Below are 46,502 nucleotides of genomic sequence, written 5' to 3' on the forward strand. Positions count from 1 at the left end.
TAAAGACCATATCCTCGTACTGTCTGGAATCTGCTCGGAGGAACATGTTGAAGCCAACGTCCCAGGAACACATCCACTGGCAGTCGAGTCTCACCATATTGCTTTCTTGCTGGACCATCCGAGCGAATCGGCTTGCGATACCCAAAGACAATTTGACCGTTGCTTTGACTAAGCAAGCGAGAGTTCTTAATCGGACCACTTTTGAGATACCCCGCCAGATACTTGGCCACGCCTTCGGCATGCGAATAGGCCTTGTGGATCTTCACGTTCCATGGCTTCTTCGTCAGTTGGCTCAGCAGCAATTTGAGATCGAGCCCTTCCGGAAGCGTCCATTGCTCTTTTCGGGCAGCGTTCAGCAACATCGCTTTGAACTTGCCCCGAAACTTGATCATCAACACCTTACGTGGCAGCAAGCATGATTTGACGGTTTGTTTCCACTTGCCATCGGGACCGAGACCACCGGCAGTGACGACGGTATGAAGATGCACATGAGGACGTAGCGTTTGAGTCCAAGTGTGTAGCACGGCCAAGATCCCGACACGTCCGCCTAGGTACTTCGTGTCTAACAACAATTCCCGCAACGTTTCACTGGCTGCGGCAAACAACACATTGGCCAGTCCGGCACGGTTGTACCGCCAGACATCATTGAGTTCGTGAGGTAAGGTGAAGATCACGTGGTGATGGGGCACGGGTAGCAGTCGTCGCTGACATCCCTCAAGCCACTTCTGCGTATCGAGCCAGCCACAGCCGGGACAGCAACGATGACCACACGAGTTGTAGGCAATCTGGTGCACGTGGCCATCGGGGCAACTGTTGACGTGGCCGCCCATTTCCCGAGTTCGGCAATGCCGCACACACCACGCGGCGCGATGCATGTCTTTTGATAACCGATACCGCTTCGCGAAGTCATCAAAATGTTCAACGAAGATGTGTTGGAGCGTCAAGTTCATGACAACTACTCAGCAATTTTCGCGTTCCAAACAAGCTCTCAGCCCCGCTTGCGGATAGTACAACGGCAGCAATATGCGGGCGGCGGCGAGCGACTCAACCACTGAGCCAACGGCGACCAACGCCGCTCCGTCATCATTGCATTGTTACGAGTCGTTTAGTGTAGCGTAGTACCCGTGGGCTTACCCGCAGCTTCGATCCGACACGAGCACTGAGTCACAGTCACCAATTGATCAGGCGTCGGACAATGCCTCGCAGAGCAGGCGTTGGTTAATGCCCCGCAGGGCATGCGATGCTTCGTGCCCCGCAGGGCTGGCGCTGGTTGCCGCTGCTCGGGCGTCGGACGATGCCCCGCAGGGCACACTTGGCGTTGCATCCACACTGGGCTTCAGCACGGCTTGATCTCGTAACGAGGTAATTATCGTCGGTTGGTGCGGCAGTCATGCGGCGATAAGTGGATTCTGGGGGTGTTATCGCCGGTTGGACCTTCGGTTCCCTCGGTGACACGGAAAGTGTTATCGCCGGTTCGAGGGAGTGTTATCGCCGGTTGGCGTCTGCCGAGTATGAGGGGTCTCGATTCTTGGGTCAAGCAAAATTCTCAAACAAATTTCCTGCGAAAGTATTGACCTGCTCTGCGGACACGCGAAGAATCAGCTCGGTAACGCTGCGGCGAAGCGATACGCGGACAGGACGAAGCCAGTCCTGGGAACGCCAATAGCTCGCATTGGAAATGGCCGTGGAAGAGGGCGGCGGTCTTCGCTGGGAGGCTGCGGGAAACTGGGACGGAATCTGTTGCGTACGATCGACTTGGCGAGTTTCTCTTTGCCGAGTCGGGTGATTGCAAAGGACGAAGCCATGGCACAGGTTAGTCACTCGAAAGACACGTGGCACGAGCAGCGTGACAAGTGGGCGAAGATTTGGTTTGAGAAGCTCTGTCGCTTCCATGGTCGCAAGCCCCAGCCGACGTGGGAATTCACAGCGGGCGATGTGGTCGCCTTCCTCCGCGACCACGTGCGGCGAAAGACACCGCCGTGGAAGCGTCTGAAGATTATCCAGTCGCTGATCTGTTATCGTCGCTACGTGCAGGCGGCTCCGTTTGATGACCTGACCTTCATCCGGACAAGCCTCGAAGAACGCGTTCGTGCTGAGAAAGTCAAAGAAGCGCGGCTGAGGGAATCGGGTGAGGACACAGCTGAGGATCTCGATGACGTCGTCGGCTATATCGATCCGAGCGAGCCGGACGTGATTCAGAACCTGCGTCGTACCGTACGGGGCCGCCAGGATGAGCTGGAGACTGAACGAGCCTACGTCGGCGACGTTCGGGCGTTCATGCGAGACCGAGGGCTGAAGTGCCAAGCGGATTTTGCCGCGATTGGTCCTGCAGATGTGGAGGCCCATCTGACGGACCTGGCAGTGGATGGAAATGTTGCCCCGTCGACTCAGAACCGGTCGTTCTACGCTCTCCTGTATCTCTTTCAGCACGTGTTGAAACGCGAAATGGGCGAAGTCGAGGCGATTCGTTCAACAAAGGGGAAGCAGATTCCCACCGTGCTGTGCGTGGATGAGATCGAGCAGATTTTCGCCCACCTTCGCGGCGTTCATTTGCTGATCGCCAAGCTGCTCTATGGTTGTGGGATGCGGATCAGCGAAGCGATGCGGCTGCGGATGAAGGATTTCGACTTTGACCGGATGGTGATTGAAGTCCACGCTTCCAAGGGAGGCAAGAGTCGAATCGTACCGATGCCAGCGAGCGTCGTGCCGGACATCCGAAAATGGATGGAGTCTCGCCGCGTGCTGCACGAACACGATCTCGAACAGGGCCAAGCGTCGGTGTGCTTACCGAAGGCGCTGGAGCGGAAGTATCCCGCTGCCGCACGAGAATTGAAGTGGCAATATCTGTTCGCGTCCCACCGCCTGTCACGCGACCCACGAACCCGGGTGCTGCGACGTCATCACTTGCACAAAGACACGTTCCCAGCGAACTTGCGTGCGGCGGTGCAGAAGGCGGGGATCCACAAGCACATCAGCTCCCATGTTTTTCGCCATAGCTTTGCCACGCATCTGCTGCGTGAGGGAACCGATATTTGCACGATCCAGGAGTTGCTCGGTCACGCGGACATCAAGACGACGCGGATTTACTTGCACTCGCTCAACCGCGAGGACGTGAAAGTGGTCAGCCCGCTGGACCGGATGACGTCGAATCACGTTGCGATTGCCCCGAACCACGAAGCGGTTGCCGCGGACACGGGAGACTCGGCGCAGGAGGAATCGTGTGGCGGAGACGGGGCAGTCGAAGGCTCGGAAGCGGAGTCAGCAAATCCCGAGCACCTGGCGGCTTGCGAGAACGTCGGTGTTGCTCGCAAGCTCACAGCGTTGGAGAGCGAACTTTCAGCACCCGAGAGTCACACGCTGACGAGCCGCAACGCAGGTCCAGGCGACGCGGCGGCGAGACGGGTGCGTGATGCGAGACCCGCACCCGCGGCGTCATCGGCGGGGCCACCGCGAACTCGGTTGAGGTGGTGGAGCCACGCGGCAAGGGCATTCCAGCGGGCCTCAGTCGTAGTGGGCTGCTTCCTGTCATTGAGCTGATCGGTCTGGTGGTTGCGGCATGTTGTCCGGGGAGCGTCGACGGGCTTCACGATAAGATGTGCGGCTACCCAAGCTCCTGAAAAGTGGGATTGGACTGGTGCACCTCACCTACCATCCTCAGCTACCGAATCGGTCCGTCGCTGCTCCGTTTGGAGATAGCAACACGCGTCATAGGCGGCGGTGCCACTTCGGGAAGATCCTGCTTCGATGCGGCCAAAGTGTCGCCACTTGCTTCCTTTCTCCGCCGTCGGGCCAAATCCGCTCTCGATCGCCTGCTCGGCGATACTCTCGCGGGTTGGTCCGACTTTCTCGATGACGTGTCACCGTCGCCAACCAACGGCAACTCAACCGGTCCGCGGCCATGGTCGAGCGAAGTCGTTCACTTGCCGACCGACACCGTCCGGCTAGTTTTAAAATCCGGATTTTAGAACGGGCTCAGTTGTTCGACGGTTCGTCGTTGACGCGGCGACGAGTGTTTGGCGAACCGTTGGTCTGCTGATAGATGCCGGAGCAACTCGCCGACAGACACCGACCACTGGCCCAGGACCGCAGGCGATCCATGGACTCAGACGCACTGACGGCGACAGGAACCGCGTTCTTAGCCGCCAGCCTCAGTGAAAGATCCAAAGAGCGCCGACAGACGGCAGCAGGACTTGATCTCGGCACCCGTCCAGTTCGTGTCATCGGGAGCACTCTGTGCGGAGTCGATTTCATAGAGACCCCGGTAGATCTTCCATATCGCGTCCTTCTCTTCACGACTGGGGAGATCAAGAAAGAGCACGCCGTCAAAGCGTTCGCTGCGACTGAACTCGGGTAGCAGCTAAAGAAACGTCGTTCGCTGTACAAACCACGAATACCTCCACCACGGGCGTCCAAGTCATGCCGCTTCGATTAGCCACCGAGTATGTCAATCAGGTCGCTCCAAAAATGGATGATCAAGCGGCCCCATCTCTTGCCTGCACCACCATCGAACTGCCCTGCGGTGTTCGCATCCGAGTAGAGGTCCCCACGGATCGGCAGCCAGTTCAGCGAGTGGAGGACCGCACATGACCGGACTGCTGTACGCTCGGTTCGCGTGTTCGCTATGTAACCAGTGCCACGCTACCGGAAAAGTTGATCACCGCGATGAACGAGAAAACATTGACACGCAAGGTCCGTTGCTACGCGAGTTTCGACCTTCTTATTATCGACGAGTTCGGGTTCGACAAGCTGGAGCATCGCGAATACCCCGAGTCGGCGAGCCTGCTTTACGAGGTCGTCGATGCCCGCAGCGGTCGCGGCTCAACTGCGTTCGTCCCGAACGTCGACTTCAGCGACTGGAGCGAATAACTAGGCGAGCCACCACTGGTGATGGCGATGCTTGGCCGCGTCGTCGACAGTGCGATCGTCATTCGGTTCGCGGGTAAGTCGTATCGACAGCACCGCACCGAACGAAAGCGAGCGGCTGCTATCAGAGTTCAGCACAATCCTAACAGATAGCCCCGCTCTCGCTTCCCATCCAATGCCACTTCGATGAGCATCAAGTACCGCGAGCTACGCGTCTCTCTACGCATCGACGACGGATTGAGTTGGATATCCTGGACAGCGAATCGACGAGTTGGAGGTCAGCTACGCGGCCCCTGCCCCTTCTGCGCCCGGACATCCCCGCCAGCCCGCAAGGCGCCCCGCCGAGCGTCCCACGCACGTTCTCCGTCAACGTTGATCGGAACATCGTTCGTTGCTTCAAGTGCCATCGCAGCGGCAACGCCCTGGACCTATGGAGCATCCATCGCCAGCTTCCGATCTACTCGGCCGCCCGCGAGATCCAGGATCGCCTGCACCAAAACAAGCTACCGCAAAACCGCCCCTGATCGACCACAGATCAAGCAACCACGCCACCGACCACCACCGCTAAACTGACTCAATCTCAAACCGCTATCGACATTCTCTGACCGACTGGGACCGGAATGGGTGTTACGCACTCGCAATAGGTAGGGGGGTGGCGACGGAAACAGGAATTTTCCGAGACAGACTGAATCGAACCACTTTCACCGGAACCTTTTAATGGAAATCATCAAATGCTTCCTGTTTGTTCCGGGAAACATGTTTGGGGGCCTATATCTCATCGAGAGCATTTTGTCCTTTCTCGGCTAGGTGAGCCCGCGGTCGAGAGGCAGAGCCAACACGCCCGGTCACCTATGGGGGGTGTTCGCCGCTAGGGAGGCTCGTTAGCAATGAGCTATGCTTCAGCGACCAAACCACGCTACCAATCCGGAAAAAAAAGCGTCAAAAAAGAGGTCCAATTAGAAAGCCAAAACTGGCCAAACCGGGGTCCAATTAGAGAATTTCTATCGACGCAAAGCCTTTTATGGCAAGCACTTACGGTTTTTGATGCGGAAACCGTCTACCTCCACTCGAAAGCCACTTGTCGCAACTGCGGCGAGTGGCTTTTTTTTTGAGATTACCGCTTCCGCCGATCCGGTGGGGCGAGATCGATCTCAGCTCGACGACTTCACTCCGACGTTCGCGAGGAACGTCGGATTTGCCTGGAAATGTCGTGGCCCATCAAGACAGCGATGATGCATCCGAGGAAGCCCGGCAACGAAAAGCCGTTAATCGTCGGGGGAACTTGATTGCTCCACAAGGAAGCCGAGCCGATGAACAGCGCGGCCGTCAATATTCCCATGACCAGACGATTGACGATGGGTTCCAATCGCCGGTGTTGCAGATGGACGTCGAACTTCCCTTGCTTGAGGTTATGCAAGATGTCGGCGGCGTCGGTCGGCAGAATCCCAATCAGATTTTGCCAGTCATCGAGGTGGGATTTCAGTCGGCCGTAGAGATACTTGGACGAAAAGCGTCGCAACATCGCTTTCTTGCCGTAGGGTTTGATCAATTCAGCCAGGTTGAACGATGCACTGAGCTGGTGCGAGGTTCCTTCCAGCATCGCCAGAACTTTTAGCAGCATGGCAACCTTGGCTGGCAAATAGACCCGGTGCTCTCGGATGATCTCGGCGACTTCGCGTATGCAGCCGCCCAAATCAAAATCTTGAAGCGATTGTTGGCCGTAGTCGTCGATCAACGTTTCAATCGCCGACACCATCGCGGGCTCGTCGAAGTCACTGGGCACCTCCCCCACGCGTGCCACGACGTCAGCGATCGTTTTGGAATCCTGTCCCACCGCCGCAATCAACGCCGATTCGAGATCCTCGCGCAGGCCATCATCGATGCGGCCGACCATCCCGCAATCCAGGATCCCAAGCGTCGGGCTCGGGGCCGCCGACCCGGCCGCGTCGTTGTCGACCAGGATCATCAAGTTGCCGGGATGCGGGTCGGCATGATAGAACCCGTCGCGGAAAATCATTTCGATGAACAGATTCGCCCCACGACGAGCGATTTTATCAAGGTTGAATCCGGTCGCGATCAGTTGGCTTTGGTCCGACACACTGACGCCGTCGAATCGCTCCATCGTTAAGACACGACGCGAGCTCAGCTCCGGGAACGGCTCCGCAAATCGGATCCCTTCGGCGCCAGCAAAGTTACGGCGAAACCGCTGCATATTCTTCAGTTCTCGTCCAAAATCCAGTTCGCTGGTAAGCGACTTGCGAAATTCACGCAGCGTCTTCACGGGACGATACTGCTGCACTTGCCCCGACTGCTGTTCGGCGATCTCACAGAGCTTCTCCATGATCTCCAAGTCGTTCACCATCCTGCGTTCGATGCCCGCATGCTGAACTTTCACGACGACCGGGGTTCCGTCCCGCATCGTGGCATGATGGACTTGGCCAATGGATGCTGAGGCGAACGCGACGGGATCAAATTCCATGAACAGGTCACCGACCCGGCCGCCTAGCTCCGACTCGACCATCCCGATCACCGCTTCCGCATCGTCGGCAGGCGTGTTCGCGCGCAGCTGGGCCAGTTCTTGAGCGAGTGGCTCGCCCACCAAATCGGGCCGTGTGCTCAGCACTTGGCCAAGTTTCACAAACGTCGTTCCGAGCTCCGTCATCGCGATGCGAATCCGAGCGTTCGTCGTCAGACGGCGGTCACCTGGCGACCCTCGAAAACGTTCGAGCCACGGTGCAGGAAGGCTGGCCAGCGAATCGGCCAACCCATGTTTTCCCAACACTGCCACAACCTCGCGAAAGCGATCCGCATTGCGAACGAGTTGCGGGACGTCACTAATTTCCATGGGGATATTTCAGCCAAAATCGTGCGATGCGGCCCCATGCACGTGATGATGAGGGCACTTCATCGACGGGTAGGGAAAGTCGTAACATGCCAATCCGCAGTTGCCTCCCGACACGCAGCGGCGCAGTTTTGCTCGGTTGGGTGACAACGTCGGTCTTTCGATTCCAAGTGTTCTACCACTTCCTGACACACGACACCAACCTGCTCGTCGGCACGCCCACGAGGCGACCGCTGAGTGGTCGTTTGCGTTCGGTGCCGTCACGCAACACCGCGCACATGCGGACACAACGGTGTGCGTGTCGAGACACGATTCCATGCCTTCCCCGCAGCGTGTGAGGCATGAGGAACCCGCAATGGCTTGTCAACGGCTGTTACGGTACCATTGTCTTTTCGGTATCGGACTTGCATCTCGATGAGATCGAGCGTTCTACCGAACGCCGCTTGTGAGATCCACTCATGGCAGAGGTGATGACGTGTCTGTTGATGTCAGCGAAGTGCACGAAGGAAAACCCTTGGGGGCAGGGCTTGCGATCCAGGGTCGGGGGCAGTGGGAGCCTGGCGTGGTCGCGTTGGGTCCGCTGTTGACGGTCGGCTCAGCCCGCCGCAGCGGCGAGAACGAAATCGACGAAACCCATACCTGGTGGGTGGCATAGCAATGTCTGGCAACTCTCGATACGTGCACCCTGTCTATGAACTCTTTCCTGTTGAGATCGACGGGTTTGAAACGCTGGCCGAATTGGCGCTGGACCTGCGATCGTCATGGAACCACGCGACGGACGAGATCTGGCGTCGACTTGATGCGGAGTTATGGGAGATTTCGCATAACCCGTGGGTTGTTTTGCAAACCGTTTCACGCCAGAGAATCGAACAGGTTCTCGCTGACGACGATTTCCGTGCGAAGGTCGACCAACTGTGGAGCGATCGAAGAAAAACGGCTGAGCAACCCGCTTGGTTCCAGCAGACGCATGCTGATTCGCCGCTAACGACCGCGGCTTATTTCAGCATGGAGTTCATGCTCAGCGAGGCATTGCCGATTTACTCCGGTGGGCTCGGCAACGTCGCGGGCGATCAACTCAAGGCAGCGAGTGACTTGGGCGTTCCGGTGGTGGCCGTGGGGCTGCTGTACCAACAGGGTTACTTCCGCCAATCGATCGACGACGCCGGGCAACAGCAGGCCCTGTATCCGTACAACGATCCTGGGCAGCTGCCGATCCGACCGCTTCGTGATGCGGACGGCGAATGGATGCGTCTGAAAATTGATCTGCCCGGCTATTCGGTTTGGCTGCGCGCCTGGCAGGTTCAGGTCGGCCGGGTCAAGTTGTATTTGCTCGACACCAACGATGCTGCCAACTTCCCGGCCCATCGTGGTATCACCAGTGAACTCTATGGTGGCGGTCCTGAACTGCGTTTGAAACAAGAGCTGATTTTGGGCATCGGTGGGTGGCGGTTGCTCACGCAACTCGGGATTGCGCCCGAGGTTTGTCACTTGAACGAAGGCCACGCCGCGTTTGCGGTCCTCGAACGGGCCCGCAGCTTCATGAAGACGTCCGGCCAACCGTTCGACGTTGCGTTGGCAGTGACGCGCGCCGGAAACCTGTTCACGACGCATACTGCGGTCGCGGCGGGGTTCGATCGCTTTGAACCGAACCTGATTCTTCAGTACCTCGGACGATATGCGCAAACCGAGTTGGGGATTTCCGCCGAAGACCTGTTGTCACTCGGTCGGCAGGACCCTGCCGACGCATCGGAACCGTTCAACATGGCGTACTTGGCGATCCGTGGCAGCGGTAGCGTCAACGGTGTCAGTCGTTTGCACGGCAAGGTCAGCCGGCACATCTTCACGCCGCTGTTCCCCGATTGGCCCGAAGATGAAGTGCCGGTGGGATACGTCACCAACGGGGTTCACATGCCGAGCTGGGATTCGGCGGCGGCCGACGAGGTGTGGACTCACTCGTGCGGCAAAGATCGTTGGCTGGGGACCAGCCAAACGTTGTCGTGTGACATCTGCCGCGTGTCGGACGAGGCGCTGTGGCAATTCCGTATCGACTCAACTCGGTCGCTGATCGACTACGCCCGTAGTCGTCTGTCACGGCAACTTGCGGTGTCAGGTTCGTCGGCGGACGACATCGAAGCGGCCAGACATCTGTTCGACCCCAATACCTTGACGCTCGGGATTGCTCGTCGATTCGCTACCTACAAACGTCCGAATTTGTTGCTCCACGATCCGGATCGCTTGTTGCGTCTGCTGGCGAATCCGGAATGCCCCGTGCAATTGTTCATCGCCGGTAAGGCCCACCCGGCGGACCAAGCTGGCCAGGATCTGATCCGCCAGTGGATCGAATTCATTCGACACCCGGTTGCTCGGCAGCATGTGATTTTCTTGAGCGACTACGATATGCTGCTCACCGAACATCTTGTGCAAGGCTCCGACGTCTGGATCAACACGCCGCGGCGACCGTGGGAGGCCAGTGGAACCAGCGGCATGAAGGTACTCGTCAACGGCGGCATCAATCTGTCCGAGTTAGATGGTTGGTGGGCGGAGGCCTACACCCCAGAAGTCGGATGGGCGATCGGCGACGGGCAAGAACATGGTGATGATCCCGCGTGGGATGCCGTCGAAGCCGAGCAGCTCTACCGGGTGCTGGAAAATGAAGTCATCCCCGAGTTCTATCAACGCAACGAGCAGGGCATCCCGATCCAATGGCTGGCCCGGATGCGGGCCAGCATGTCGAAGCTGACACCCCAGTTTTCGGCCGTTCGCACGGTTCGCGAATATACCGAGCAACACTATCTGCCCGCTGCGACGGCGTTCGGTAACCGAATCGGCCTCGGCGGCACGGTGGGAACCAACATCGTCCACTGGGAACGCTCGGTGCGAGAGAAATGGGCATCGTTGAAGTTTGGCGACACCCGGATTGAATCGACCCGAGATGAACGTGTCTTTGACGTCGACGTCTATCTCGATGGTCTCGATCCGGCCTTCGTGCGAGTCGAATTGTATGCCGATGCGAATCACAACGGGCCCGTCGTTCGTCAAGAAATGACTCGACTCGATTCGACCGACAACACCGATTCGCACTGGGCGACGTATCGGACAAGCGTCCCGGTGGCGCGCCCGGTCACTGATTTCACGCCTCGGATCGTGCCCATCCATGATGGCGTCAACGTGCCCTTGGAACTCGATCTGATCCTCTGGCAGCGATGAACGAGAATCGCGGCCGGCGGTTTTCGATTCGCTCAACCGCCGGCCCATCAGGTCTTCAATGGGCACGTTTTCCGTGATGGGTGCGGCGCGAACGGCCGCTCCATCAGAATTTTAATCCTGCAAGGGGCAGGGATCGCAACCCAACGGCAGTGTGCAGCGGTCTACAATGGACCGCTAGCAAGAACTTTGGTGAGAGGCTCATTGCGGAAGTGCGCGTCGCCTGTTGGCCATGGAGTCCCAGGAAATTTGGCCCTCTCACTGGGTTGCTAAATCGCTGACATTCCCATGTCTCCCTTTCCAATTCATGCCCCCCATCAATGCGACTATGAAGTACCTCACTCTTATTCTCCTGCTTTGCTCGACCCAGTGGCTGCATGCCGCGGAGAGGCAACCACCGAACATTCTCTTCATCCTCGCGGACGATCAGTCTCCGTTTGATCTGAAGATTTATAACCCCGATTCAATCCTTCAGACGCCGACAATCGACCGGCTGGCGGCCGAGGGCATGGTCTTCGATGGTGCCTATCAGATGGGGTCTTGGAGTGGTGCGGTGTGCACGCCGTCACGGACGATGGTGATGTGTGGTCGTACTCTGTGGCACCTGCCGGGTGGTAATCCGTTGGCGTCCGATCCCAAATACGTGCCGACCGACATGCCCGAGCACACCCTGCCCGCGGTGTTCAATGACGCCGGCTATGCGACGATGCGGACCTGCAAACAAGGCAATAGCTACGCGGCGGCCAATCGGCTTTTCTCAGTCGTGCACGACGCGACCAAACGAGGGGGTACCGACGAAACGGGCAGCGCGTGGCACGGCGAACAAGTTCTCGATTACCTCGCGCAGCGAGAATCGGAGCAGGACGCCGACCCGTTTTTGATCTATTTCGGGTTCTCTCATCCGCACGATACCCGGGATGGAAAGCCCGAACTGCTGGAAAAATATGGTGCCGTCAACCATAAAGACAAATCGAGTCTGCCGCCGGCCGATGAGCGGCAGCCAGGATTACCTGTCAATTATCTACCGAAACATCCATTCGATAACTCGCACATCGATGTTCGCGACGAGGTCGCCGTCAGCGGTGTTTGGGGCAATCGCGACGAACAAACCATTCGCAATGAGTTGGGACGCGAGTTTGCGTGCAGCGAAAATATCGATCTCCAGATCCACCGTGTGCTGGAAAAACTCGAAGCGATGGGCGAACTGGATAACACCTACATCGTCTATTGTGCCGATCATGGGATGGCCATCGGGCGGCATGGCTTGCAGGGCAAGCAAAATCTCTACGAGCATACCTGGCGAATACCGTTCGTCGTGAAAGGACCCGGTATCCGTCCCGGAACGCGTGCCCAAGGCAATATCTACCTGCTCGATGTGCTCGCGACCCTATGCGATTTAGCGGGCATTGACGCGCCACAGACCAGCGAAGGGAAAAGCTTCAAGCCCGTCTTGATGGGGAAACAGCAGACGGTTCGCGATGTTCTCTATGGCTGCTACTGCGGCGGTGAGAAGCCGGGGATGCGCTGCGTCAAGCAAGGTGACTGGAAATTGATTCGGTACGAAACCGCCGATGGATCCGACGAAACCCAGCTATTCAATCTCCGTGAGAACCCCCATGAATTTCTAACCGCTCATCACGACCCTCAGGTGACGTCCCTGAGCGGCAGTGATCCGCAGCCGAATCAAGTGAATCTTGCCGGCAATCCCGAATACGCTGGCAAACTCAAAGAGATGAACCAGCTGCTGCTCGACGAAATGCGCCGGCTCGATGACCCCTACCGATTCAAGGACCAGCCCGATGATGGGCCGAAAGTGCCTGCCAAAGTGAAGTCCGGCAAAGCCAAGCAGCGATCGGGCAACGCCAAGAAGGCGAATGCAAAGTCGGCTCAACCCAGTCGTTGAACACTGCGCCCGCTAAGCGATCGCGTGAAGAAAAACAAACGTAGCTACGCTCGCCAGAGCGAGGGATCCCACCGCCTGGCGCCGTTAGCTACGGGAGAATTCGTCACTTGTTGTTCACGCGATACTCAAACGAGGGATCCCACCGACGGGCCACGGTAGCTACCCGCGCACGGCGTCCCCGTCGAGTGTGACGCGAAAAACGCTTGGTCAGGGAACTGACAGCGGCGAGCAAACTCGCCGCGAGCGAGAAAAAAAGGCGAGATAGGGTCAAGCTCATCGCCCCCGCATGCCGAAACAATAGGCTCCTGACCAAGCGAGCAAATCGCTCAGACGGCGAGGTTGGGAAAAAAGGAAAGCTTTTGCCCAAGTGCCCCTTGCGGGGAGATCGCCTGGACAGTATTTTTCCCCCCGCGACGCCAGGAGACTTCGGTCCCCAGCAACGTTGCACTGAAACGTATCGCCCAGCGAAACGTTTCAAAAACGAGAAGAATCAGCGGTTAAGGAAAACTTTTGAACTTTGTGTCAAAGTCAACTTGACGCCCGGCAACGGGACGCTATCCTTCTCAACCCGCAGCCAAGAAACGGGCCACGAGCTTCACCGCTCAGCAAGTTTCTAACTGTGGTGTCGAGTGAAACTTTGATGAAAACTTTCTTAAGAATTCAATCACTGCTCCACTTGACGCGAGGTTAGCGAGTCGCTAACTTCTCCGCTCACTCGAAAACGACCGGCCGAGATCACCCCGCTAAGGGGAGTTAATGATCTCGACCGGCTGTCTTCGACAGCGGCTCGTGGGTCGATTGCGAAAGCAATTCATCTGCGAAATTGATTTTTGACAATTTGGTTGTTTGGTAGTTTGCATCTGTAAAGAACACCTATGTGAATGGGATCTGAACTCTTTAGTGGGTTCAGTGATCAAGATCAAAGGTAATTTAAATAAGTTCTTCGGAAGCGTTGCCAATTCAGTTTTGAAATCGCATTCGTGCGGTGGTGGGATTGTATTGGTAATAAATTTCGATTGGATTCTTGAGCGGTTAGACTTACTTAGAAGAGTCTAACCACTGTGTGATATCGTTAATAGATTAAAGTTGAAATCTATGAGTTTGATATCTATCTGTTGCTGGAGTGGTTCGCCACGAAAGGAATGGATGGGTTTTGAGTTCGGGGTTTCGGTGGCCAATCTATCAAGGGCACATGGGGGATGTCTTGGCGTTAGAAGGAGAAGGGCGTGGAAGTCTGCGAAAAGCCTGGGGAAGTTGACACACAAGTGATGATCCCGGGATTCCCGACCGCAGTATACTGAATACATAGGTATATTTGTAACAACCTAGTGAACTGAAACATCTAAGTAACTAGAGGAATAGAAAGAAAAATCGATACCGTCAGTAGCGGCGAGCGAAATCGGTATAGCCCAAACCGAGGGGGTTTCCCTCTCGGGGTTGTAGGACTTCAATATGGGATTGTGATTGGTTAACGGAACGACTTGGAAAGGTCGGCCACAGAGGGTGACAGCCCCGTACGTGAAAACCGGATCACACCTTAGAAGCACCTGAGTAGGTCTAGTCACGTGAAACCTAGACTGAATCCACGGGGACCATCCCGTAAGGCTAAATACTCTCTAACGACCGATAGCGAACCAGTAGCGTGAGTGAACGGTGAGAAGAACCCCTGTTAGGGGAGGAATGTGAACCTGAAACCATGTGCCTACAAGCGGTCGGAGCACTATTTTAATGTGTGACGGCGTGCCTTTTGCATAATGATCCGGCGAGTTGTGGTAAACGGCTTGGTTAAGTTCTGACGGAACGAAGCCCAAGGGAAACCGAGTCTGAATAGGGCGTTGGTCGTTTGCTGCAGACGCGAAACCTGTGTGATCTACGCATGGGCAGGTTGAAGCGCGGGTTAAACTGCGTGGAGGACCGAACTCACTTGGGTTGAAAACCGAGGGGATGACCTGTGCGGAGGACTGAAAGTGTAATCAAACCAGGAGATAGCTCGTTCTCTCCGAAATATCTTGAGGGATAGCGTCGAGTAAATTAGTAACCGGGGGTAGAGATACTGAATCGGATGGGGGCCCCTCCCGGGGTACCCCACTGAACCAAACTCCGAATACCGGTTGCCGTACCTCGGCAGTCAGTCCCTGGGGGATAAGCTCCAGGGTCGAGAGGGAAACAACCCAGATCGCCTGCTAAGGTCCCGAAGAATTACTTAGTCACTAAGGAAGTTGAAGTGCCGTGACAGCTGGGATGTTGGCTTAGAAGCAGCCACCATTTAAAAAGTGCGTAATAGCTTACCAGTCGAGCATTTCTGCGCCGATAATGAACGGGAGTAAGTAATTCACCGAAGCAGCGGATTCTAATCTTAAGGATTAGAGTGGTAGGAGAGCGCCGATGACGAGATACAAGCCGTACGGTAACGAGCGGTGTTGGCGTCATCGGGTGATTATGCCGGAATGAGTAACGATAAAACAGGTGAGAATCCTGTTCGCCGAAAGCCTAAGGTTTCCTGGGGAAGGTAAATCCGCCCAGGGTTAGCCGGTACCTTACCCGAGGCTGAAAAGCGTAGGGGATGGATAGAAGGTCAATATTCCTTCGCCGGTTGTGTATCTAGTCGCAGGGACGGCGTCCGGAAAGTGAGCGGTACGAATAGAAATGTCCGTAGCAACCACTGAGGTGTCTGGGGTTAAAATACCGGATATAGCCAAGGTCAAGCTCGAGAGCATCCAAGTTCTCGAAGTCATTGGAAGGACGTCCAAGAAAAGCTGCGAAGTTAAGCAACTGACCGTACTAAAACTGACACAGGTAGGCGAGATGAGAATTCTAAGGCGCTCGGGAGAACGGTGGTTAAGGAACTCTGCAAAATGGCCCCGTAAGTTCGCGATAAGGGGCGCCTCCGACGGTTCACGCTGTTGGAGGCCACAGAAAATCGGCTCTAACGACTGTTTATCAAAAACACAGGTCTCTGCTAACACGCAAGTGGATGTATAGAGACTGACGCCTGCCCGGTGTTGGTAGGTTAAGGAAGAGGGTTAGCCTCACGGCGAAGCTCGCGACCGAAGCCCCAATAAACGGCGGCCCTAACTATGAGGGTCCTAAGGTAGCGAAGTTCCTTGTCGGGTAAGTTCCGACCTGCATGAAAGGCGTAACGATTGGAGCACTGTCTCAACCACCGACCCGGTGAAATTGTAGTTGTGGTGAAGATGCCACATACCCGCGGTTAGACGGAAAGACCCCGTGAACCTTTACTGTAGGCTGATATTGGGCTGAGATATAATTTGTGTAGGATAGCTGGGAGGCTTTGAACTTTGCACGCTAGTGCATCGGGAGCCGTTGTTGAAATACCAGCCTGGTTATATTTTAGTTCTAACTTTGAACCCCTGAATCGGGGCAAAGGACAGTGTCAGTCGGGCAGTTTGACTGGGGCGGTCTCCTCCCAAAGAGTAACGGAGGAGTGCAAAGGTACACTCAGCCTGGTCGGTAATCAGGCGTAGAGCGTAAAGGTATAAGTGTGCTTGACTGCGAGACCCATAAGTCGAGCAGGAACGAAAGTTGGTCTTAGTGATCCGGTAATCCCGAATGGAAGGGTTATCGCTCATCAGATAAAAGGTACTCCGGGGATAACAGGCTTATCGCATCCGAGCGTCCACAGCGGCGATGCGGTTTGGCACCTCGATGTCGGCTCATCACATCCTGGGGGTGTAGAAGCTCCCAAGGGTTTGGCTGTTCGCCAATGAAAGTGGTACGTGAGCTGGGTTCAGACCGTCGTGAGACAGGTCGGTCCCTATCTGCCGTGGGCGTTCGAATCTTGAGAGGATTCAACTTTAGTACGAGAGGATTTAGTTGGACGAAGCTCTGGTGTACCAGTTGTCGCGCTAGCGGCACGGCTGGATAGCTAACTTCGGAAAGGATAAACGCTGAAAGCATCTAAGCGTGAAGCCCGCCTCGAGATGAAGATTCGTAGACATTAGTCGAGAGCCCCCTGGAAGACGACCAGGTTGATAGGTTGGACGTGTAAGTACCGTAAGGTATTCAGCAAACCAATACTAATGGGCGAAAGTTTGGCCACCGATATCCCGCACTCAAGAAAGTGCCAATCGATGGCGACCGAATGATTTAACAAGTGTGACTACCAAGCAACTCGGCCATACGGCGGCGAAATATTCGTCGTATGGTCTTTCTGGCGACCATATCGCAAAGGTTATACCTGTTCCCATCCCGAACACAGTAGTCAAGCTTTGTGAGCCGATGATAGTGCCCACCAGCGTGAAAGTAGGTATTGCCAGATTTTTGAATTTATAAAAGCGCTCCAGGTTAAACTGGAGGGCTTTTTTTATGCGCGGTGCGGCCGGTGCCGACCAGCCTCGTCCGCTCAGATCGGTCGCCGCCCCCGGCGCCTACGGCCGGTAGGAACCGGCCCTACGTATGTTGGTAGGGCCGGTTCCCACCGGCCATCCACCTGGCTTGTCGACCGAGATCGGGTGTAGCTCCCCGGTGCATATGGCCGGTAGGAACCGGCCCTACATATGCTCGTAGGGCCGGTTCCCACCGGCCATCCACTTGGCTGGTGCACTGAGATCGGGTGTAGCTCCCCCGGTGCCTATGGCCGGTAGGACCCGGCCCTGCATATGCTCGTAGGCCGGTTCCCACCGGCCATCCACTTGGCTTGTCCACTGAGATTGGGTGTAGCTCCCCCGGTGCATATGGCCGGTAGGAACCGGCCCTACGTTCGCTCGTAGGCCGGTTCCCACCGGCCACCCACCTGGCTTGTCCACCGAGATCGGGTGCAGCTCCCCGGTGCATATGGCCGGTAGGAACCGGCCCTACGTATGCTTGTAGGGCCGGTTCCCACCGGCCATCCACCTGGCTGGTCCACTGAGATCGGGTGTAGCTCCCCCGGCGCATACGGCCGGTAGGAACCGGCCCTACATATGCTCGTTGGGCCGGTTCCCACCATGTCATTCCCCACAAACCTGGATCCCCTGTCAGCTTGTCTGACAGGAATCTCCGTTTCGTGATTAGATAAAGATGGAGCATTCACCCCGGTCTCATGCGGGCTTGCCCCGCATGACAGCAAAGTTGATCGACTTGGTTTCGTGTCAGACGAGCCGACAGGGGAAAGTGTGTCGATACCGTGGTTTTCTAATTGGAAAACGTCGCTTCGGCGTGTGACAAGCATACGGGGGAGCAAACTTGTGGGTAATCAACAGGTAGGAACGCGTCATCCATCTGGCTTCTCCGCTGAGATCGGGTGCAGCTCTCAACATTTACCGGCTGCTTGACGATTGAGTCGATTGTTGCCCGATGATCCGTTTGGACGATCGTTTGCGTTTTATGGTGACTTCAGGCTGAGGCAGAAGAATGGCACGGCAAGCATTTGCGTAGTGTTTCCTGCCGTCCGATGTGGAGGGCAAAAGTGATTCACTCTTCGGTTCACATTCTGCACCCTGGAATCGAACCTGAGTCGCAACGCGTTCAAACCACCGGCGGAACCACTGCCTCTTTGAATTGCAGATTGTGCTGACAAATGATGCAGCCCAACCATCCCCGGCGGACTGTTGGCGGATTCGCCGCGACAGATGCTGGACTGGAAACAAAAAGCAGAAGCCTATCTCCCAGCACTTGGGGCGCCTCTCCCCCCCCTAAGCACCGGACATTGTTGAGGTGCCTTCCCCTCGACGAAAAACAGAAGGCATGTTGACGACCTAGCCCATGACTGACCGTTGCTGTGGCATCCAGTTTGCAATTGGTTCGTTCGCCAGCACGACAGTATGGCAGCGGTGATCTCAATTGGCGGAAGGTGTCGGCATATCCATACAAGGCAGTTGGTGACAGCAAGTGGGAGTATGGCTCCGAGACGCTGAGATTTGCGATTCTCGGAGAGACTTGCCCATTCAGGGTTCCGCTGCCTGAATTTCACCCAATGTACTTAGGCCGTTCTGGAATTCCTCATTCGCCCCCTAGGCAGGAGATCGGTTGGACCAGGGATTGGCCTAAGCACTGCACATCCAGCACACCTACAGAAAGTAAGCCGAAGATGACGACAGCGCGAAAGCTCCTGTGCTATTTCATGGTGCTTTGGTGTCCTTCGTTCACAGGTACATTTGCGGACGAGAAAAATTCGCGAACCATCTCGTCGATCACCATGATACGGGACGGCACGGTGGTAGTGCGTTATGGTGAGCCATCAGTTGACATCTTGCTTGGGAGCATAGCCCCCGGTTCGAAGATTCAAGCCAAGGTTACTATTGTCAACCCGTCAAGCCGCGACATTGAGTTTGATTCTATTCAAACGCAATGCAACTGCACGTCGATTCAACCGAGCAGCGGCAAAATTGAATCCGGCGGCAAGCTACAGTTCACTGCAGATTTCGATGTCAACTTAATTCCCGGGGTAACTTCGAGTGTTGCAACATTCTATCTGATGCAAGGAATGAATCGGATCGCTCGGGTCGGCTTGCATTATAAGCTGGCGCATGTAGCAACGTTCACTCCCCGCATGATTACTGTTTCATCGTCGCCAGAGGTGGACGAGATCAGCTTTGTAATTCCCTGGGTGTGCGGTGAGGATGTCAAGGCGAGCGATCTTACGTTTGACTGGAGTGACGAGCTATCTGCCGTAGAATGTAGCGTTGATCATCGGCATAAGATACTGAACTGTCGCTTGCCCACCACGTTGCCAGCGAATGGGTCACTTTACGGATGCGTAACAGTCTCAAACACAAAAAGCAGCGTGACTGATCAGATACCGGTATCCATCGAACAGGGTGAAAGCATGTCTGTGTTTCCCAGTCTCGCCATATTCTCGAAAGATACCAGGGATGTTCAGTATACCTCCACTGTGGTGGTGACGATCAACCAGCCTGGCGACTCATCCTCCAAGTTGACAGTCGACGCGATCGCCGGAAGCAATGAAATTGAATCTTCGATCGTGTCAGCCCACGGGCAATATTACCGTGTCAAGCTAACGTCAGATGCAGAGACGCTTTCCAACGCTATCCTGGAGGGGCGGACTGGATTGATCGAAATACACATTCGCACCGAAGATAAGAAATACACGAAACAACTCAAGTTCATGTTTAATTCACCTAAGCAACAAAAAAAGGCTCCTCGGCATGATGCATCAATTTAATATCTTGTGTTCTCTCGCATTCCTCCTGCTGGCCACGGGAACCGCGAATGCACAGACATGCTATGTCCAGTACACAGTGGACTGTGGAACAATAAATCCGACACAAGCATTAAGCTGCAGTTCAACGAATTGCGTTCAAGTTGGAGTCTACTATTCAAACGGGCAGCCGATTCCAGTGTATGGATGCCCGACATCAGCCAGGGACCAGTATGACTTGATTGATAAACAGCATACCTATTTGTCCGTATTCAATTCAGACATCCATGGGGATGAGTACGCAGCAACAAATTTCTTTGTCGACTCATCTGATTATTGCTCGGTATGGTTTCCGTGCGATTACACCAGTGTCTGCAGTGGACCAGGTGACTTCTGCAAGCAGGATCTCACCATTAGTGGAACACCGTTTAATTATCGCGATCTATTGATCCCCGACATTGCTGCTATCTGTCACACCCCCGATTGATCACCTGCCAAGGAACATAAGGAGCGATTCCAAAAGATGACTACTAGAATGGTAAAACGCGGAACCCTCACGGATAAGAAGATATTGGTTGAGGTGGTGGCCCTTGCAATCCTCATTGTGTCACTACTGGCGCATTCCTGTGTTGCGGATGGTCCAGTCAGCCGTGCTACGCAGGAACAATTGGACCCAAGAAGTCTCATCAAGGCCTGCCAGGCATACTGGGAGAACCTGAATGGATTTGATGTCTTAGTATCACTGGAGACAACAATTTCCTACGACGGACGGGAGTTCCCATCAACTCGTTCGAAGTTTCGATTGCGGATGAATCGACAAGGGAAACGCTGTCTTTATGTCGCTAAGAAGAAAACCTTATCGGCAGAGTCTGGATTCGCTGGTAGAACTGACCCCTGGTTGAGTGAAACGATTGCCATCGCACTCACAGAAGATCGTTCGGAATTGATCATCTTTCCCGACCGAGTTGTCTCAAGAAGAACTAGCGGGTTTGAAGCTGGACTGCAAGAATCTTTATCTATTGATTTTACGCGTTTCGGACTCTCTGAGTTTCCTATCCTCTATGTCCATAGCAACAAACTACAGAAGCGACTGCTGGATTGCTTTGGCTCGGGGGCGGAAGTTTCAGCAGAAAGAGCGGGTGACCAGACGACCACGATTACAAGTAAAGTCGGGCCTGAGGAGGGTCCGGTCATTCGAAGATGGGAGATTGACAATGTGCATCTGCGGGTAAACTCGTATGGCGTGTGGCATACCTACGGAATGCCACATGAATCCCAGCAGTTCAAGCAATCGATCCAGTACGGTGAAGACGATCGTCCGATGTTTCTGATAGAGGAGCAGAGGGTGATCGTGCCAAAAGCTATTTCAAAGAATGAGAAAACTGTCCTGGGTGAGAGATCAACTGTCGTTGAATTTCTTTGGCTGCCGAGTGACTCGCTCGCGGGTACCGAGAAGTGGGGGATCGCCAGCGCTGATACTCTGGAGGAGATTTCTGAACTCTTGGTAGCTCCCGAATAAGCATAGCTGGCCGGGGCCTGTGACAGGGAAACGCTTCGAGCCAGAAAAGGGGAAGGAGAATGACCGCCTGGCCGGTGCACTGAGATCGGGTGTCGCGTCCCGGTGGATACGGCCGGTAGGAACCGGCCCTACTGGCTCGCTAACAAATCGCTCCCACCCGGCGAGAGTGCTCAGTACTGCGACGTTTCAGCCAATAGAAACCACGCAGCCACACCGATGATGAGGCCCGCGAGGACGGCTGCGACGGCGATGCGGGCGTAGGTCGGTCGGTTTCTCAGGATCCAGTCGGCGGCACCGATGCACGATGGCGTTAGCAAGAGGAGAGCGTAGAGCCAAGCGGGGTGGTCTTCGTAGGTGTAGAAACGTCCTGCGGCCGTGGTACAGACTGCGAACAGAGTTGCTGGATAGGCCACACACCATAGGTTTCGCTTCGGCAGGCAGGCCGCTCCGACGGCAAATACCAGAGTTGCGACGATGGCGGCGAATCCCCATTCGGCCAAGCCCGCGTAGGCGCTCGCGGCGAGAATCGTGGGACCAGCCAATCCAGACAGCGCCACGAGCAAAATCCATCGCTCGGTGCCGCGGCGAGCCATCTGGTCGAGCATCCAGAGATTGAGCAGACTCGCTCCTGCTACCGCGGCCAACCACGTCCGATGTTCAGGGAAGAGGTCGACCCAGCCCTCACCGCTGGGCATGGCCACCATGGCCAGGGCAATACAACCCAGTGCAGCGGCAATCCAGCGAAATTCGTGGGCGCGAGATTTCTGAAACGCCGTCAACGCCAGCAATAAAGCGGTGATGGTGAGTGGCACGTGGACTTGCTGCCAGGCTTCGAGGTTCCACCAGCTCAGTGCCGATGCATCGAGCTCCTGGCGAACGATCAACGTGATTGCAATCGCACCGCACCAACCCAGTGTGGTGATCGCAGCAGCGAAGTAATCCGTCAGCCAGTGATCACGTCGAGAAACCAGGAAAACGATTAGCACGCACGCCAGCGAAACGGTCGCTGGCGCGCCAACGCACCATATTAGAATGTCGCGTTCCATTGAACTAGCGATTCAGTACGAGCACGGCGGAAACCGCCACGTCGTCGTTGATTTTCCCTTTGCCGTATTCCATGCCCCAGAGCGTTCGGTCGATCTTGAAATCGGTTTTCAGGGTGATTGTTGCGTCCGTCACCTCGGCGGCCGCTGGCAGGGTGACCTCAACCTCTTTGCCCAACATTTTCATCTTGCCGACAATGGTTACTTTCGCTCCGTCGGTGGCATGCGTAACTTTGGTCGCTTCGAAGGTGATCGTGGGGTATTTTCGCACATCAAAAAAGTCGGGGCTCTTCAGGTGGTTGGTCAGCTTTTCGTTGTCCGAAAACAAACTGCCTGACTGGATGACTATTTTGAGCGAGCCGTTGCTCGGGTTCTCCAGGTCGGCTTCCGCATCAGCGGTGAATTTTTTGAACCCGCCTTTGTGTTGTCCATCCGGCTTGGCGCCAACGAAGTTGATCTGGGAATGCTCTTGGTCGAGCGCGAGTTTTTCAGCGGCAGTCGAAATTCCGGTGGTGAAACAGACGAAGGCCAACAGCATGGCAAAGCGGTTAAGCATGTGAGGGTTACCTAAGGTGGTGAGAGGGTGGGGATGGTCCTCATTGTAGCGACTCAGTCCCAGCTCAGACTACCAGCGGATTGGTACTCGGTGACGCGGGTCTCGAAGAAGTTCTTTTCCTTGGCCAGGTCCATGGTCTCGCTCATCCAAGGAAATGGATTTTGCGATCCGTACTGCTTGGCCAGTCCGATCCGTTCGAGACGACGGTCGGCGACATATTGAACGTAATCACGGAACATCGACTCGTTTAGCCCGAGGATTCCGTTGGGCAAGCAATCGGCGGCATACTCCAGTTCGAGCTCGACAGCTTGTTTGACTCGGTCGATCATCGCGTTTCGAAAATCTTCGGTCCAGAGATGCGGGTTCTCGCTCTTGATGCCATTGATCAGGTCGATACCGAAATTCAGGTGAATCGTTTCGTCACGAAGGATGTACTGAAATTGCTCGCCAATTCCGGTCATCAGATTGCGGCGGTGGAACGAGAGCATCATCACGAAGCCGGTATAAAAGAACACGCCTTCCATGATGAGGTAGTAGCCGATCAGGTTTTTCAATAGTGCTTGGGCACCTTCGTCGGTATCGGTGCTGAAGTTGGGATCGAGCACTTCGGCGGTCAGTTCGGTTTCAAACGCATCTTTGCGAGCGATCGAAGGGACTTCGTGGTACATGTTGAACACCTCGCCTTCGTCCAGGCCGAGGCTATCGACGACGTACAAAAACGTGTGCGAATGGACTGCCTCCTCAAAGGCCTGTCGCAGGAGGTATTGCCGGCACTCGGCGTTGGTGACGTGTTTGAAGATTGCCAACACGAGGTTGTTGCCCACCAGACTTTCAGCAGTTGAGAAGAAGCCCAGGTTGCGGATGATCACTCGGCGTTCGGCTTCGCTGAGTCGATTGCTACGCCACGTTTCGATGTCTTTGGTCATCGGAACTTCGGTGGGCATCCAGTGGTTGGCACAACCGTTCTGATAATGCTCCCATGCCCAGTTGTATTTCAGGGGCATTAATTGGTTGACGTCGACTTGATTGCAATTGATCAGTCGTTTTTCGGCGGCGGTAAATCGGTGGCTGGTGGGCATGAAATAAGTAGGGTTCAGAGGAGTGGAAGGGTTCGGGGGCACGTGACCGGCGCGTTGCAACGGATCGCTGGGGTCTCCGAGCCGATCGCGTCGGCGCCATTGCGATCTCGTTTGCAGCTCGGAGAGCCGAACGCCCTTGTGGAGATTTGTCCGAGACTTACTGACAGGCTTCGCAGTCGGGGTTGTTCACATCGCAAACCTGCGCGGGCAGCTTGTCATGGGTGATCAGGTCGGGCTCGCTGGCATCAGCACGTTCGCTGCGGTCGACACGAATCCCACTGGATTCACTCTGCGATTTCATCCACCGTGGCTGGATGCCGAAACGATTGACGTCGACGGTCGATTTTTCAACTTGCGTCGCGGCCAGTGAGCGGAGGTAATAAGCACGTCGGGTGAATTTATTCGGCATAATTAAAAAGCGTAGGCATATACGACACTTCTCCAAACTCATTGAGTGTTTTCGTAAGTGTGTTTAGCAGTGTACTGAAGCGCTCCCAGGCGCCAGCGGGGAGCAGTTGGTACTTGAGTTTTTTCCAAAGCATTTCAATTGCATTCAGCTCTGGACTGTATGGCGGCAGATGGTAGATGTAGAGTCCTTTCTCTGCCCAGTCTTCCATGCGAGTTTGAAATGCTCCGCTCGTGTGGACTGAGGCATTGTCAAGGACCACAACAGTTGGACCGTCGATTGTTTGGCAATAATCATCGAAAATTGCAATCACCATTTCGCTGTTCACGTAGCCTTTGTGGAGATAGGTGTGGGTTTCACCGTCTTGACCCTGAAACCCAATCGCTTGAACGTTGCTGCCGTGTGCCCCGGTTACGGGTATTTCGTAGCGTCGACCGATCGGTTGCCATCCGTAGGGAACAACTCCTTTGAGCGAGAAACCCGCCTCGTCAAAGTAAACAACGTTCAAATCCGGTTCTTCGAGAAACTCGGCTAGCTCTTCCTTGGCCAATTGAAATTTCTTTTCATCCCGTTTTTGCCGCAAACTTCGACGATAACGTTTCCAACTCAGCCGAAACCGCCTCGCGTATTCTCGCAGAGTGGGTCGCTTGATTTCCTTGCCGGTTTTTTCTTTCAGCTCTTTCAGCACCTTGGCTGGTCGATTCGGGTATTTTCGAAGTAGTCGCCGGAGAGTTTGCTGCTCTGAGGCGTTGAGTATCGGCGGCGCACCGGGATGCTCGGAGTCTTCAAGTGCGTCGGGGCCGCCTTCTGAAAATCTGTCAATCCAACTGGATACCGAATCTCGATCCACGCCAAAGATATCGACAAGGGAACTTATTTCGTACTGTTGGTCGCTGAGTAAGATTGCGTGCGCACGAACTCGCGTATAGTGGCAATGATGACTTTTCCACATTTCCGTCAGTTGCTGTTTTTGCTCGACTGAGCCAATTTGTGCGAATTTTGTAGAGGGGCGTGCCATTTGAATCTCCCGGTTCGTGAAACAGGGAGAAACATGATGCTTCGCATAATCTCGACCATCGAGCATTTGCTAGCAAATCAGAAAGGATTCCCAACTCAACATGGGTGCAAAAAGCTTGCCAGTTATACCGAAATACTTACCCAGATGTGCTTAGGTCGTCTTGAGCCCCTGTTGCCATGCCGAACGGTACATCGCATCGATCGCCTTGCCGCTGGGTTCCGCCAGATACAAGTTGAGTGATTGTCCTTGATCGATCCATTTCTGCCGGCGTGCGGCGGCAGCGACCAGCCACGAGGGCTCGATTTCGAATGCGGTGGCAAATAGCAGACGCAAGTCGTCGGGGATGGTTGCGATGGCACCAATCGCGCCATCGTAGTACTTCAACGCATCGACCATGTTGGTGTCCCACAACCCGCGTGACTTCAGTGCATCGACCAACGCCACGTTCACCTGTGTGAACTCGCCCGATAAATTGCTCTTGGAATACAATTGTTTGTAGGTGGGTTCGATCGACTGGGTCACCCCCACGATCGTCGAGATGGTTGCCGTCGGCGCGATGGCGAGGCAATTGCTGTTGCGCATCCCGTGCTTTGCGATGTTCTGCCGGACGACGTCCCAGTCCAGTGTGGTGCTGCGATCGACGTCGATCGTCTCACCACGCTCCGATTCCAGTGAATCCAACGTATCGATCGGCAGCGAACCACGATCCCATTTCGAGCCCGCGTACGATTCGTAGTTGCCACGTTGGGCCGCCAACTCACTCGAGGCCAACAGGGCGTAGTAGCTGATCGCTTCCATACTGATGTCGGCAAATGCGACGGCTTCCGCCGAGGCGGTCGGTATGCCGAGTTGATACAGGGCATCCTGATATCCCATGACTCCCAGTCCGACTGGGCGGTGGCGGAGGTTTGCGTTTCTCGCTTCGACGGTGGGGTAGTAGTTGATGTCGATGACGTTGTCGAGCATCCGCATCGCCGTCTTGATTGTGGTGCGAAGCAGATCGCGATCAAGCTGACCATCGACGATATGATCGCCGAGATTGATCGAACCCAAATTGCAGACGGCAGTTTCGTCGCGACTGGTGTTCAGCAAAATCTCCGTGCATAGATTGCTGCTGTGGACGACGCCTGCGTGATCCTGGGGCGAACGGATATTCGAGGGATCCTTGAACGTCACCCAGGGATGTCCGGTTTCAAACAGTCGTGTTAACAGCTTGCGCCATAAATCGATTGCGGGCATTTCGCGATGCAGTCGAATTTTGCCTGCGGCGGCGTCGGTTTCGTATTGTTCGTACCGGGTCTTGAAGCCCTGACCGAACAGGTCGTGCAAATCCGGTACTTCGTCGGGACTGAACAGCGTCCACCTTTGACCGTCACGAACACGCTGCATGAACAGATCGGGGATCCAGGCGGCCGTGTGCATATCGTGCGTCCGCCGCCGATCGTCGCCGGTATTCTTGCGCAGATCCAAGAACTCTTCGAAGTCGAGATGCCACGGTTCCATGTAGGCGCATACCGCGCCTTTGCGTTTGCCACCTTGATTGACTGCGACGGCGGCATCGTTGACGATCTTCAGGAATGGAATCACACCTTGGCTCTCGCCGTTGGTGCCGTGGATCTTGCTGCCGGTCGCGCGAATATTCGTCCAGTCATTCCCGAGGCCACCGGCCCATTTGGACAGCATCGCGTTATCGCCCACGCACTTGAAAATGTGCTCAAGATCATCCTGGACCGTGGTCAGGTAACAACTGCTCAATTGCGGGTGCGGTGTTCCGGAATTGAACAGTGTTGGGGTGGCACTGGTGAAACGGAAACTCGACAGCAATCGGTAGAACTCGATCGCACGGGTATCCCGGTCATCGCCTTCAGCGAGCGCTAAGCCCATCGCCACCCGCATCCAAAAGTACTGCGGTGTCTCGATCCGCCGACCATTTTTATGTAGCAGATACCGATCATAGATCGTCTGCAGGCCGAGATAGCGAAACTTGCTGTCTCGCTCCGGCAGGAGTGCGGCGGCGAGTTTGACAAGGTCGAAGTTGCGCAGTTCACCGGCCAGTCGTTCGCAGCGGATACCTTCGATGATGTAGTGTTCGAACTGGTCCCGATACACCTGCTCAAAATGGTCAGCGAACTGAGATTTGCGGAGTGCTTGACGGTAGATAATCCAACGCTGCAGTTGTGCGGCCAAGGCATCGTAGGCTGGATCTCGCTCGATACGACTGCGTGCGGCGAGAACCAGGGCGCGGGTGATATCGCTGGGAGTCATCCCGTTGAAGGACCCTCGGATCACTTCAGCGATGATCTCGTCGGTATCCACTTCGGGGAGCTTGGCCTCGGGGCATTGTTCGAGAAATCGAACGAGTCGCTGGCGGTCAAACGGAACCTGGACCCCCGGTTCCAGCTCGACATGGATTCGAGTTTCCGGCGGGGGAGTATTGTCCATGCTATCGAGCGATCCGTCCTCGCCGCGTACCGCACGCATCCGCGCATGTTCGGTGCGATAGAGGATATAACAACGCGCGACACGGAAGTGTCCGCGCTGCATCAGGCCAATTTCAACGATGTCCTGAACCTGCTCGACATTCATTGCCGAATCACCACTGGACTGGGCCGCCAGCTGGTGGACTTGATCCACGATCGATGCGATATCCGCGACCATTTCAGATGGCAGCGGCTGAGCCTTGGCCAGGTTCAGTTCCGCTCGGAACGCCTTTTCAATCGCACCATGGATGCGGTCTCGATCGAAGTCGGCTTCGCGTCCATCCCGTTTACGCACCGCCATCGCCAGCGTCTGTTCGGCTGTCCAACCCATGCCCATGATTCCTGTATTGATCCAGGCGCAGCCCCGAACGCTTCTTCAATTTGGAAACGCGCAAAACCGAACCCCAGTCTCTTTCACTGAACAGCGAATGGAGATCGCGAAGGCACAGGCCAAACGCAATGGTCACTTCGCTGCAACGCACTCCCCAATCCAAGAGGGCTCCCTACGTCTATTTCGTGGTAGGTCTTCTGACTCACTGCCGACGACTCTTCCGGCCTTCTCGCTGAACGGAATCAGCAATGGCCCTTCATGATCAAAAGGAAGAGTGGTTTGGGTGTGCGGACACACCTCAGACAGTTCACAGCGGCTGGACCATCCCGGAATCACACCGGAGTTCCCTGTTCACTCACCAGCAAGAGTTGCTAGCAAGTCACCACGAACGCCCGGATTGTTAGGCATGGCAACGCGGCTGTCAAGGATGAAAAATGCCGCTGGCAATCGATCAACGGGAGCGAGGGGCTACTGCAACAACACAGGTTTGCCATCGACTACACCGGAGACGAGCTGAATCGTGGGCTCGTCCGCACGCTCTCGGTCTGGGTTTGCTTCCCCCCGAGTTTTCTTGGTGCCGCCGGTTGCTTTGGATTTTGTTGCGATCGGCGTGGCGCTGTCGCGACCTGGCAGTTCGAGCAGCAACCGCATCATTTCTTCGGCGGCGCCTCCCGCGACCGTCTTGATCATCTCGCGGTCGGTTTCATCGCCGAATTCATAGGTGACCGCGGTCACGCCGAGGGTGTTATTGACCCACGCTTTGCTCGTGCTGCGGTGGGCGTTGTGGTTGTCATCCACGTTGACGTCATAGTCGGGAAAACGGCTTTGGATGGACGAGAACCACTGGCGGGTGAATCCGACCGGAAACACATTTGGGTTGGGTGCGGGGATGTAAAAGATATCGTTGTAGGTACTGTGGAAATCAACGAAGAGACACAACCGGCGGTCGCCGGTTCGCCGGCACGCCAACAACCGATCTCGGACCGCTCGGGTTTCAGGCTGGGTGAAATGGGACCAATCGCGGTTCAGGTCCACGCCTTGGGCGTTGGTACGCCAGTGCCCATGATGCACACCGTCGGGGTTGACCGTCGGCACGACCAAGGCAGCAAAACGCTTGCGAAAACGCTGGGCGAGGTCGGACGATCCGGCGAGAGTGTCGACAAAGTTCAGCATGCCGATCGCGCCGGTCACCTCCGGCGGATGCTGGCGAGCGATGATGTAAACGTAGTTCGGGGCTTCGCATTCGGTAATCGTCAATTGCTCGACGGGCCGGCCTTGAACCGATTGACCGATCTGCTCGCGCTCGACATAGGGCAATCCAGCGAGTTGTTCGGACCACTGCGATACTTCGTCGGTGCCGAGCAATTCTTGGCCAGCAATCCACAGCGGTTTTGAATCGACGGGAACTCGCAGCTCGACGTCTTGGCCGGACTCGCTCGTCTCCACGACGAGGTCGGTCGCCGATTGCCAATTCTCGCCATCGCGACTGATCTTGGGGTCGTAACGGTGCGACCCGTTCACGTAGTGCAGGAGAATTCGGATCGTTTTCGGACTCTGTGACTGAACCTGAAAGGCATACCAAGCACTATTGTTGATCGGAGCCGATTCGGGAGCGATCGTGACGGTAAACGTGTCGGGGCTGATTTGCGAGCAATCTTTCATTCGCCCGCCCGGGAAATCGCTGGTGATGAAAACTCCACCACGACGACTTTCGAATTCCGAGTGGCCATGTTGCAGGGAGGGTTCACTGCTCGCTGGCGCGACGATCGCCACGGCAAAAAGAATGGCTAGACTGGCAGCCATCGCGTTGACGAAAAAGGGATTTCGGCGACTGGATCTCATGCTCGGCACTCCTTGACCGTGAATGTCTGTTCAGGAATGAGGCCAGCAGAGCCGACCTAATCATGATTTTTTTGCGCACGGGGGTTTGCACGAAGTCTGCCTCGGTGGGGAACCGATGACTTGGTGCAGTCATGCATCCTCCGATGATCCAAAGGGATCAACCGAGAACAAACCGACCACTGGCGGGGCCAGCCCATCGGGGCTGGGTGGGGTCGGTTAGACATGGACACATCGAACTCCTCGCGGAGCGGTGATGCGACCAGTTCAACCCTAGCATGCGGCAACTACGAGGTCAAGATAAATCTGAGGGATGCTGATCACCGGAGTGCACCTGACGGTTTGCAATTGGCATGGCCTTTGATCTGTAGATCGGTCAGAATCCCGGTTTCACGGTTCACTTCGGATAAACCAGGAGGGCTAGGATGGCCATTTCACCCAAGAATCGCGCTCGAGCGCTCGAGCTCGCCAAGGAATTAAATGAAATCAATGGTGGTCGTTACCACGACGACGGGACGCCCAAGACCTTCGATGAGCTGGAAATCGAAACCAATGCCCTAACCGATCTGCTCAGTTCGATGGCACTGAACGATTCGGCCAAGGATCTGCCCGACGAAGAAAAGCCCATTCGCTGTCCAAAGTGCAAAGCCGTGCCCAAGCCGCACGACCCTGACGACGACGAGCCGATGATCATTCAATCCGCTCGCGGTGAAGTCGAGTGGATCAACGAAGGCTTCTATTGCCGGCGATGTCGCCGGTCTTTTTTTCCCTCGGCTCGCTGAATTGGCGCTTCGCGTTGAAGCCACCGTCAGCCCCAAGGTCGAACGCAAGATGGTTTACGCGGGAGCCAACAAGGCCAGCTATCAGATCGCCAGTGACGATTTGAAAGAACTGGCTGAACTGGACATCAAGACCGAACGGATCCGACTGGCTACGCTGCGAAACGGTAAGGCTCGGCGCGCACTTGAGAAGATCTTGCAGGACGCCTTCCTCGAGAAATCCATTCCCGATCAGAACTACTCGGGGCCCGCTGACAAAGAGGCTCCTGAACTGGCGGTGGTGATGAGCGATGGCGGTCGGTACCAGCGATTCGATCGCGCTGGCGAGAAACCTGAATCGGGTAGTTTTTGGAAAGAAAGTCGAATGGCGATCTTACTGTCGATGAAAACTAAGTCACACCAGGAAGATCCTGACGCGGAGTTGCCTGACTTCCTGCAAGACGTTTGCATCGCCAAAAAGCTTGCTGATATGGGGTGCGTTGCTGGCGAAAACCCCAAGGGCCAGCGCGTCGAGGTGACGCAGGAGTCTCCTTGGCAACGGCCTGAACTGCTCAGTAAAGACGTGGTTGCTAGCGGTCAAACCTGGAAGGAGTTTGGGCCGATGGCAGCCAGTTCCGCTTGGTACGCCGGCTTTTTCAAGGCGACTGAAAGGGTCTTTGTCTCCGATGGATCCTCGGCGATCGAAGAGATGCAGCAGCAGTGGTTTGGCAGCTTCACGAGCGTGCTGGACATCATGCACGCATTGTCTTACAGCTTGGCAGCTGCCCGCGCGATCTACGATAAGCAGCCGCAATCATGGGAGTGCTATCGTCGTTTCGCAACATGGGTTTGGCAGGGAAAGGTCGACGAAGTGATCCTGGAATTGGATCAGCACCAGAAGGAACTTGGGGATCCTCCTGCCGATGCGAGCGACACGGACCCTCGAGAGATTGTTCGTCGATCGCGAGTTTACTATCGCAACCATCGGGGGCGAATGAACTATCCGGAGTACCGTCGGCGTGGCTATCCGCTAACGAGTTCGATCATGGAATCGACGGTCAAGCAGGTCAATCGCCGCATCAAAGGAAGCGAGAAATTCTGGTCGACCGCTGGCGGAGAGGCCGTTTTGGGCCTGCGAGCGGCGTACATTAGCGACAGCAAGCCAATAGAACGCTATTGGAAGCACGCCCAACAAACGGCCAACGGTTGCCGCGCCTACGTCGCAGCTTAAACCTGCAAACTGTCAGGTGCACTCTGATCACCGGGGGGTGACCATGCCACTGCCGCGTTATCGATCCAATGATCCCTTCCAAGTTGCGTGCCCGCAGCGTTCGAGGCCGCTATTTCCGGCACGGAACTGGTACGCGATCCCAGGATGAATGGCATAACCGTTTCGGCCACCGTTCGCATCGTGTGACGGACAACGGACAACGGACAACGGACAACGGACGTCGCTACGCTCGCCAGAGCGTGGGGGCCCACCGTTTGGCGACGGTGGCTACAGGGGAATCCGTCACGTGTTGTTCACGCGATGCTTATCTATTCCACTGGTATGCTTACTCGTGTTCCCTCGCCCCTCCACCGTTGATCGCAAGATGGCTAGATACTCCCCAAACACATTGGCCGGTCAACGACCCAGACGCTCATGGTGCGAATGGATCGTTGTCCTCGTTTTGGCGTCGTGGGCGATCGGTGCCGCTGCGGCAGAACCCAACGCGATCGATGCGGAGAACTGGCGACGCCAACAATTGGCGATCATCGCCGAGAAGATTCAAAAGGCGGATTCTGACGACCAGCGTTTGGAGTACGTCGCGAGGCAACAATGGCTTCGTCGATGGGAACCTGGACGCATGCCTCTCGCGCCGACAGATGCACCGGACGAATTGGCACTGGTCGAGGAACCAGTGCTTGCGGAGCTGATCAGGCCAGCAGGAATCGACCCCAATGATTGGCAACAGATGATTGCCTTGCAGGCGAGGTTGCTTGCGGTCGATACCGACGATGAACGCAAAGAACACTTGCGGACAACCATCGGATTGGCGAGAGAACTTGAAAAAGCCCTTTCCGGTCCGTTGTCGTCGGAGTCGCAGCAGCTAGCGACACCGACAGCTTGGGTCCTGGCGTACACGCGATACCGACTCGGCCGAGCGTTGGCTTATCGCGAATTGCCCGACGTGCGAGAGCAATGGCCGATCTCAAATCCAGATCATTATGATCAACAGCTGATCGCTGCCTATCAACGGCTGATAGAACAAGCGAGTCGAGACCGGCCCGAGTTCATTCTCCTTCAGGATCGGATGTTGCGGCGAGCAGGCAAGAATGGGCGCGCGTTGGAATTACTCGAGGTAAGCCGTCAATTCATTGAACCGAAATGGTACCTCAAGAAAAGGCGTGATCTGCTACAAGAACTCGGCTGGGACCCTGCCTACCAAGAAGCTGCCCGGCTGTACCTGGAAGCAGGCTACAGCGACGATTTGTGAGCATGTGCGGCATCTGGTCTCAACGCGACACGGTGTCGCGAGCGAGTAGGGCCGGTTCCCACCGGCCACAGGCGATGGTTTTCCGGTTTATTGGTCGGGCGATGAGGGACGAGACGCCGAGGGACATAGCACTTTAACAAGACGCCGAGGGACATAGCACTTTAACGAAGGAGACATCATTGAAAACTCGCAGCTCCCCTAGATTTCGCATCCCCTGCACGGCTCGCATTGATTGCGGCTAGACAATTGCGAGTGAAAAGTGCTGTGTCCCTCAGTCAGTGTCCTGATCGCACCAAGACACGTGTCTGTCCCTGCCCGAGCTCCTCATCTACCTCCGCTCTTTCTTCCGGTTCGGCTTCGCGGTCAGCAGCCCGCTCGCCTGGAGTCGTCGGCCTCGTATGAGGTTTCTGTTCGTAACCTGGCAGGGTCTTGGCGAGAAGACGTCCAGCACGTGTGGTTCGCTGGCTTACCGATCATCTTCGCAGGCTTCCTCTCCACGGTCTGTCACCTCGCCGCAGTTGCCCTCGCCTCGTACTGGCTTCTTATGAGCTATCCATCTGGTATGATGACTCCCTTCGAAGGAACCGGAACTAAGTACAGGGGACTTGCACCCCACAAGATCACGCCCATCGTTGGGCGTACTGCAACGGAGCGGCGGTAATGCGGTTTCTTGTGAGATCAACGCCAACGCCAACTCCCGCCGCCCGCTGATCCCGGGCGTTATGCGATAATCCAGAATGATGCTTACTGAGATATAGAGTAATGGATGGGCCAAAAAAACGAATACGAGCTGCCAGAGAACTATGGCAGAAGGATCTGAAGGAGGACGGAGCAGCGCTTATCTTTATAGCGGCCGCCGGCGTTTCTCGCATCCGTCGGCCGAGAGAAGATGGGCATTCCGATAGGGCGGCATTCACCGGTTTTGTTTGCGACGAGATTGTTACGATTACGAATGGAGCGACTTGTGCGCCGCTGCGATTCCCATCCACGACGCAATTGCCAGGAATTAGAGCCACTGAAAATGTCCCGCTTGAGGACATCTTCTACGCAACTTGGCGCTGTGGGATGATACATGAGGCTCGTTGGCCGGATGAGGTCTATTTAACGCCGACCCGAGCAGATAGCGAATATCGCACTTGTATAGAATTGCCACCAGACGGGAGAGTTGGGTTGCCAGAAGAATGGATTCTCGGCCTTGCGATTGCCGTCGAGTCAGCAATTGAAGTCGTCCTGCCCGATGTTGACTTATTTCCCATCTATTGTGTCGTGTCCGGGCCGGTCGACGATCTAGGATCAAACCAATTCCAGTTCATAGATGGTCAGACAAAGGTTCCCCGAGTAATCGTTCGGAATCAGCAGGCCGTCCCGCTCTTTTCCGACCAAGGCACTATGAAACGGTTCACCGAGTTTTGTGAGATTCCGGACTTATTTATCGGAGTGCTGCCTGATTCACAAGCACTCCGTGGTTTCGTGGAACGCGGAGACGCAACTGATCGGTTTGTATTCAACGCTGTGCCGGAGGAGCGATTGCCGTCGTCGTACTCTAGGGAATCGCTTCTGAATCAACTATCACGGATCGACGGCGCATAGCAAACATTAGGGACACAGCACTTTGTCGTGTAGTTTGACTACGGCCACACGAGGGGTTGTCTGAGTTTGACGCTTTCGGCAGTTTCCCTGAGAATGCGAGGTGTGTGATGTCTCGAATGGCACGGTGCGAGATCTTTGATCCCGACGAGGTAGCGGTGGCACATGTTTACACCCGCGTTTGTCGCAGGTGTTTTCTATTAGGTGATGACCCGGTCTCGGGTAAAAACTTCGACCATCGGAAGGTCTGGATTGAGGAGTATCTGCGGCAATTCGCTGCTTATTTCGGGGTCGATCTGCTCTGTTTTTCGATTCTGTCGAATCATTTTCATCTGATACTCAGGTCACGGCCGGATGTCGTGGCAAGCTGGAGTGATGAAGAAGTGGCCAGGCGCTGGCTGATGCTATGTCCCCAGCGACGTCAAGCGGACGGTTCATCGATGAAGCCGACGGTTCCTGAGATCAAGTCCATCGCAGGTTGCCCGATCAAGCGAGCGGAAATCCGCAAGCGATTGAGTAGTTTCAGTTGGTGGATGCGGCTGTTGTGCCAGCGTGTGGCAATGCGGGCCAACGGTGAAGACGAGCAAAACGGTCGATTCTTCCAAGAATAGGTATCACGCTACTCGGCTGGCTGATGAGTCTTCGCTGCTGGCGTGCGCCGCATATGTGGACCTCAATCCCATCCGGGCTGCGATGGCCAAGATGCTGGAGCAGAGCGATCACACGTCGGTCCAGCGGCGGATCGAGGCGCTGGTGGATGAAGCAGCGTGTCGGGTGGTAAAGCTGCAGACTGTGGTGAGGAGGCTCACGACGGGCGGAGCCGTCGGTCGACCATGGGACATCAAGACGCCGAGGGACATAGCACTTTAACGAAGGATACATCATTGAAAACTCGCAGCTCCCCTAGATTTCGCATCCCCTGCACGGCTCGCATTGATTGCGGCTAGACAATTGCGAGTGAAAAGTGCTGTGTCCCTCAGTTAACTGTGTCCCTCAGTTACTTCGTCTACTCGCTGCCGGACGAGGACGAGAGCATTGTGTTGGCACGAGTGCCGATTGAGAATGAATTCACCGTCAATGCGATCGGCTTGGTCCAGAATGCCCGCGGTGCCGGCGGTCGCTCCGAAGTTCACTGGAAAACCGTGCAGTTGTACGGCGACGATTGACCGAAGCTGACGCCGCAACCTGTCGTCGCTTCGCGACTTGGCAGTGGAATCGTGGCGATGCTTAACCTCGGACTCGCGTCCGAGGCTATCACCTGTCGTCGCTTGGCGACTATATGCCTTAATAAAACGACCGCAAGTAGAGAAAAATAGGGGCCACGCGTGGATCGTGGGCCCAAGAAAAGGAGGAGTTGCGATTCACAAGCGGTCTGGATGGCTTCGGGAGGATGGGCTGGTTCGAAGTGAGCGTGGCAAGTTTGGGTGGTCACTCTCGACATGACGACCGATTATTTCGCGCACACCGGCACGCTGACGGTGGATCACACATGCGGTCTCTGAGATCTGAGCGTAGGTCGATGGCAGGCGGGTCGGCTGCACACGCAAACCGGCCGTGACGTTAGAATAGACGTCTGATTCAATGCCATCGCGCCAGCGACTTCTATTCAGATTAAAAAAAATGCATGATACGAGCGTCGAAGGTCAAACGGCGGATGCGCCTCAATTGAAAGATCGAAGCTTCGGGCTTTCGGTATACGGATTGATACAAATTATCATGGGCGGTTTTTCGGCTTTGCTGGTTCCTCTCATGCTGTTGTCGGTCGTGGCCAACCCCCAGGGCGGGACATCGATGGCACAGATGATCCCTGCGGCCGGATTGTATGCGGCTCTCGCCATCACGCTGGTCTGGTTGGGCATCGGTTCCATTCGGGCTCGACGCTGGGCCCGTGCGCTGACGTTGGTACTGGCGTGGATGTGGTTGGCGATGGGCATCGTGAGTCTGGGCATGATGTTTGTGTGGATGCCAAAAATGGCCGACATCGGTGCTGCGCAGGGCAAGCCAATTCCGCCGCAGTTGGCGTCAATCATTTATGGTGTCATGTTCATTGCAATGAGTTGCATGTACTTGGTGTTGCCCGGGATTTTCATCCTGTTCTACGGGCGATCGGATGTGAAAGCGACTTGCCACACCATGGATCCGGTCGTTCGCTGGACCGACCACTGTCCGCTCCCAGTACTGTCACTGAGCCTATTACTAGGATTCGCTGCCACCTCGGTGGTCTGGTCAGCCAGCTATGGCTTTGTGACGCCATTTTTTGGAATCATCATCAAAGGTATCCCCGGCGCGTTGTTCTTTCTCGGACTCAGTTTGCTGTTCGGCTATCTGTCTTGGGCAACCTACAAGTTAAAGAAAGAGGCTTGGTGGGTGACGCTCGCTGCCATTGTCCTATTAGGTTTGTCGACGGTGATCAGCTTTTCGCGAGTGAGCCTGATGGACCTATACCGAGAAATGAAGTTCCCGGCTGAGCAGTTAGAAATGATGGAGAAATTGGGAGTGTTGGATTTAAACATTCCGTTGATTGCTTCCGTGAATTTTGCCATCTTCATCGGATACCTGCTGTGGGTCCGCAGGTATTTTCCCGAGAACACCACCGCGGATCAGTGACCGTGTCCCTCCGTATCCCACCGAACTGTTCAAACGGCTTCACAGACGCATAGCCTCGGCCTCGCGTCCGAGGCTATCAGCTGCCGTCGCTTGGCGACTACACGCCCGAATCAAACAACACGCTCCAATAAAGCGATCGCAAGTAATAACCCCTCGCAACCCCACGTTGATAGCGGCCCAGCGTTCGCTCCGTTTTTGAGGTGAAACAATCGATGATCACCATGCACGCCCGGCTCATTCAATCGATCGTCGTTACCGTTGCCCTGGCATATTTCACGCCGGACGGCTGGGGTGATGAGATGATCGCGTCATTGAACGAGAGCCGAGAGAAACTGCCACAGCAATGGAGTCCCGTTCTGGCTGTGGATACGGATTTTCGGTGGCTGGATATCAATGGTGACCCGGCCACAATCAAGAGAACGCCCGATGGGCTCCGGCATCGCAAGAGCATGACCGAGGGCGTTCGTGAGATTCGTGCCTGCGTATCGGTCAGCGGTGACTTTGACATCGACGTGAGCTACCACGACTTAGAGATCAGCGACGGCAAGCCGACGTGGCATTGCGGGGTCGGTTTGATGGTACTTCTGGACAACCATGATCGGAGCCGTGTCACGATTCATCGGCGCCGCGAGCGTGGCAGCGGCAAGCATGTGTTGGCCCTCGCTGGACAGCAAATGAACGATGATGGAAAGAAGGTTTACTTGGGAGGCAGACAACTCGCTGACGATTCGGTTGCCGGTCGATTGCGATTAGCACGGCGTGGAAACACGGTAACCGCCTTGCAGTCGGCGCCAGACGGCAGCGACGAACGCGTCATCGGTCGGGCCAGCGTTCCGCCCGGTCCGGTCGAGGCCCAGGGTATCCGCTTGATCGCGGAAATTGGGAAAGGCCTCGAAACCAGCGTCACGTGGAGTGACCTGCACGTGCGTGCCGAAAAGATCGAAACCTATGTGCTGCCCGCCGACGGCATGAGTGCCGCGGAACTGGTCAAACAACTTGATCAGAACCGCGAGCACTTGAAGGACTTGACCGGCGATGTCGGCGAATCGGCCGGTCAGGGAGGTCTCGAATGGCAGTTCACCCCACACGCCACGATTGCACCGGACGAGCCCGGATTTCGATTGCTCGTTGAAGCATCCGGGGACGTTGAATCGGCCAACATCCTGAAACGCTGCCAGGTCAAAGGCGACTTGGACATAGAAGTCGACTTGCACATCATTCACATCGATCCATCTACCAAGCCATCGACCAACAACGATGTGACGCTACGTTTTCTGACAACGCCTCATTCGAACGATGGCGTTGGCCGCATCCGTGAAAATCAAACCGCAGAGTTGGTCGAGGTCACGCTCTCGCTTCGCTACAAACAAGATGGGACCAAGGAGCTCAATTGCCGCACGGTCGGCCGTGATCATTTAGGGCAGCTGGTCTATCGCCCGGTTCGATCGATCCCGATTGATTCGATCGATGAGCTGCGGATCGCGGTACTGGCCCAAACGATCTACTTCCTCTACTCGCTGCCGGACGAGGCCGAGAGCATCGTTTTGGCGCGAGTGCCGATTGAGAATGAATTCACCGTCAATGCGATCGGCTTGGTCCAGAATGCCCGCGGTGCCAGCGGTCGCTCGGAAGTCCAGTGGAAAACCGTGCAGTTGTACGGCGACGACTGACCGACGCTGACTTTTCGTGTCTTTCGTGGTTCCCACCTCGCGGTGTTTGTTCGTTCCGCTGGGGTGTTCTCTTAGACTGGACCGTTCTTCGGGTTGGTCATCGGTAGGTCGACGCCACGCTCGGGGCGGGGCAAGTGTTCGGGGGGGACTTGGGTTGGCTTTGTGCGGGACGTTTTTTCCTGCGTTTGTAAGCAGGACGGGCTGCGAGACGGTTTTGCTGAGACAGAATTGGGCGACGGACTATTCGGGCAAGCGTGGGAAACCAGGGTCCCTTCCTGACCATCGGGGCGAGTTTACGGACGCAGCCAGGTTCCGTCGGGGCACAAAAAAACCCCGTGAATCACGGGGTTTCGTTGATGCGGCCGAGAGGACTCGAACCTCCACGGGATTAACTCCCACTAGGCCCTCAACCTAGCGCGTCTGCCAGTTCCGCCACGGCCGCGATGGTTCGTGAGGTGCTTTTTTTGGTGCAGCAGGCAGAGTTTGCGAAAGTTACGGCGATTCGTCAACGCCCCTTGGCCGGCACTGGGCGACGAATCTCCGAATCAATTCCGCCGACTTCTCGCCGCGGCTCGATTCCACACCGCTGGCCACGTCGACGCGGGCCGCCGTACTGATCCGGCGGGCCTGGGCGACATTTTCACAGTTCAGCCCCCCGGCGAGAATCCAGCTAGGGCTGTCGTCCGGCAGGGACGTTTCTTGATTCCAAGCAGCGACCGAGGGCCAATCGAGTTGTCGGCCGCCGCCTCCGTAGGCTGCTCCCGCGTCGGCGTCCAAGAGCAGCGTGACGGGGAGATCGGCCCACGGTCCGATGATCTGTTGGAGCTGGGTGGGCGACATGGGGGAGGTGGGCAAGCGAATTGCCCGGATGACCGGGAGACTGGAGTGCAACAGCGACTCGGCAAGCGATGGGGTTTCGTCACCGTGGAGCTGGACCGCGTCGAGGCTCAGCGAGCGGGCGATATCGATGATCGAGTCCGCGGATTTATTGACGAATAGACCGACACGGACGAGCCCCTCGGCGGCGGCGCGGTCGTTGACGCGCCGCACCTGCTCCCCCTGCGGATCGAGATAACGCACGCTCGGGGGGTGAAAATTCAGCCCGATGCAGTCGGCTCCGGCAGCGGCACAGGCGGCGACGTCGTCGGCCGAGCGGATTCCGCAAATCTTGATCTGAAAATCAATCATGTTTTCGATAGCGTGGCCGCCAAATCGTCTAATCGGTCTAGGTTTACTAATCAGCGGAATCGCCGCTCGCCGATACAATATACGCGTTGCGGAACGGAGTGATAGTTTCGTATCGAAAAGTGACTGATCGAATGTCTTGTGGCCCATCCGTGTTTGTCATGGTTTTCAGTTGAAGATGCTCACACGCTCCTATCTGATCGACATCGTACTGGTAGGTTTGGCCAGTTTCACGCTCGTTTGCGTGTTGGGGCAGACCTATGGGCCGGAGGCCGGTGCGCAAGCGAATCGGCGGGCGTTCACGGTCGCGATCAAGCAGGCGGACGGGCGAGAATCGACTTACCAGGTCAACGAGACTAGCCAGACGGCGGACCAGCTGCGTGACGATTTGGTGCAGCGACTGAGCGCCGATCGGACGCCGGATGTTGCCTGGATGCAGTGGTATCGAGAAACCGCCGAGTTTTACGCGGCCGCTTGTACCGAGCAGGCGGAACTTGAAATGGCCCGAGAGCCGGGTACCGAATCGGTGTTTCGCACCGTATCCACTGGATCGAAGGCCAGCGACCCCAGCATCGACGCGACAAGACAGCTGACTCGCTGGCGAGATTTCTGGGCACAGCGTCAAGCAACGGCGACCACGTGGCTGGCCAATCGGCACCAGCACGACCAGGCCCGGCGGGCGGCGATCAATGCGTCGATCCAAATCACAGCCGCGCGATCCTGGCTGCCGTCGGCGTCTCTCAGTGCCAGGGCGGCGACGATCACCACCCTGGTCGTGCTGCTGGGACTGGCCTGGCGGGTGATCTGCCCACCACGGTCCTGTCGTGGCATTCTGCCGGCAGGGGCCAGTGGGATGGCCGCTCAGGGCAATACCGCCGCGATGTGTTTCCGGGAATCCTGGGTACGGATGCGGCAACCTGCCAGCGTCGTACTGCGTGGGGTTGCCGGTTGGGCCATCGTGCTGTCGAGTTTGGTGGCATGCGTTTCGGCGGTGATCCATTCTTTGGTATCTTGAAGTGTGATCGATGGCCTCGTTGGCGCAGTGGGTTCGTAGGGTCCACAGACGTTATGAGCACCCATCACTTCATCCGTTTCAACCCCGTGCCGGGCCATGATCTTTCGCATTGACTTGCCCGCTTACCGAGGTCCGATCGACCTGCTGCTGTACCTGGTCCGGCGGCAAGAGTTGAGTCTGTCGGAGATGTCGCTTGCAAAAGTCGTCGGGCAATACGTCGAGTACATGGACCTCTTGGAGGAATTGGACTTGGGCGAGGTCGGTGATTTTCTCGATCTCGCCGCCACGCTGGTGGAGATGAAGAGCCTGGCGGTGCTGCCGAAGATTGAGGACGACGACGCCGAGGAAGTGATCGAGGACTCGCACGACGAACTCGTCCACAAGCTGTTGGAGTACAAAGAAATACGCGATGCTGCCTCGGTGCTCGACGAGATGTCGACGCGTTGGCAGACGCGATTCGAACGACTTTCGGATGACTTGCCCTCACGGCGAAACGATCCCGCTGATCAACCCATCGTCGAGCTCGAAATCTGGGACTTGGTGTCCGCGTTTGGCCGCATCATGCGAGAGGCTGCGGGACCGCCGGCGACGGAGGTGATTTATGACGACACGCCGATCCACGTCTACATGCAGCGGATCCACAAGGTGTTGGCTGACCGCGAGCGGGTCGAACTGATCGATATGATCGAGCCGGGGCAGCACAAGTCAGCATACATTGGTTGGTTTTTAGCGATGCTCGAATTGACCCGCCACCATGGTGCGGCGGTGGCGGAGAACGCGAACGGGGACATCGAGGTGGTGCGCACGGAGCACTACCGGGCGGAGCTGGACGTCAACGAGGTCGACAACTACGCGTCCGAGGCGATTACCAAGAGCAACATGCCGATCCGGATGCGGTAGTGGATGCTGTTCGCGGCGTGTTGATTTCATGAGCCGAGTCGCGTGAGCGGCCGGGTGGCTCGCGTTACCCCATCCCGTACGGCGTTCTATCGCAGCTTATCGCGGTCGATGACGGGATTGGCGGCGCCCTGGCTGATCAAGAACAAAACGCCCTGCTGCGGTTGGTTTGCTTTCATCGCATTCTGGTTGATCGGGACCCCATAGCAAGCGTAATTGCCCGTCGTGGTATCGAGCACGTAGACCACCGATCGGCCGATCGGCCGATTGCTCGCCGAGAGGAAATCGGAAGTGCCGGTCACCATCATGTAACCGCCACCCTTGGCTTCCATGCCCAACGCGTCGGCGACATTGACGGTGTAGCTGGCCATGAAACGGCCGATGCGGGGATAGAGTACCGAGCACTGCAACAGCCCCGAATTATGGTCGAGAACAAACAAGGCTTCGTTGGAATCGGCGAGCGGGCCGGTGCACATCGAGAATTTTTCGCTCGACACCGCGGCCGTCGCATTGGCGATCGGTAGTCCTTGCCAGGTCACCTCCGCGGTTGCGGACGTTTGGTTGGCTTGGTGGGCCGCACCGGCGAAGTAGGCCGCCGCCAGAATCGCGATGGTCGTCGTGGCAACCAAGCCGGCCATGATGTACCGCTGTCGATTCGGCGACTGCCACATGGCACAGCAGGTGCTTGGTCGAGAAGATGCAATGGAGGTCGTTTCGAGGGGGTTTTCGTGCATCGCAGGACCGCTTGATAGGGGAAGGCAAGTGGTGGGAGTGCCCTCAGCACAGCAAAATCGCCGCTGGAGATCGCCACCTGACGGCATCATTGTACTGATTGCCTGAGAACTTTACGATTGCAGAATCCACTGTTTCTCATACCTCCGCCCTCCCACCGAGAACTGACATGGCGCTGAATCCTCCCCTGAATCGTAAGCTCCGCATGGGTCTTGTCGGCGGCGGGCCGGGTTCGTTCATCGGCCCGGTGCACGGCATCGCGGCGGAGCTCGATCATCGCTGCACACTGACCGCGGGCGTGTTTTCAAGTGATCCGGCGCGGAGCAAGCAGGCTGCACCGAACTACGGCGTCGACGAGTCTCGCACCTATGGCAGCTATGAAGCCATGCTCGATGCCGAGGCCCGACTGCCTGACGGCGAACGAGTCGACTTCATCAGCATCGCGACCCCCAACCACACCCACTTCGAGATCGCCCAAGCGGCCGTCGAAGCTGGGTTCAATGTGGTCTGCGACAAACCGATCACGCTCAATTTGGCGCAAGCGGAATCGTTGCTCAAGACGGTGGAGAATTCAGATGTCGTGTTCGCATTGACGCACAACTACACTGGCTACCCGATGGTTCGCCAAGCCCGGGAGATGATCCTGGGGGGGGAGCTCGGCAAGATCAATGCGATTCGTTGTCAATACATACAAGGTTGGCTCGCCGGTACCAGCGAAGACGATGGCGGCGCGCTGGCGGCCTGGAGAACCGATCCTGCCAAGAGCGGTGTTGCGGGAACCTTTGGCGATATCGCAACGCACGCGTTTCAGCTCGGACGCTATGTGACGGGTGAATTGCCTGAATCCGTCAGCTGCCATCTGAAGACCTTTGTGCCGGGACGCCAATTGGACGACTACGGCACCGCCGTGATCCGCTATCAAGAGGGAGCGATCGGGGTGCTCACGGCGTCGCAAGTCACCCATGGTCGCGAGAACGATCTCGAACTCGAAGTCGATGGCACTCTGGCGTCGTTGAAATGGCGGCAAGAATCACCCAATGAACTGGTCGTGCGGCGACGGGGCCAGCCGCATCAAATCTACACACGCAGCCCCGGCACCGGCACGATGACACCCTTGGCCGAAGCGTCGAGCCGGCTGCCGGCCGGCCATCCTGAAGGCTTTTATGAGGCGTTTGCCAATCTGTACAACGCTGTCTTCGATGACATCGCGCTGCGGGCCAGCGGATCGGCATTCGAGCGGCGTGATACGGTCTATCCCAACGTTTACGACGGCGTCGAAGGGATGCTGTTTATCCAACAGTGCGTCGCCAGCAGCGAACAAGACGCTGCCTGGATGCCGCTGAAGGATCCCGCCGCACGGCAGTAGCCACCGCCCCGAACGCCTCCACGGCCGTCGTCTCGGTAGCTTGGGACCATTGTCCCGAGCGTGAACTTCGAGCATAAAACCCGAGCATGAAATTCGGTGCCGCACGGGACAGTGGGCCCCCCCGACGTCTGAGCACTGCGAGCTCACTTGAGCACTGCGAGCTCACTTGAGCACTGCGAGCTCACTCGCCGAGGATACCGATCCGCAGCAATTTTAAATTTCGCGGATTCTGTCCCAGGTCACCTTTGCCGACGCGTGATTGGCTCGACGCGTCGACACGGGTTTGCGGTGCGTCGGCTGCTGCGGTCTCCGAGGGTGTCAATTCCACCCAGATATCGTCGGTGAAGTGCAAGACGGGCGTGGTACGGGTTAGATGTAGGCGCAGGCCGTTGTCCGCCGTGTCCTTGAGCGCGTCGGACGGCACGATGTCATCGGACGGCACGATGTCATCGGACGGCACGATGTCATCGGACGGCATGATGTCATCGGACGGCATGATGTCCCATGCCGACTGGCGGTCGACCCAGTCCTTGATTTTCGCGGTGACGGAGCCCACGTCGCCATCGACCTTGAAGGGATGCAGCAATGGGTCCGGATTGGTCATCGACAAACGGGCGTTGTTGGTGGTCCAATCACGGCTCCAATCGTCGATCATCCAGAACAAGCGTCCGGTGATCGCGACACCGATCGTGATCGCTGCATAGCCCAACATTTTTTTCATACGCCTCACGGTCACTCCGGTGGACACCATGGATTTGTTTGCACAGCAAGAAGCCGATCATTTGTTTGCCGCCCAGCCGTTGGCGGCGCGGATGCGACCGCAAACGCTCGATGAGTTTGCCGGCCAGCATCATATCCTCGGTCCCGGTAAATTGCTGCGACGGCTGATTGCCAGCGGTCGGATCGGTTCGATCATCCTGCATGGTCCGCCCGGTTGTGGCAAGACGACGCTGGCGAAATTGATCGCGGCGGAAACCGATGCCCAACTGATTTCGCTCAATGCGATCAACAGTGGCGTCAAAGAGGTCCGTGAGGTGCTGCGGAAGGCAACCGATGAAGTTGCGGCGGGTGGCAAGCGACCGATTTTGTTCATCGACGAGATCCATCGCTTCAACAAATCGCAACAGGATGCCCTGCTCGCCGATGTCGAAGGGGGGGTGATCGCGTTGATCGGAGCGACAACCAGCAACCCGCACTTTGCCGTTAACGGAGCACTGATCAGCCGTAGCCAACTCTTTGCGCTCGAGCCGCTCGGGGCGGAACAGCTGGCCGATCTATTGCGGCGGGCCGTCGGCGACGCGGATCGGGGATTGGGTGGGCGCGGCGTCGAGGTGACCGATGACGCCATCGAGTTCTTGGCAACGGCTACCGACGGAGATGCTCGTCGGGCGTTGGCGGCGCTCGAAGTCGCTGTCGAAAGTGTGGTCGCCGAGGGGGGGCGGGTCGATCGTGAGGTGGCGATGGAATCGCTGACCAACCGCGTCGGCGGTTACGACGGGACCGGTGATGACCACTATGATTTGGCGAGCGCCCTGATCAAAAGCATCCGCGGCAGCGACGTTGACGCCGCCATTTACTGGCTCGCTCGCATGCTCGAGGGCGGCGAAGACATTCGGTTCCTGTGCCGCCGGCTGGTGATTTTGGCCAGCGAAGATGTGGGCAATGCAGACCCCCAAGCCTTAGTGATTGCCGTTTCGGCGATGCAGGCATGCGAGATGATCGGGTTGCCAGAGGCCCAACTCACACTCAGTCAGACGGTTGCGTATCTCTCGTTGGCACCTAAAAGCAATGCGGCCACCACCGCAATCGGGGCGGCCCGACGAGACGTGCGCGATCAGCACGTCATCCCTGTCCCCAAGATGCTTCGCTGCACTCATTATGCGGGCGCCGAAAAACTCGGGCACGGCGAAGGCTACCAATACGCTCATGATCAGCCCGATGGGATCGCGGATCTGGACTACCTCGGTGTCGACCGGGAATACTATCAGCCCGTCGATCGCGGGCACGAAGCGGCCATGCGGGA

At 56.4% G+C, this 46,502-nt stretch carries 32 protein-coding genes, 1 tRNA gene, 2 rRNA genes, 1 pseudogene and 1 riboswitch (2 of these 37 running past the window's edge); of the genes and pseudogenes, 21 read left to right on the forward strand and 15 right to left on the reverse strand.

All coding sequences use genetic code 11. The features are described from left to right. Positions 1 to 950: the 5' portion of an IS91 family transposase gene (locus SH410x_RS29410; RefSeq protein ID WP_473673316.1), read on the reverse strand. It extends 235 nt beyond the left edge of the window; only the first 950 of its 1,185 coding nucleotides appear in the window; its start codon is at positions 948 to 950; its stop codon lies off the left edge, out of view. Positions 951 to 1,181: 231 nt separating this feature from the next. After that, on the reverse strand, positions 1,182 to 1,343 hold the full coding sequence (locus tag SH410x_RS29415) for a hypothetical protein (protein WP_473673318.1): 162 nt from the start codon (positions 1,341 to 1,343) through the stop codon (positions 1,182 to 1,184). Between the two features lie 397 nt (positions 1,344 to 1,740). Here SH410x_RS29415 and SH410x_RS29420 point away from each other — a divergent pair, with 397 nt between their 5' ends. Further along, on the forward strand, positions 1,741 to 3,537 hold the full coding sequence (locus SH410x_RS29420) for an integron integrase (RefSeq protein ID WP_473673320.1): 1,797 nt from the start codon (positions 1,741 to 1,743) through the stop codon (positions 3,535 to 3,537). A gap of 598 nt (positions 3,538 to 4,135) precedes the next feature. Here SH410x_RS29420 and SH410x_RS29425 read toward each other — a convergent pair. Beyond that, a complete protein-coding gene (locus tag SH410x_RS29425; protein ID WP_473673322.1) occupies positions 4,136 to 4,318 on the reverse strand; it encodes a hypothetical protein in 183 nt (60 codons plus the stop codon). Between the two features lie 290 nt (positions 4,319 to 4,608). Between SH410x_RS29425 and SH410x_RS29430 the strand changes: the two are divergent. Continuing rightward, a pseudogene (locus tag SH410x_RS29430) lies at positions 4,609 to 4,866 on the forward strand (ATP-binding protein); the annotation flags it as partial. A 1,162-nt stretch (positions 4,867 to 6,028) separates the two neighbouring features. Here SH410x_RS29430 and SH410x_RS29435 read toward each other — a convergent pair. Beyond that, positions 6,029 to 7,708, reverse strand: a complete 1,680-nt coding sequence (locus SH410x_RS29435; protein ID WP_473673324.1) for an ABC1 kinase family protein — start codon at positions 7,706 to 7,708, stop codon at positions 6,029 to 6,031. Between the two features lie 472 nt (positions 7,709 to 8,180). Here SH410x_RS29435 and SH410x_RS29440 point away from each other — a divergent pair, with 472 nt between their 5' ends. From SH410x_RS29440 to SH410x_RS29470, 7 genes are all read left to right on the forward strand, one after another. After that, a complete protein-coding gene (locus SH410x_RS29440) occupies positions 8,181 to 8,360 on the forward strand; it encodes a hypothetical protein (RefSeq protein WP_473673326.1) in 180 nt (59 codons plus the stop codon). Between the two features lie 2 nt (positions 8,361 to 8,362). Next, positions 8,363 to 10,912: an alpha-glucan family phosphorylase gene (gene glgP / locus SH410x_RS29445; protein WP_473673327.1), complete on the forward strand. Its 2,550-nt coding sequence runs from the start codon at positions 8,363 to 8,365 to the stop codon at positions 10,910 to 10,912. 325 nt (positions 10,913 to 11,237) lie between these two features. Continuing rightward, positions 11,238 to 12,812 (forward strand): sulfatase family protein, encoded by a 1,575-nt coding sequence (locus SH410x_RS29450; RefSeq protein WP_473673329.1) that lies wholly within the window; start codon positions 11,238 to 11,240, stop codon positions 12,810 to 12,812. A gap of 1,172 nt (positions 12,813 to 13,984) precedes the next feature. Further along, positions 13,985 to 16,872: ribosomal RNA gene (locus tag SH410x_RS29455) — 23S ribosomal RNA — on the forward strand. Positions 16,873 to 16,982: 110 nt separating this feature from the next. Next, positions 16,983 to 17,091: ribosomal RNA gene (rrf, locus tag SH410x_RS29460) — 5S ribosomal RNA — on the forward strand. Between the two features lie 1,749 nt (positions 17,092 to 18,840). After that, positions 18,841 to 19,935, forward strand: a complete 1,095-nt coding sequence (locus SH410x_RS29465) for an Ig-like domain-containing protein (RefSeq protein WP_473673331.1) — start codon at positions 18,841 to 18,843, stop codon at positions 19,933 to 19,935. 499 nt (positions 19,936 to 20,434) lie between these two features. Beyond that, complete coding sequence (locus tag SH410x_RS29470) at positions 20,435 to 21,430, forward strand: hypothetical protein (protein WP_473673333.1); 996 nt, start codon at positions 20,435 to 20,437, stop codon at positions 21,428 to 21,430. 170 nt (positions 21,431 to 21,600) lie between these two features. Here the strand turns inward: SH410x_RS29470 and SH410x_RS29475 are convergent, their stop codons facing one another. From SH410x_RS29475 to SH410x_RS29505, 7 genes are all read right to left on the reverse strand, one after another. Next, on the reverse strand, positions 21,601 to 22,476 hold the full coding sequence (locus SH410x_RS29475; protein ID WP_473673335.1) for a hypothetical protein: 876 nt from the start codon (positions 22,474 to 22,476) through the stop codon (positions 21,601 to 21,603). Positions 22,477 to 22,480: 4 nt separating this feature from the next. Continuing rightward, complete coding sequence (locus tag SH410x_RS29480) at positions 22,481 to 23,029, reverse strand: YceI family protein (RefSeq protein WP_473673337.1); 549 nt, start codon at positions 23,027 to 23,029, stop codon at positions 22,481 to 22,483. Positions 23,030 to 23,082: 53 nt separating this feature from the next. Beyond that, a complete protein-coding gene (locus SH410x_RS29485; protein ID WP_473673339.1) occupies positions 23,083 to 24,108 on the reverse strand; it encodes a ribonucleotide-diphosphate reductase subunit beta in 1,026 nt (341 codons plus the stop codon). A gap of 157 nt (positions 24,109 to 24,265) precedes the next feature. Next, positions 24,266 to 24,517: a hypothetical protein gene (locus SH410x_RS29490; RefSeq protein WP_473673341.1), complete on the reverse strand. Its 252-nt coding sequence runs from the start codon at positions 24,515 to 24,517 to the stop codon at positions 24,266 to 24,268. Next, positions 24,507 to 25,598 carry an IS630 family transposase gene (locus SH410x_RS29495; protein ID WP_473668492.1) on the reverse strand — a complete coding sequence of 364 codons (1,092 nt, stop codon included), beginning with the start codon at positions 25,596 to 25,598 and terminating at the stop codon, positions 24,507 to 24,509. The genes SH410x_RS29490 and SH410x_RS29495 overlap by 11 nt, the downstream gene beginning before the upstream one ends. A gap of 84 nt (positions 25,599 to 25,682) precedes the next feature. Next, positions 25,683 to 28,343 carry a ribonucleoside-diphosphate reductase subunit alpha gene (locus tag SH410x_RS29500; RefSeq protein ID WP_473673343.1) on the reverse strand — a complete coding sequence of 887 codons (2,661 nt, stop codon included), beginning with the start codon at positions 28,341 to 28,343 and terminating at the stop codon, positions 25,683 to 25,685. A gap of 170 nt (positions 28,344 to 28,513) precedes the next feature. Next, a riboswitch (cobalamin riboswitch) is annotated at positions 28,514 to 28,745 on the reverse strand. A gap of 66 nt (positions 28,746 to 28,811) precedes the next feature. Next, positions 28,812 to 30,146 (reverse strand): M14 family metallopeptidase, encoded by a 1,335-nt coding sequence (locus SH410x_RS29505; RefSeq protein ID WP_473673345.1) that lies wholly within the window; start codon positions 30,144 to 30,146, stop codon positions 28,812 to 28,814. Positions 30,147 to 30,607: 461 nt separating this feature from the next. Here SH410x_RS29505 and SH410x_RS29510 point away from each other — a divergent pair, with 461 nt between their 5' ends. The 8 genes from SH410x_RS29510 to SH410x_RS29545 all read left to right on the forward strand — a co-directional run bounded on the left by SH410x_RS29510 (position 30,608) and on the right by SH410x_RS29545 (position 39,284). After that, positions 30,608 to 30,964 carry a hypothetical protein gene (locus SH410x_RS29510; RefSeq protein ID WP_473669212.1) on the forward strand — a complete coding sequence of 119 codons (357 nt, stop codon included), beginning with the start codon at positions 30,608 to 30,610 and terminating at the stop codon, positions 30,962 to 30,964. A 1-nt stretch (position 30,965) separates the two neighbouring features. Then, positions 30,966 to 32,171 (forward strand): hypothetical protein, encoded by a 1,206-nt coding sequence (locus SH410x_RS29515; protein ID WP_473673347.1) that lies wholly within the window; start codon positions 30,966 to 30,968, stop codon positions 32,169 to 32,171. A 331-nt stretch (positions 32,172 to 32,502) separates the two neighbouring features. Beyond that, a complete protein-coding gene (locus SH410x_RS29520) occupies positions 32,503 to 33,420 on the forward strand; it encodes a hypothetical protein (protein ID WP_473673349.1) in 918 nt (305 codons plus the stop codon). 762 nt (positions 33,421 to 34,182) lie between these two features. Then, complete coding sequence (locus SH410x_RS29525; RefSeq protein WP_473673350.1) at positions 34,183 to 35,010, forward strand: hypothetical protein; 828 nt, start codon at positions 34,183 to 34,185, stop codon at positions 35,008 to 35,010. 107 nt (positions 35,011 to 35,117) lie between these two features. Next, entirely contained in the window at positions 35,118 to 35,618 is a 501-nt protein-coding gene (locus tag SH410x_RS29530) for a transposase (RefSeq protein ID WP_473673353.1), read from the forward strand. 375 nt (positions 35,619 to 35,993) lie between these two features. Beyond that, positions 35,994 to 36,173 carry a hypothetical protein gene (locus tag SH410x_RS29535; protein ID WP_473673355.1) on the forward strand — a complete coding sequence of 60 codons (180 nt, stop codon included), beginning with the start codon at positions 35,994 to 35,996 and terminating at the stop codon, positions 36,171 to 36,173. 454 nt (positions 36,174 to 36,627) lie between these two features. Continuing rightward, positions 36,628 to 37,614, forward strand: coding sequence for a hypothetical protein (locus tag SH410x_RS29540; protein WP_473673357.1), 987 nt, complete (start codon positions 36,628 to 36,630; stop codon positions 37,612 to 37,614). Between the two features lie 212 nt (positions 37,615 to 37,826). Continuing rightward, positions 37,827 to 39,284 carry a DUF1583 domain-containing protein gene (locus SH410x_RS29545; protein WP_473673359.1) on the forward strand — a complete coding sequence of 486 codons (1,458 nt, stop codon included), beginning with the start codon at positions 37,827 to 37,829 and terminating at the stop codon, positions 39,282 to 39,284. A 357-nt stretch (positions 39,285 to 39,641) separates the two neighbouring features. On the opposite strand, the gene SH410x_RS29550 is transcribed toward SH410x_RS29545, so the two are convergent. Both SH410x_RS29550 and SH410x_RS29555 read right to left on the reverse strand, forming a co-directional pair. Then, a tRNA-Leu gene (locus SH410x_RS29550) sits at positions 39,642 to 39,726 on the reverse strand. Positions 39,727 to 39,776: 50 nt separating this feature from the next. Further along, complete coding sequence (locus SH410x_RS29555) at positions 39,777 to 40,472, reverse strand: phosphoribosylanthranilate isomerase (RefSeq protein WP_473673361.1); 696 nt, start codon at positions 40,470 to 40,472, stop codon at positions 39,777 to 39,779. Between the two features lie 175 nt (positions 40,473 to 40,647). Here SH410x_RS29555 and SH410x_RS29560 point away from each other — a divergent pair, with 175 nt between their 5' ends. Then, complete coding sequence (locus SH410x_RS29560) at positions 40,648 to 41,484, forward strand: hypothetical protein (RefSeq protein WP_473673363.1); 837 nt, start codon at positions 40,648 to 40,650, stop codon at positions 41,482 to 41,484. A gap of 96 nt (positions 41,485 to 41,580) precedes the next feature. Then, complete coding sequence (locus tag SH410x_RS29565; protein WP_473673365.1) at positions 41,581 to 42,384, forward strand: segregation and condensation protein A; 804 nt, start codon at positions 41,581 to 41,583, stop codon at positions 42,382 to 42,384. Positions 42,385 to 42,470: 86 nt separating this feature from the next. Here the strand turns inward: SH410x_RS29565 and SH410x_RS29570 are convergent, their stop codons facing one another. Next, the gene (locus SH410x_RS29570) at positions 42,471 to 43,115 is read right to left on the reverse strand and encodes a hypothetical protein (protein ID WP_473673366.1); all 645 of its coding nucleotides are present in this window, start codon (positions 43,113 to 43,115) and stop codon (positions 42,471 to 42,473) included. Positions 43,116 to 43,282: 167 nt separating this feature from the next. On the opposite strand from SH410x_RS29570, the gene SH410x_RS29575 reads away from it, so the two are divergent. Further along, complete coding sequence (locus SH410x_RS29575; RefSeq protein WP_473673367.1) at positions 43,283 to 44,479, forward strand: Gfo/Idh/MocA family protein; 1,197 nt, start codon at positions 43,283 to 43,285, stop codon at positions 44,477 to 44,479. A gap of 181 nt (positions 44,480 to 44,660) precedes the next feature. Here the strand turns inward: SH410x_RS29575 and SH410x_RS29580 are convergent, their stop codons facing one another. Further along, positions 44,661 to 45,200 (reverse strand): DUF1499 domain-containing protein, encoded by a 540-nt coding sequence (locus SH410x_RS29580; RefSeq protein WP_473673369.1) that lies wholly within the window; start codon positions 45,198 to 45,200, stop codon positions 44,661 to 44,663. 28 nt (positions 45,201 to 45,228) lie between these two features. Here SH410x_RS29580 and SH410x_RS29585 point away from each other — a divergent pair, with 28 nt between their 5' ends. Continuing rightward, a protein-coding gene (locus tag SH410x_RS29585; protein WP_473673372.1) for a replication-associated recombination protein A crosses the window boundary here: on the forward strand, positions 45,229 to 46,502 show its 5' portion. 46 nt of this gene lie beyond the right edge of the window; only the first 1,274 of its 1,320 coding nucleotides appear in the window; it begins with the start codon at positions 45,229 to 45,231; the stop codon falls past the right edge of the window.

The sequence above is a fragment of the Rhodopirellula sp. SH410 genome, assembly GCF_055811895.1.

Bases quoted from the DNA above. Each gene is read 5' to 3' on its own strand.
- SH410x_RS29435 (WP_473673324.1), bottom strand. From the start codon at position 7,708: ATGGAAATTAGTGACGTCCCGCAACTCGTTCGCAATGCGGATCGCTTT.
- glgP (WP_473673327.1), top strand. From the start codon at position 8,363: ATGTCTGGCAACTCTCGATACGTGCACCCTGTCTATGAACTCTTTCCT.
- SH410x_RS29450 (WP_473673329.1), top strand. From the start codon at position 11,238: ATGAAGTACCTCACTCTTATTCTCCTGCTTTGCTCGACCCAGTGGCTG.
- SH410x_RS29465 (WP_473673331.1), top strand. From the start codon at position 18,841: ATGACGACAGCGCGAAAGCTCCTGTGCTATTTCATGGTGCTTTGGTGT.
- SH410x_RS29470 (WP_473673333.1), top strand. From the start codon at position 20,435: ATGACTACTAGAATGGTAAAACGCGGAACCCTCACGGATAAGAAGATA.
- SH410x_RS29475 (WP_473673335.1), bottom strand. From the start codon at position 22,476: ATGGAACGCGACATTCTAATATGGTGCGTTGGCGCGCCAGCGACCGTT.
- SH410x_RS29480 (WP_473673337.1), bottom strand. From the start codon at position 23,029: ATGCTTAACCGCTTTGCCATGCTGTTGGCCTTCGTCTGTTTCACCACC.
- SH410x_RS29485 (WP_473673339.1), bottom strand. From the start codon at position 24,108: ATGCCCACCAGCCACCGATTTACCGCCGCCGAAAAACGACTGATCAAT.
- SH410x_RS29490 (WP_473673341.1), bottom strand. From the start codon at position 24,517: ATGCCGAATAAATTCACCCGACGTGCTTATTACCTCCGCTCACTGGCC.
- SH410x_RS29495 (WP_473668492.1), bottom strand. From the start codon at position 25,598: ATGCTCGATGGTCGAGATTATGCGAAGCATCATGTTTCTCCCTGTTTC.
- SH410x_RS29500 (WP_473673343.1), bottom strand. From the start codon at position 28,343: ATGGGTTGGACAGCCGAACAGACGCTGGCGATGGCGGTGCGTAAACGG.
- SH410x_RS29505 (WP_473673345.1), bottom strand. From the start codon at position 30,146: ATGGCTGCCAGTCTAGCCATTCTTTTTGCCGTGGCGATCGTCGCGCCA.
- SH410x_RS29510 (WP_473669212.1), top strand. From the start codon at position 30,608: ATGGCCATTTCACCCAAGAATCGCGCTCGAGCGCTCGAGCTCGCCAAG.
- SH410x_RS29525 (WP_473673350.1), top strand. From the start codon at position 34,183: ATGGATGGGCCAAAAAAACGAATACGAGCTGCCAGAGAACTATGGCAG.
- SH410x_RS29530 (WP_473673353.1), top strand. From the start codon at position 35,118: ATGTCTCGAATGGCACGGTGCGAGATCTTTGATCCCGACGAGGTAGCG.
- SH410x_RS29540 (WP_473673357.1), top strand. From the start codon at position 36,628: ATGCATGATACGAGCGTCGAAGGTCAAACGGCGGATGCGCCTCAATTG.
- SH410x_RS29545 (WP_473673359.1), top strand. From the start codon at position 37,827: ATGATCACCATGCACGCCCGGCTCATTCAATCGATCGTCGTTACCGTT.
- SH410x_RS29555 (WP_473673361.1), bottom strand. From the start codon at position 40,472: ATGATTGATTTTCAGATCAAGATTTGCGGAATCCGCTCGGCCGACGAC.
- SH410x_RS29560 (WP_473673363.1), top strand. From the start codon at position 40,648: ATGCTCACACGCTCCTATCTGATCGACATCGTACTGGTAGGTTTGGCC.
- SH410x_RS29565 (WP_473673365.1), top strand. From the start codon at position 41,581: ATGATCTTTCGCATTGACTTGCCCGCTTACCGAGGTCCGATCGACCTG.
- SH410x_RS29570 (WP_473673366.1), bottom strand. From the start codon at position 43,115: ATGCACGAAAACCCCCTCGAAACGACCTCCATTGCATCTTCTCGACCA.
- SH410x_RS29575 (WP_473673367.1), top strand. From the start codon at position 43,283: ATGGCGCTGAATCCTCCCCTGAATCGTAAGCTCCGCATGGGTCTTGTC.
- SH410x_RS29580 (WP_473673369.1), bottom strand. From the start codon at position 45,200: ATGAAAAAAATGTTGGGCTATGCAGCGATCACGATCGGTGTCGCGATC.